57 protein-coding genes and 7 pseudogenes (1 of these 64 cut by a window edge) are annotated in these 54232 nt (G+C 60.0%); 34 read left to right on the forward strand and 30 right to left on the reverse strand.

What is annotated here, in order from left to right; all coding sequences use genetic code 11:
• Positions 1 to 270: 270 nt before the first annotated feature.
• Positions 271 to 474 (forward strand): cold-shock protein, encoded by a 204-nt coding sequence (locus tag JOH52_RS26540; protein ID WP_014531253.1) that lies wholly within the window; start codon positions 271 to 273, stop codon positions 472 to 474.
• Between the two features lie 306 nt (positions 475 to 780).
• Here the strand turns inward: JOH52_RS26540 and JOH52_RS26545 are convergent.
• Positions 781 to 946, reverse strand: a pseudogene (locus tag JOH52_RS26545) (LabA-like NYN domain-containing protein); the annotation flags it as partial.
• A 437-nt stretch (positions 947 to 1383) separates the two neighbouring features.
• On the opposite strand from JOH52_RS26545, the gene JOH52_RS26550 reads away from it, so the two are divergent.
• Positions 1384 to 1743: an adenylate/guanylate cyclase domain-containing protein gene (locus JOH52_RS26550; protein ID WP_014990308.1), complete on the forward strand. Its 360-nt coding sequence runs from the start codon at positions 1384 to 1386 to the stop codon at positions 1741 to 1743.
• 132 nt (positions 1744 to 1875) lie between these two features.
• Here JOH52_RS26550 and JOH52_RS26555 read toward each other — a convergent pair whose 3' ends face one another.
• On the reverse strand, positions 1876 to 2514 hold the full coding sequence (locus tag JOH52_RS26555; protein ID WP_014528021.1) for a TetR/AcrR family transcriptional regulator: 639 nt from the start codon (positions 2512 to 2514) through the stop codon (positions 1876 to 1878).
• Between the two features lie 180 nt (positions 2515 to 2694).
• Between JOH52_RS26555 and JOH52_RS26560 the strand changes: the two genes are divergently transcribed.
• Complete coding sequence (locus JOH52_RS26560; RefSeq protein ID WP_014531255.1) at positions 2695 to 2982, forward strand: alpha/beta fold hydrolase; 288 nt, start codon at positions 2695 to 2697, stop codon at positions 2980 to 2982.
• Between the two features lie 563 nt (positions 2983 to 3545).
• Here the strand turns inward: JOH52_RS26560 and JOH52_RS26565 are convergent.
• On the reverse strand, positions 3546 to 4526 hold the full coding sequence (locus JOH52_RS26565; RefSeq protein WP_014531256.1) for an alpha/beta fold hydrolase: 981 nt from the start codon (positions 4524 to 4526) through the stop codon (positions 3546 to 3548).
• Between the two features lie 81 nt (positions 4527 to 4607).
• Between JOH52_RS26565 and JOH52_RS26570 the strand changes: the two genes are divergently transcribed.
• A complete protein-coding gene (locus JOH52_RS26570) occupies positions 4608 to 5015 on the forward strand; it encodes an Rrf2 family transcriptional regulator (protein WP_014531257.1) in 408 nt (135 codons plus the stop codon).
• Positions 5016 to 5111: 96 nt separating this feature from the next.
• Here the strand turns inward: JOH52_RS26570 and stc4 are convergent, their stop codons facing one another.
• Entirely contained in the window at positions 5112 to 6173 is a 1062-nt protein-coding gene (gene stc4, locus JOH52_RS26575; RefSeq protein ID WP_014990312.1) for a stachydrine N-demethylase reductase subunit Stc4, read from the reverse strand.
• A gap of 4 nt (positions 6174 to 6177) precedes the next feature.
• Positions 6178 to 7416 (reverse strand): aromatic ring-hydroxylating oxygenase subunit alpha, encoded by a 1239-nt coding sequence (locus tag JOH52_RS26580; RefSeq protein ID WP_014531259.1) that lies wholly within the window; start codon positions 7414 to 7416, stop codon positions 6178 to 6180.
• 147 nt (positions 7417 to 7563) lie between these two features.
• Here JOH52_RS26580 and JOH52_RS26585 point away from each other — a divergent pair, with 147 nt between their 5' ends.
• Positions 7564 to 8442: a LysR substrate-binding domain-containing protein gene (locus JOH52_RS26585; RefSeq protein WP_014531260.1), complete on the forward strand. Its 879-nt coding sequence runs from the start codon at positions 7564 to 7566 to the stop codon at positions 8440 to 8442.
• Between the two features lie 292 nt (positions 8443 to 8734).
• Here JOH52_RS26585 and JOH52_RS26590 read toward each other — a convergent pair.
• Positions 8735 to 10362: pseudogene (locus JOH52_RS26590) on the reverse strand (GMC family oxidoreductase).
• Between the two features lie 188 nt (positions 10363 to 10550).
• The gene (locus JOH52_RS26595) at positions 10551 to 11342 is read right to left on the reverse strand and encodes an alpha/beta fold hydrolase (protein WP_010968061.1); all 792 of its coding nucleotides are present in this window, start codon (positions 11340 to 11342) and stop codon (positions 10551 to 10553) included.
• Positions 11343 to 11486: 144 nt separating this feature from the next.
• Here JOH52_RS26595 and JOH52_RS26600 point away from each other — a divergent pair, with 144 nt between their 5' ends.
• Positions 11487 to 11954, forward strand: coding sequence for a MarR family winged helix-turn-helix transcriptional regulator (locus JOH52_RS26600; RefSeq protein ID WP_014528014.1), 468 nt, complete (start codon positions 11487 to 11489; stop codon positions 11952 to 11954).
• A 14-nt stretch (positions 11955 to 11968) separates the two neighbouring features.
• Here JOH52_RS26600 and JOH52_RS35335 read toward each other — a convergent pair.
• Both JOH52_RS35335 and JOH52_RS26615 read right to left on the reverse strand, forming a co-directional pair.
• Positions 11969 to 12748, reverse strand: a pseudogene (locus JOH52_RS35335) (SDR family oxidoreductase).
• Positions 12748 to 13068, reverse strand: coding sequence for a nuclear transport factor 2 family protein (locus JOH52_RS26615; RefSeq protein ID WP_014531263.1), 321 nt, complete (start codon positions 13066 to 13068; stop codon positions 12748 to 12750). Before JOH52_RS26615 ends, JOH52_RS35335 begins: the two are co-directional and overlap by 1 nt.
• 96 nt (positions 13069 to 13164) lie before the next feature.
• On the opposite strand from JOH52_RS26615, the pseudogene JOH52_RS26620 reads away from it, so the two are divergent.
• Positions 13165 to 14068, forward strand: a pseudogene (locus JOH52_RS26620) (LysR family transcriptional regulator).
• 778 nt (positions 14069 to 14846) lie between these two features.
• Positions 14847 to 16526 (forward strand): phospholipase D-like domain-containing protein, encoded by a 1680-nt coding sequence (locus JOH52_RS26625; protein WP_014531266.1) that lies wholly within the window; start codon positions 14847 to 14849, stop codon positions 16524 to 16526.
• Positions 16527 to 17035: 509 nt separating this feature from the next.
• Here JOH52_RS26625 and JOH52_RS26630 read toward each other — a convergent pair.
• On the reverse strand, positions 17036 to 17485 hold the full coding sequence (locus JOH52_RS26630) for a VOC family protein (RefSeq protein ID WP_010968054.1): 450 nt from the start codon (positions 17483 to 17485) through the stop codon (positions 17036 to 17038).
• Positions 17486 to 17539: 54 nt separating this feature from the next.
• On the opposite strand from JOH52_RS26630, the gene JOH52_RS26635 reads away from it, so the two are divergent.
• Positions 17540 to 18145, forward strand: a complete 606-nt coding sequence (locus JOH52_RS26635; protein WP_010968053.1) for a TetR/AcrR family transcriptional regulator — start codon at positions 17540 to 17542, stop codon at positions 18143 to 18145.
• A 75-nt stretch (positions 18146 to 18220) separates the two neighbouring features.
• Here JOH52_RS26635 and JOH52_RS36565 read toward each other — a convergent pair.
• Positions 18221 to 18292: pseudogene (locus JOH52_RS36565) on the reverse strand (hypothetical protein); the annotation flags it as partial.
• Between JOH52_RS36565 and JOH52_RS35340 the strand changes: the two are divergent.
• On the forward strand, positions 18272 to 18409 hold the full coding sequence (locus JOH52_RS35340; protein ID WP_014531267.1) for a hypothetical protein: 138 nt from the start codon (positions 18272 to 18274) through the stop codon (positions 18407 to 18409). The pseudogene JOH52_RS36565 and the gene JOH52_RS35340 sit on opposite strands and share 21 nt — an antisense overlap.
• A gap of 200 nt (positions 18410 to 18609) precedes the next feature.
• On the opposite strand, the gene JOH52_RS26645 is transcribed toward JOH52_RS35340, so the two are convergent.
• Both JOH52_RS26645 and JOH52_RS26650 read right to left on the reverse strand, forming a co-directional pair.
• Positions 18610 to 19683, reverse strand: a complete 1074-nt coding sequence (locus JOH52_RS26645) for an ROK family transcriptional regulator (protein ID WP_017266790.1) — start codon at positions 19681 to 19683, stop codon at positions 18610 to 18612.
• Between the two features lie 59 nt (positions 19684 to 19742).
• Positions 19743 to 20393 carry an SGNH/GDSL hydrolase family protein gene (locus JOH52_RS26650; RefSeq protein ID WP_014531269.1) on the reverse strand — a complete coding sequence of 217 codons (651 nt, stop codon included), beginning with the start codon at positions 20391 to 20393 and terminating at the stop codon, positions 19743 to 19745.
• 262 nt (positions 20394 to 20655) lie between these two features.
• Between JOH52_RS26650 and JOH52_RS26655 the strand changes: the two genes are divergently transcribed.
• The 5 genes from JOH52_RS26655 to JOH52_RS26675 are packed head-to-tail and all read left to right on the forward strand — an operon-like array spanning position 20656 to position 25913.
• Positions 20656 to 21732: an ABC transporter substrate-binding protein gene (locus tag JOH52_RS26655; RefSeq protein WP_010968050.1), complete on the forward strand. Its 1077-nt coding sequence runs from the start codon at positions 20656 to 20658 to the stop codon at positions 21730 to 21732.
• Between the two features lie 60 nt (positions 21733 to 21792).
• On the forward strand, positions 21793 to 23286 hold the full coding sequence (locus JOH52_RS26660) for a sugar ABC transporter ATP-binding protein (RefSeq protein ID WP_014531270.1): 1494 nt from the start codon (positions 21793 to 21795) through the stop codon (positions 23284 to 23286).
• Positions 23287 to 23302: 16 nt separating this feature from the next.
• On the forward strand, positions 23303 to 24274 hold the full coding sequence (locus tag JOH52_RS26665; RefSeq protein ID WP_010968048.1) for an ABC transporter permease: 972 nt from the start codon (positions 23303 to 23305) through the stop codon (positions 24272 to 24274).
• 2 nt (positions 24275 to 24276) lie between these two features.
• The gene (locus JOH52_RS26670) at positions 24277 to 25227 is read left to right on the forward strand and encodes an ABC transporter permease (RefSeq protein WP_010968047.1); all 951 of its coding nucleotides are present in this window, start codon (positions 24277 to 24279) and stop codon (positions 25225 to 25227) included.
• A gap of 29 nt (positions 25228 to 25256) precedes the next feature.
• Entirely contained in the window at positions 25257 to 25913 is a 657-nt protein-coding gene (locus tag JOH52_RS26675) for an SGNH/GDSL hydrolase family protein (protein ID WP_014531272.1), read from the forward strand.
• 399 nt (positions 25914 to 26312) lie between these two features.
• Here the strand turns inward: JOH52_RS26675 and JOH52_RS35345 are convergent, their stop codons facing one another.
• The 3 genes from JOH52_RS35345 to JOH52_RS26690 form a co-directional block, all read right to left on the reverse strand.
• Entirely contained in the window at positions 26313 to 26657 is a 345-nt protein-coding gene (locus JOH52_RS35345) for a PIN domain-containing protein (RefSeq protein ID WP_234705604.1), read from the reverse strand.
• Positions 26658 to 26860: 203 nt separating this feature from the next.
• Complete coding sequence (locus tag JOH52_RS26685) at positions 26861 to 27319, reverse strand: helix-turn-helix domain-containing protein (RefSeq protein WP_014990296.1); 459 nt, start codon at positions 27317 to 27319, stop codon at positions 26861 to 26863.
• A 317-nt stretch (positions 27320 to 27636) separates the two neighbouring features.
• Complete coding sequence (locus JOH52_RS26690; RefSeq protein WP_017266788.1) at positions 27637 to 28524, reverse strand: LysR family transcriptional regulator; 888 nt, start codon at positions 28522 to 28524, stop codon at positions 27637 to 27639.
• An 88-nt stretch (positions 28525 to 28612) separates the two neighbouring features.
• Here JOH52_RS26690 and JOH52_RS35350 point away from each other — a divergent pair, with 88 nt between their 5' ends.
• From JOH52_RS35350 to JOH52_RS26700, 3 genes are all read left to right on the forward strand, one after another.
• Positions 28613 to 28792 carry an NmrA family NAD(P)-binding protein gene (locus JOH52_RS35350; protein WP_201269491.1) on the forward strand — a complete coding sequence of 60 codons (180 nt, stop codon included), beginning with the start codon at positions 28613 to 28615 and terminating at the stop codon, positions 28790 to 28792.
• 30 nt (positions 28793 to 28822) lie between these two features.
• The gene (locus tag JOH52_RS26695; protein ID WP_014531277.1) at positions 28823 to 29677 is read left to right on the forward strand and encodes a Rossmann-fold NAD(P)-binding domain-containing protein; all 855 of its coding nucleotides are present in this window, start codon (positions 28823 to 28825) and stop codon (positions 29675 to 29677) included.
• A 97-nt stretch (positions 29678 to 29774) separates the two neighbouring features.
• A complete protein-coding gene (locus JOH52_RS26700) occupies positions 29775 to 29933 on the forward strand; it encodes a hypothetical protein (protein WP_014531278.1) in 159 nt (52 codons plus the stop codon).
• Positions 29934 to 30226: 293 nt separating this feature from the next.
• On the opposite strand, the gene JOH52_RS26705 is transcribed toward JOH52_RS26700, so the two are convergent.
• Positions 30227 to 31099, reverse strand: coding sequence for a LysR family transcriptional regulator (locus tag JOH52_RS26705; protein WP_017266787.1), 873 nt, complete (start codon positions 31097 to 31099; stop codon positions 30227 to 30229).
• Between the two features lie 90 nt (positions 31100 to 31189).
• Here JOH52_RS26705 and JOH52_RS26710 point away from each other — a divergent pair, with 90 nt between their 5' ends.
• Both JOH52_RS26710 and JOH52_RS26715 read left to right on the forward strand, forming a co-directional pair.
• On the forward strand, positions 31190 to 31894 hold the full coding sequence (locus tag JOH52_RS26710; protein ID WP_014527995.1) for a haloacid dehalogenase type II: 705 nt from the start codon (positions 31190 to 31192) through the stop codon (positions 31892 to 31894).
• A gap of 26 nt (positions 31895 to 31920) precedes the next feature.
• The gene (locus JOH52_RS26715; RefSeq protein WP_010968041.1) at positions 31921 to 32712 is read left to right on the forward strand and encodes an aldolase; all 792 of its coding nucleotides are present in this window, start codon (positions 31921 to 31923) and stop codon (positions 32710 to 32712) included.
• A gap of 63 nt (positions 32713 to 32775) precedes the next feature.
• Here the strand turns inward: JOH52_RS26715 and JOH52_RS35970 are convergent, their stop codons facing one another.
• From JOH52_RS35970 to JOH52_RS26740, 6 genes are all read right to left on the reverse strand, one after another.
• Positions 32776 to 32898, reverse strand: coding sequence for a hypothetical protein (locus JOH52_RS35970; protein ID WP_014990290.1), 123 nt, complete (start codon positions 32896 to 32898; stop codon positions 32776 to 32778).
• Positions 32895 to 33965 (reverse strand): Gfo/Idh/MocA family protein, encoded by a 1071-nt coding sequence (locus JOH52_RS26720; RefSeq protein ID WP_033045858.1) that lies wholly within the window; start codon positions 33963 to 33965, stop codon positions 32895 to 32897. The genes JOH52_RS35970 and JOH52_RS26720 overlap by 4 nt, the downstream gene beginning before the upstream one ends.
• Before the next feature lie 19 nt (positions 33966 to 33984).
• Complete coding sequence (locus JOH52_RS26725) at positions 33985 to 34248, reverse strand: putative quinol monooxygenase (protein ID WP_017266786.1); 264 nt, start codon at positions 34246 to 34248, stop codon at positions 33985 to 33987.
• Positions 34249 to 34410: 162 nt separating this feature from the next.
• On the reverse strand, positions 34411 to 35250 hold the full coding sequence (locus JOH52_RS26730; protein WP_014531285.1) for a type 1 glutamine amidotransferase domain-containing protein: 840 nt from the start codon (positions 35248 to 35250) through the stop codon (positions 34411 to 34413).
• 77 nt (positions 35251 to 35327) lie between these two features.
• A complete protein-coding gene (locus JOH52_RS26735) occupies positions 35328 to 36020 on the reverse strand; it encodes a type 1 glutamine amidotransferase domain-containing protein (RefSeq protein WP_014531286.1) in 693 nt (230 codons plus the stop codon).
• A gap of 193 nt (positions 36021 to 36213) precedes the next feature.
• The gene (locus JOH52_RS26740) at positions 36214 to 36681 is read right to left on the reverse strand and encodes an SDR family oxidoreductase (protein WP_234705603.1); all 468 of its coding nucleotides are present in this window, start codon (positions 36679 to 36681) and stop codon (positions 36214 to 36216) included.
• 241 nt (positions 36682 to 36922) lie between these two features.
• Between JOH52_RS26740 and JOH52_RS26745 the strand changes: the two genes are divergently transcribed.
• Both JOH52_RS26745 and JOH52_RS26750 read left to right on the forward strand, forming a co-directional pair.
• Positions 36923 to 37825 (forward strand): LysR family transcriptional regulator, encoded by a 903-nt coding sequence (locus JOH52_RS26745; protein WP_017266785.1) that lies wholly within the window; start codon positions 36923 to 36925, stop codon positions 37823 to 37825.
• A 191-nt stretch (positions 37826 to 38016) separates the two neighbouring features.
• The gene (locus JOH52_RS26750; RefSeq protein WP_014531288.1) at positions 38017 to 38457 is read left to right on the forward strand and encodes a CHAD domain-containing protein; all 441 of its coding nucleotides are present in this window, start codon (positions 38017 to 38019) and stop codon (positions 38455 to 38457) included.
• 82 nt (positions 38458 to 38539) lie between these two features.
• On the opposite strand, the gene JOH52_RS26755 is transcribed toward JOH52_RS26750, so the two are convergent.
• Entirely contained in the window at positions 38540 to 39349 is an 810-nt protein-coding gene (locus JOH52_RS26755) for a class I SAM-dependent methyltransferase (RefSeq protein WP_014531289.1), read from the reverse strand.
• Positions 39350 to 39636: 287 nt separating this feature from the next.
• Between JOH52_RS26755 and JOH52_RS26760 the strand changes: the two genes are divergently transcribed.
• On the forward strand, positions 39637 to 40731 hold the full coding sequence (locus JOH52_RS26760; protein ID WP_014531290.1) for an extracellular catalytic domain type 1 short-chain-length polyhydroxyalkanoate depolymerase: 1095 nt from the start codon (positions 39637 to 39639) through the stop codon (positions 40729 to 40731).
• 65 nt (positions 40732 to 40796) lie between these two features.
• Here the strand turns inward: JOH52_RS26760 and JOH52_RS26765 are convergent, their stop codons facing one another.
• Positions 40797 to 41252, reverse strand: a complete 456-nt coding sequence (locus JOH52_RS26765; protein ID WP_010968030.1) for a winged helix-turn-helix transcriptional regulator — start codon at positions 41250 to 41252, stop codon at positions 40797 to 40799.
• Positions 41253 to 41344: 92 nt separating this feature from the next.
• Here JOH52_RS26765 and JOH52_RS26770 point away from each other — a divergent pair, with 92 nt between their 5' ends.
• On the forward strand, positions 41345 to 42583 hold the full coding sequence (locus JOH52_RS26770) for an MFS transporter (protein ID WP_014531292.1): 1239 nt from the start codon (positions 41345 to 41347) through the stop codon (positions 42581 to 42583).
• Positions 42584 to 42887: 304 nt separating this feature from the next.
• On the opposite strand, the gene JOH52_RS26775 is transcribed toward JOH52_RS26770, so the two are convergent.
• Entirely contained in the window at positions 42888 to 43778 is an 891-nt protein-coding gene (locus JOH52_RS26775) for an NmrA family NAD(P)-binding protein (protein WP_014531293.1), read from the reverse strand.
• A 78-nt stretch (positions 43779 to 43856) separates the two neighbouring features.
• On the opposite strand from JOH52_RS26775, the gene JOH52_RS26780 reads away from it, so the two are divergent.
• Positions 43857 to 44771, forward strand: coding sequence for a LysR family transcriptional regulator (locus tag JOH52_RS26780; RefSeq protein ID WP_014531294.1), 915 nt, complete (start codon positions 43857 to 43859; stop codon positions 44769 to 44771).
• A 51-nt stretch (positions 44772 to 44822) separates the two neighbouring features.
• Positions 44823 to 45017, forward strand: a pseudogene (locus JOH52_RS36230) (hypothetical protein); the annotation flags it as partial.
• A 236-nt stretch (positions 45018 to 45253) separates the two neighbouring features.
• Here the strand turns inward: JOH52_RS36230 and JOH52_RS26785 are convergent.
• A complete protein-coding gene (locus JOH52_RS26785) occupies positions 45254 to 45889 on the reverse strand; it encodes a LysR substrate-binding domain-containing protein (protein WP_014531296.1) in 636 nt (211 codons plus the stop codon).
• An 80-nt stretch (positions 45890 to 45969) separates the two neighbouring features.
• Between JOH52_RS26785 and JOH52_RS26790 the strand changes: the two genes are divergently transcribed.
• Positions 45970 to 46915 (forward strand): IS630-like element ISRm2011-2 family transposase gene (locus JOH52_RS26790; RefSeq protein WP_086017820.1). Its coding sequence is split into 2 segments (ribosomal slippage): positions 45970 to 46310 and positions 46309 to 46915, totalling 948 coding nucleotides; the frame shifts between segments, so codons are not numbered across the junction.
• On the opposite strand, the gene JOH52_RS26795 is transcribed toward JOH52_RS26790, so the two are convergent.
• Positions 46887 to 47291, reverse strand: a complete 405-nt coding sequence (locus tag JOH52_RS26795; protein ID WP_014531298.1) for a LysR family transcriptional regulator — start codon at positions 47289 to 47291, stop codon at positions 46887 to 46889. The genes JOH52_RS26790 and JOH52_RS26795 overlap by 29 nt on opposite strands.
• A 102-nt stretch (positions 47292 to 47393) precedes the next feature.
• On the opposite strand from JOH52_RS26795, the gene JOH52_RS35975 reads away from it, so the two are divergent.
• From JOH52_RS35975 to JOH52_RS26815, 4 genes and pseudogenes are all read left to right on the forward strand, one after another.
• On the forward strand, positions 47394 to 47939 hold the full coding sequence (locus tag JOH52_RS35975) for a serine hydrolase (protein WP_100219913.1): 546 nt from the start codon (positions 47394 to 47396) through the stop codon (positions 47937 to 47939).
• Between the two features lie 17 nt (positions 47940 to 47956).
• On the forward strand, positions 47957 to 48397 hold the full coding sequence (locus JOH52_RS35980) for a serine hydrolase (protein ID WP_014531300.1): 441 nt from the start codon (positions 47957 to 47959) through the stop codon (positions 48395 to 48397).
• A gap of 169 nt (positions 48398 to 48566) precedes the next feature.
• Positions 48567 to 49463: a class A beta-lactamase gene (gene bla / locus JOH52_RS26805; protein ID WP_014531301.1), complete on the forward strand. Its 897-nt coding sequence runs from the start codon at positions 48567 to 48569 to the stop codon at positions 49461 to 49463.
• A gap of 112 nt (positions 49464 to 49575) precedes the next feature.
• Positions 49576 to 49953 (forward strand): annotated as a pseudogene (locus tag JOH52_RS26815) (Ku family protein); the annotation flags it as partial.
• A 663-nt stretch (positions 49954 to 50616) separates the two neighbouring features.
• Here JOH52_RS26815 and JOH52_RS26820 read toward each other — a convergent pair.
• The gene (locus tag JOH52_RS26820; RefSeq protein WP_010968022.1) at positions 50617 to 51333 is read right to left on the reverse strand and encodes a Crp/Fnr family transcriptional regulator; all 717 of its coding nucleotides are present in this window, start codon (positions 51331 to 51333) and stop codon (positions 50617 to 50619) included.
• A 268-nt stretch (positions 51334 to 51601) separates the two neighbouring features.
• Here JOH52_RS26820 and JOH52_RS26825 point away from each other — a divergent pair, with 268 nt between their 5' ends.
• Positions 51602 to 51808, forward strand: a complete 207-nt coding sequence (locus JOH52_RS26825) for a hypothetical protein (protein ID WP_013845721.1) — start codon at positions 51602 to 51604, stop codon at positions 51806 to 51808.
• A 214-nt stretch (positions 51809 to 52022) separates the two neighbouring features.
• Here JOH52_RS26825 and JOH52_RS26830 read toward each other — a convergent pair whose 3' ends face one another.
• The gene (locus tag JOH52_RS26830; RefSeq protein ID WP_017269722.1) at positions 52023 to 52916 is read right to left on the reverse strand and encodes a DMT family transporter; all 894 of its coding nucleotides are present in this window, start codon (positions 52914 to 52916) and stop codon (positions 52023 to 52025) included.
• A gap of 63 nt (positions 52917 to 52979) precedes the next feature.
• On the opposite strand from JOH52_RS26830, the gene JOH52_RS26835 reads away from it, so the two are divergent.
• Positions 52980 to 53879, forward strand: a complete 900-nt coding sequence (locus tag JOH52_RS26835) for a LysR substrate-binding domain-containing protein (RefSeq protein WP_014527979.1) — start codon at positions 52980 to 52982, stop codon at positions 53877 to 53879.
• Positions 53880 to 53980: 101 nt separating this feature from the next.
• On the forward strand, positions 53981 to 54232 hold the beginning of the coding sequence (locus tag JOH52_RS26840; protein WP_014531305.1) for an FAD-dependent monooxygenase. It continues 1248 nt past the right edge of the window; only the first 252 of its 1500 coding nucleotides appear in the window; the start codon lies at positions 53981 to 53983; the stop codon falls past the right edge of the window.

Below are 54232 nucleotides of genomic sequence, written 5' to 3' on the forward strand. Positions count from 1 at the left end.
TTCAACGCGGGCCGACACAGGCCCAGCCGCCACCGCCGCGCCGCGGCCCGCATCGAAAAACCTTCACCAGAGCCGACTTTCATCCCTCGCCTCGAAGGGAGGCTAACGGCCGACTTATAATTCAAGCACAGATCTAACGAGACAATCGTCCCTCTACCGAAGTAATCGCCTGCAACAATGATTAGGAAGGCTTCTGACCGTTGATCAGAAAGCACTTGGGCTATACGTTCGGCGCGCGAGTCATAAGTGCAAAATTGAAGAGGGACTATTATGCCTACTGGCACTGTTAAATTTTTCAACGACGACAAGGGATTCGGCTTCATCACGCCTGAGAATGGCGGAACTGACGTCTTCGTTCACGTGTCTGCCCTGCAGCGTGGCGGCTCGCTCAAAGAGGGTGACAAGGTCAGCTACGAGATCGGTCAAGATCGCAAGACCGGAAAGTCGAAGGCGGAAAACGTATCCGTGCTCTGATCGCTGGACGGCCTCGATTAGCCTGGATCCGAATCGAGCAGCGTAAAACGCTTTGCGTGTTTTCACCGTGGCGCAGTCGCCGCGAACTGGGCGACCGGCGCATTAGTTCGTCTTTGCAATAAGGTCGGTGGAACCCCTCCTCTCGGCGAAGCCCGCCCCGGATAACTGCGGTGACGGCCAAGCATTTTGATCTTGTCGGTGGCGGCGCGATCGACAAGTTTCTTGCGGTTGCGTCGGGGCGGCTATCCGCCCAAACATGAGCGCGTTGTTCGAATTCGTGGCGTGGCTGCCCTTCCTTCCGGCCGTTTCCTGTTCCTCCACCAACGCGGAATAGTAATGGCCCGGAGCAGATAGGCGCGCGTCGAAAAGCCTGGAGCAGCTTGTCATAGTCGATGTCGAAGCCGAGCGCCTTTAAGGCAAAGAGATTGGCGCCGTCGATGAGGAGCGCGATTCTCTCCCGCTGATCGAACATGGCTGCCCTCTTCCCCGCACCGGCTGGGCTCCGGACTCGAGGCAATCAGCTTGCACGGCGGTACAGTCTCCCGAGAAGTGTTGTACACGATGTTTGCACCACTTGCGCATAGTCCGTTCGGCATCCATCTCCCCGCCCGCGCCCCGCTGGCAGCCTGCCTTCGTGCTCGCTTGACGATGCGGCACACTCCCGTCTGCCTTCCCGAGCGCCTTTCTCGTTCCATCAATAAAAGCTAGTATTTCGTGCCTAGGTGTGGAAAGCGCGATGACGAAGGGGCGCATCGAACGGCGACTTGCTGTCATTATGGCTACGGACATCGTCGGCTATTCGCGCCTGATGGAGGCCGACGAGGGGCGAACCCTCGATGCAATAAAGCGACTGCAGCCTCGATATTCTCTCCCAACATCGACGCACGCGGCGGCCGGATCGTCAAGCTCATGGAGGAAGGAGCCCTGGTCGCGTTCAACTCCGCAGTCGACGCTGTGGAGTGCGCGATATCGCTGCAAGAAGAACTGGCGCGTGATCAGGAGGAGCTACCGTCTGGCGAACGCATCGTCCTACGGATCGGCATCAATCTCGCCGATGTCGTCATCGAAGGAGACGATTTGCTGGGGGACGGCGTCTACGTCGCTGCTCGCCTCGAGGCATCGGCCGAGCCGGGAGGGATATGCATCGCCGATGCCGTGCATCGCCAGCTTGGCGGAAAGTGCCGGACCGCCTTCCTGGACGGAGGCGAGATATCCCTCAAGAATATCGCCAGACCCGTTCACGTCTGGCATTCAGGTATACGCCAATAGCCGCGCCGTCGATGTCTTCGGCATCGGCGCGGACATTGATTGCGGTGTTGCCGTTCGAGAATCTCTGCAGCTCGCCGGATCAGACTTTTTTCAGCGACGGCATCACTGAGGACATCATCGGCGGCCTCCAATTTAGTTTCCGAGGTTCAGGTCGTTCAACGCTCGCCGATTCAAAGCAAGTCGTGCCGCTACGCCCGAAACGACGTCCTCTACGACCTCCTGTAGTTCGGCCGGTGTCGCGCCGTCTCGCGCCTGGATCGAGACGCCCTGCATGACCGCAGCCAGATGCCTGGCCAGGCGCTGCAAATCCTGCGGCTCGGCAAAGGGGCAGAGTGCGTTCGCGATCCTCTCGCGCATGGCGTCGCGGCGTGCGGCGGCGACGCGCGCGAGCGCGGCGTTCTCCGGCTGACATTCGACGAGGCTGCCGGAAATCATGCAGCCACGCTCGCGATCGGGATGGGTGACGGCCCTGACAGCTCCCTCCAGCAGGAGCCGCACCGCTTCCTCGAGCGTGCCAGCCGAGCCGACCACAGAAACATCCAGCGCTCCGAACGTCTCCTCGTAGCGGGCGAGCGCTTCCCGGTAGAGCCCGGCTTTGCTTCCGAACGCGGCATAAAGACTAGGGGGGGCAACCCCAATTGCCTTTGTCAGGTCGCCTACCGACACCCCTTCATAGCCGTGACGCCAGAACAGCCGCATGGCGATGTCGACTGCCTTGTCCCGATCGAAGCTCCACGGCCGGCCGCCACGAGATTTTGCACTCTGTTCCATAACGATCACTAAACAACATCTTGACAGGTCTCGTCAAGGCCGATTGAATAACGACCACTAAACAACATGGAGTAAGCCCGGACCACCACTTCGCACGATCTGGCCGAACGCACCGCCGCGACAGCCGATTTCCTCGCCGCCTGCTTTCACCAGCTGCCGGCACCGTCGGAGATGCAGCGCATGCTGGTTGTCAACGGCATGACGTCTCGCGCCGTGAACGAAGGCTTCGTCAGGACTGCGACAATCGATCTCGAACCGGTCTTTGCAGCCTATGCCGGTCCGATTCTGCTGACCCATGGTGTACACGATCGGCTGGTTCGAGTTGCGATGTCAGAACGCATCAAGGCCATTCACAAGAACAGCCGCCTCTCTCTCTACGACAACAGCGGACACAGCCCCTTCTACGAAGAGCCTGCACGTTACGGGCAAGAACTTGCTGCCTTTGTGAAGGCCGCGAACGGGGACTGAGCAGGCCTTGGCTCGCCACGTGAACGTCCTGGAGCCCGAAATCGAGCAGCAGCACCCCGGCAACGAGGAAAAGGATCGAATAAGGCAACAGGCCGATCATAATACATGAGCAGAGCATCAGCGTGAGTGCGACGCCGGTAACACGCTGGCCGAAGCGTTCGCCGGTCCAACGCCCCGCCCTCGTAGCGCCAAGAGCGCCCGCCGCTCCCGCCAATCCGAGCGACTGTGGCGGTCGGTCGGGGCCCTCTGTCGTTTGGCAGTTAATCGCAAGACTCCGGTCTGAGCGGAATCAAATAGTTGTCCCCGCACATAAAACGAGAGTTCGCATTTTGAAATTGAGATCGCGTGCGCATTGTGGCATTTAATTTGAGAACCGCCTTGATGAAGGCGTCGGCTGTCTTCGAAGGACAGGGCTCGTGAAGAACGGCTCTCTTCAATGCAGAGTCTCCAGGGCGGGGTCATGGTGGCCGCTTTGCGCCCCTATGTCAGTCATAGAGGCCGTCATCGTGCCTGCCTGAAAGAAGACATCACCCGGGCGGCGGCGTCCCATCGCCTGTGCGCCACTAGCGGAAATACGCGGATCGCGAAAAGGCGATGATGGCCTCGCTGACCTCATGAGGTTTCTCCTGCGGTGCCCAGTGTCCGCAATCTGGTATCGTGAGGCTCTGCTTGAGATTGGGAACGAGGTCAGGCATCGCATCGATAATCTGCCGCATGCCCGGCATGCTCAAACCGACATCCTGCTCTCCCACCATATAGAGGGCAGGAACCTCGATCTTCAGGCCGCTGAGCGAGCGCTGAAGGTGCCAATTGGCATCGAGGTTGCGATAGTAGTTGAGCGCGCCTCTGAACCCGGTTCTCCTAAAGGAGTTGACGTACTGGGCGAGGTCCGCCTCACTCAACCAGCGCGGTAGCACGTCGGGAGTCGGCAGTGTTGGGAGCAACCCGGTATTCCGTGACACCATGTTGAACGGGTTTGGGGTACCGTCGCCTTCTCTTCGAGGTCCAGCCTCACGCGAGGCGGAGAACAGAATCTTGCGGAGCGTGGCGTCCACATTCCGATCAAGTTCAGCTTCCGCCACTCCCGGCTCCTGGAAATAGAGAGTGTAGAATAGTTCATCGTCGGTCTGGGGAAAGAAGGTCGTGGGCGGCGCGGGAGGGGCGTCCATCATAGGAACACCTATCGCTACAACTCCTTTGAAGCGATCTGGCCGCAAGAGGGTTGCTTGCCAGGCAACTGTGCTGCCCCAGTCATTCCCAACGATGATTGCGTTCTCGCAGCTTAGCGCATCGAGCAGGCCCACCAAGTCCCCCACCAGATCAAACGTCGAATATCGAGTCACCTCGGCCGGACTGTCCGTCTCGCCATAGCCCCGCATATCAGGTGCAACAGCGTGAAAGCCCGCTGCTGCCAGCGCCGCAACCTGGTGTCTCCATGCGTAGGAGGTTTCCGGAAATCCGTGGGCGAAAAGGACGACTGGTCCTTCGCCCTGTTCCTCAATGTGAATGTTAAGACCGTTGACGGCCAGCTTGCGACACGGCATGACGAACTCCCCTGTTGTTCCGAAACAATCTATGTTACAGAAAACGTGACGTCAAGTTTCCGAAACACGGCGAGTTACACAATGTCCGACACCCGTCTTGCCCGAATGCTTCATGTTCTCGTTCATATGCATCTTCTTGGTGGCGGCGAGACCTCGGAGACGATTGCAAAGATGCTGAACACCAACCCGGTCGTTGTGCGCCGGACTATGGCCGCTCTCAAGGAAAAGGGCATTGTGAGGTCAGCAGGAGGACGAAGCGGGGGCTGGCGGATCGCGAAGGGAGCCGACGAGATCACGGTCGAGCAGGTCCACGATGCCCTGCAGACCGGATCAGCATTCTCAATTGCCCTTTCAAGGGACCACATTACCTGTCCCGTGGAAGGTGCGGTCAACACCTTCTTGGATCAGGCCATGGCAGATGCCGAGCGCGCCCTTCGGACACGCTTTGCAGGTACCACTATCCAGGATTTGGCTAATGCCTTCGTCTGAGTTTGTCTCATAGTGGAATGTTGGCATCGGCGAGCTGCACGAAACATCCGTCTCGTTTGGCCGCTCCAACCCAATCTGTTTTAGGGACCGCCTTGCCTATGCTTCGACCGCTACACGGCCCAGGGGCTTGGAGCAGCAAGCGAGGATGAATCCTTCGTCCACGTCCTCATCCGTGATGCCGCCATTGTGCACCATGTGGACCTGGCCTTCTGTCTTGCGCACCTTGCAGGTGCCGCAGATCCCCATCGAGCAGCCCGACGGGATCACCAGCCCTGCAGCCTTTGCCGCCGCCAGTATCGTGTCCGTCTCGCTGCATCTGGTCGTGACGCCGGAGAGGGCGAAGGCGATCTCGGCATGGTTCTGCTCATCGGGGATCACATCCTCGGGGACGTCTTCGGCATGCCCGGGCTCCGCCGTGAAGCTCTCCTGATGGTAGCGGCTCATATCGTAGCCAAGTCCGGCAAGCGCCTCGCGGACGGCCCGCATAAAGGGCCCCGGACCGCAGCAGAACACTTCGCGCTCGAGATAATCCTGCGCCATCAGGCCGAGCATGATCTGATTGAACATGCCCCGGTAGCCGGTCCAGGGCCGGAACGGGTCTGGCTCTTCGACCACCCATTTCAGGTCGATGCCGACGATGCGCGACGCCATGAGTTCCATCCTGTCGCGCAGAATGATCTCGGAGGGTCGGCGCGCGCAATTGATGAAGACAATGTCCGGCTCGCGTCCGGAATCGTAGAGCCAGGTGGTCATCGCCACCATCGGGGTGATGCCCGAGCCGGCCGAGATGAACAGGTATTTATCAGCCGGGTGATGCACGATCGAGAATTTTCCCGCCGGCCCGATAGCCCTGATGCGCATGCCCTTATGTAGATTGTCCAGCATCCACCGTGTGCCGGTGGACCCGTCCTGCGCTTTGACCGTGATCGTCAGTGCGGTTGGCCGCGAGGGTGCAGAAGAGATGGTATAGGTGCGATAGAGCGGTCCGCCCGGCGCGGGCAGTTCCAGAGTGACGAACTGCCCCGGATCATGGTTGAACAGCGCCCCGGAAGGACTTTGAAAGCTGAAGGTCACCACATTGGGAGCTTCCGGCGTGCGCGTGACGCATTCAAGCGGCTCGGCATCACTCCAGAAACTGAGCTGCTTGAACTGGGTCATCTGCTCACTCCGCAGCCACTTGACGCGGCGCAAGGGCGCGCTCCAGCGAGGCCGCATACCAGTCGACGAACTGCATGACGCCGCTTTCCTGACCCGGTGAATAGGGACCGGGCACGTAAGCCGGAGAGAGGATCCCTTGCTGGTTCGTTTCGACGATCTCGCGATCTTCGTCATTGGTGGCGATCCAGACCTCCGTCAGGCGCTTGAGGTCGTAGTCGACTCCTTCGACCGCATCCTTGTGTACGAGCCAGGTCGTCGTGACCTCGGTTTCGGTCGGACTGATCGGCATAACCCTGAAGGTGAGTGAGTGATCCGGCAGGAAGTGGTTCCACGTCGACGGATAGTGGAACATCAGGAGCGTGCCGGCATCCGGCGGGGCAACCCGGCCCAGATGCCGGGAAACAGCGGCCTTGCCGTCCATCGTATAGCTCAACGCCTTTTCCTGCAGCGGCATACGTGCGAGGCGATACTGACCGTCGCCAGCAAGGACGAATTGCGCCGGTGTGCCGGCGGCTTCGCAACGGTCGAAATGCACCTGGAGCTTCTTAGATACTCCGCCATCGGCCTGAACACCGGCAACTTCCGGGTCGAGCGGGAAGGAGCGGCAGAGTGCCGGATGGTTGCTGCTGCAATGATAGCACTCGCGGTTGTTCTCCCAGACCAGCTTCCAGTTGCCTTTCTCGATGATCGTAGAGGTGAACGCGACCTTGGCATCCTTGAGGTCGTGAACCTCCAGATAGGGGCGCGCCAGCTGTGCGAATGTTTGGAAATCCGGCGGCGTATCGGAAAGACAGATATAGATGAGGCCGTCGAGATTGCGCAGGTTGACGGGTTTCAGGCCGTATTTCGAAGCATCGAAATCGGGACCCATGTCGTTCGCCCAGATCAATTTACCGTCAAGCTCATAGGTCCATTGGTGGTAGGGACAGACAAGCTTCGCCACCTGCCCCTGGCGTGCCTTGCAGATCAACGATCCGCGGTGGCGGCAGGAATTATGAAACGCACGGACTTCACCGTCACGGCTACGGACAATGACCACTTCATAGGCGCCCACGCGTAACGTGACATAGCTGCCGGTCCTTGCGAGCTGGCAGGCCGGAACGGCATAGAGCCATTCCCTGTAGAAAATGTGCTGCAGGTCGAGCGCGTAGACCTCGGGCGAGACGTAGAAGGGCTGCTCCAGGCTGAAGCCCGATAGACGGCGATCGAGCCGCTGATGAATCGAGGTCGGGTTAGCTGTCATTGGCAAATTCCCGGGCGATGGTTCAATTCAGATCAATCATGCTTGCAAACCGGACCGTCTGGCAATAGCGTTAAATTTCACTTTGGATTAGCTGAAATAATCTCAAAGCCTACCCACTCCTGCGGGAGAACATATAACGGGACCCTTATGCCACGCCCTTATGAATTCTCTTCGATGACCGCCCTCGTCTGCTTCGAGGCGGCGGCGCGAAATGCGAGCTTCAAGAAAGCCGCTCAAGAGCTGAATGTGACGCCGGCGGCGGTCAGCCACCAGATCAAAGCGCTGGAGATTGACCTTAAATGCAGCCTGTTCCTGCGCCACCACCGAGGTGTGGAACTGACCGAGAAGGGAGCGCTTCTGTTCATCGCAATTGAACGCGGATTCGAGACGATTTCGGAAGCCATTACCCAGATCCGCGAGCGCCCCGAAACCGTCGACGTGACCATCGGCGCGACCACGGCGTTCAGCTCACTCTGGCTCACACCGAAGATTTCGGCCTTCTGGAAGATACATCCCTCCATCACCGTGTCACAGGTCGTTAGCGACGTGCCCGGAATGACCGGCCGCTGCGACTTGACGATCCATTACGGCAACCCCCAGGAGAACGGTGTAGAATACAGGAAACTCTTTCAGGACCACATTATCGCGCTGGGAACGACACGATTTGCCGCCGAGTACCGGATCTCCCGGCTCGAGGCTCTGCTCAAAGCACCCTTGATCCATTCAAGCAGCAAGGAGACTGGCTGGACCAGCTGGCACGACTGGTTTGCCGCACTCGGATTTCCCGCCCCTAAGGGCCGCAGCTTTTACGTCAACAATTACATGATCGCGCTTCAGGCGGCTCAGGACGATGTTGGAGCAGTGCTGGGGTGGGACGGGCTCGTCGGAAGCCTCGTCAACGAAGGGCGGCTAGTCAAGCTCGTGCAAGAAAGCATTCCCTCACCTGTCGGCTTTCATCTGAGGATACATCGGCGCGCGACTGCAAAGGCGCGGCTGTTCGCGGATTGGCTTGCTACGAGCCCCTGACGAGGGGGCAGTGCTCCTGCGAGCCGCCGAGCGTGACGACATTGCCCACACGTTCCACTTACTGCGACCCAGCTTTCGTTGGGCTCCGGACCTGGGGCTGCCTTGGTTGATTATGCAATGGTTGACTGGCTGTTTTCGGGACGAAGCCCAATCGGCCTCAACGACTGGCGTGGGCGCGCAAAGCTGACGTCGCTGAGTGCTCCGTAAGTCTCAAGCCAGGCCGAACCTAGAACGCAGTTGCGGAGAACTCGGCGACCCGCGCAGCAGGACGCCAAGCTCCTCACAAACGAGTTCAAATGGACTGGGCGAGAGGTTCGCTCACAGCTATCAGACCGTGTGTGTTTCGGATCAAAACGGCGGCCCGCTCTCCGATGACAACGCACGGCGCCATCGTGTTGCCATGATCCGGGGCATGATCGAAGAATCCGCGATACGGAGGCCGTCGATACCGTATACCTTGAGCTCATTGTCGACCACCGACATGTTGTCGCGTCCCATCTTGGCTGTGCAGGACTGATGCCAATAGGTGACTGCTGAGCGCCGGATAAAGTCGATCATTCCTGATCTGTCGCGCTGCCCCGGAGCGGTTTCGCCCGTCACCAAAGGTCTAAAGCCATCGCTGTTTCCAAGTTCGCGGCATAATTCCACTGCGGCCAACGCGGCTGCCATGTCTTCCGGCTCACTGAGTGAGTTTGGCTCAATCAGGACGGGGTCGTTTATATCGGGGCCAGAGAGCCTCAATCGGCCGCGGCTTTTCGGCTGTGCGAGACCATTGAACATGGTCCAGCCGTGCTCCGGTGTTTCGAGACCGGCCTCAAGCGGCGACGGGACGGCGAACTCCAACTGGCACTGGAGGACGTCAGGCTGGGACAGACGTGCGTCACTCTTCCAGTAGAGGTTTGCCTCGCAGCCGCTACCCCCCACTGCTTCCGGTTTTCGGTAGGCCCAGGTGCAGCCGAAGGCGAGATGATCCTGATGATTGCGACCAACACCCGGCAGGTGTTGCACGACTGGGATGCCATGCGATTGCAGTTCGTTTTCCGGGCCGATTCCGGACTGCATAAGGACCTTCGGCGTATTGATCGCGCCAAGTGACAGCACCGTTTCGCAATGCGCCATGAACTGGCGTCGCCGACCATCGATCAGAGCTTCCACACCTCTTACCCGCTTACCATCGAAGATGAGACGCGTAACCAACGCCTCGGTGATCACCATCAAATTTGGACGCGACAGCAGCGGATCAACATAGGATTCAAACACCGTTTCCCGCTTGCCCTTCCGGATACGCAGTTCAGCAATCGATGCACCGCCAGATGCCTCCATCATTTCGCCGTTCGTGGTATTATAGAGAGGTATCCCTATGGCAGATGCCGCGTTCAACAGGGCCTCCGCCACTGCCTGCGGAGAAGTAGGCTGCGCCACATATGCAGGCCCACCTACCCCGCGACGAGTAGGGTCCGGAGCGCCTTGCCAGTTTTCGATCCGGCGATAGTAGCCAAGGATCGACTGATAGCCCCAGGCGTCATCCCCGGCCTCTGCGGCAAAGTGATTCCAATCTTCCTTATGTCCCCTGGCCCATACCATGACGTTGATGCTCGAACCGCCGCCAAGCCCTTTGCCCATGCTGAGAGGAAGTCGTCGGCCATCCAGACCAGGTGTCGGTTGTCCAACGAAGCCCCAGTCCCGGCTGGAGCCAAGATTCAACGGCCATTGCGCAGGGTTCGATACTGTCTCGGATTTATGATCTCCACCTGCTTCGAGCAGGAGAACGCTCGCGTTTCCATTCTCTGCCAGGCGCGCTGCAACAACCGAGCCGCTGGACCCAGCGCCGCAGACGATGAAGTCGAAGACATCGCCGACCGTGTTGTGCGCGAAAGACGTATTTGCAGGTACATTTTCATCATGGGTATACAGTTTCACGTGAGTTCCTCCGTAAATTAATTCTGGTAAAGTTGCTGAAGTGGTGGTCGCGAAAGACGAGGAAATGCTCATGGATCTTGGAAGGATCCGACGCCCTACCGGCATCTCGCTCGGGCCTGCGGTCTGTTTAACAGATTTGTTTCAGCGTCATCGGGAGGGTCTCGACCTTCCCGATGACGCGAAGTCGATCATTGCTTTTTCGCCGACACGGTCTTGGCGGCCTGATCAATGGTATCGGCGATGGCCGCAGGCTGCGTCATGAACAAGGCGTGGCTTGCCGACACCTTGGTGATCTTCGCCTTGATGCGCTCAGCCATGTGGATCAGCATGGCCTGATCAAAAGCTTTGTCCTCGGTGGCAATAACAGCCCAGCTAGGCTTGGTGCGCCATGCCGCATTCTCGAGCTTCGTGGCGAACGCCGACATGTTGATTGGCACCTGCGCGTCCCTCATGAACGCAACATCGGCATCGCTGACGTCATGAGCGAACCCAGCCTTGAACTTTGCCGGGCTGACATATCCAAAACCATCCTTTGTGGTCTCGATGACGAACTCCGCTGCCGGAGCAAATCCTTCGTATTGCTGAGCCGTCGTTTCGCCGGCATCGGGTGAGAGAGCGGAGACATAGACGAGACCGGCAACCTTCGGATCGATGCCAGTCTCCGTGATGACAGTACCGCCCCAGGAATGTCCGACGAGAATGACCGGACCATCCTGCCGCTCGAGCGCACGTCTGGTGGCGGCAACGTCGTCTTCGAGCGAGGTCAGAGGGTTCTGGACGATTGTGACGCGATAGCCGCGCTTCGTAAGATTGTCGTAAACGCCCTTCCAGCCAGAGCCATCAGCAAATGCGCCATGGACGAGCACAACGTTTTTGACGGCCTGGCTTTCAGGGATGGTGTCGGCGGCGTTTGCGGGCATTGCGGCGGATATGGCGGCGGCTGCGATTGCGGCAACGGTGGTAGTGGCCGTGCGTGTCATGGCTTTTTCCTTTCGTTGATAGCGATAACTGTTATCGCGATATATTTAAGTTGTCAGATATTGAACTGCTCGTCAACATATTTCTTATCGCGATATTGGTTTTCGCGGTAACCTTGATTATATTGGTGCGCAAAGGAGCCCAGAATGACCAAACCCCATAATGATCCACCGCCATTGCACGATCAGTTGTGCTACGCGATTTACACTGCTGGCATCGCCATTCAGCGCGCCTACAAGCCCCTCCTCGACGAATTGGGCCTGACTTACCCGCAGTATCTCGTGCTCAACGTTTTGTGGAGCGAAGATGAGCAAACGGTCGGCGCCATTGCCAACACCCTTGCACTGGAATCCAGCACTCTTACACCACTCTTGAAGCGCCTTGAGACATCCGGCTTGTTGCGCAGGACCCGAAACCTCAGCAACGAGCGGCAAGTGGTGATCGCGTTGACCGAAAAAGGTCGGGCATTGCAGCACAGGGCAGGCTGCCTCAGCGACACGTTGCTTGCAGCTTCGACCCAGACGCCCCCGGAGTTGGCCGCTTTGAACCGCGACGTGCGCTATCTCCGCAACGCGATCTACTCGCAGATTGGCGGGTGGGACACACCCGCCTGATCTGCAGGGGGCGCCTACGCCGTGGGCACCGTACCTCCGTCGATCGTGTATTCGGTACCCGTGATCGAAGATGCGCGGTCGGGGGCGAGGAATGCGATCAGATCTGCGACCTCTTCAGGATTCGCCGGCCGACCAAGCGGAATGCCACCCAGTGCATCCATGATGATCTTCTTGCCGCCTTCCAGATCAGTACCGGCTTGCTTAGCCAAGCGCTCGGCCAAACGGACTGAGGCCTCCGTTGCGATCCACCCAGGCGACACCCGCACGACCCGGATACCTTTGGACGAAATTTCCTTCGCTATCGACTTGCCGTAAGTCGAAAGCGCTGCTTTTGCCGCTGCATACGCGGTCGTCGATTCCGGAAGCGGCATGACCCCCTGGATGGATGTCACGTGCACGACCACCCCGCATCCTCGGGCAACCATGTCCGGGACAAGGAGCCGATCAAGTCGAACAGCCGGAAACAGATTGAGTGACAGCTCCTTGTCCCATTCTCTTCGGATAGCGCCGCAAAGCCACCCCCGGCTGCTGAAGAGCCTCCAAGCATATGGACAATGATATCGACGTCACCCAGGCGCTGACGCGCGGCGTCAGCAACAATTGCACATCCTTCTTCGGGTGGTCAGGTCAGCTTCTACGAACAACTCTTCCGGGAGGCTTTCCGGACGCGCCCGCGCCGTCGTCAGCACCTGTGCACCGAGTTCGCGAAACAGGTTGACCGTCGCAGCGCCGGCGCCTTTCGTTGCAGCGGTGATGAGCGCGCGTTTACCTCTAAGATTGAGAAAATCGATCATCACTTGATCTCCAGTCTGGCGATTTTGTCGTTTTTGGTGGTGAAGGCGAAGGTGAGCGTCACCGGACTGCCGGGGAACTGACCGCTTACATTCGCGCGGACGAGCGCTTTGTCGCCGTCGCGTGTGGCTTCGACAGGGTCAGCGACGTAGTTGGTCGCTGTTTTCACAGCCGCCCACCATTGGCGAATTGCGGCAATGCCTCGGTGGCGAGCGCCTTCGTCTTCGACAACTGCGTCATCCAAAAAGGTCTCTGAAAACGCTTCCACATCATTGCGGCGGTCGGCGTCAAAGTACGCGGTAACTGTTGGGGGCATATCCATTGTGTTTCTCCACATGATCTGACCAGAAACTTACCCCTCGACCATTGCACAGATAAGTGGGATAAACCGGCGTGCGATAGTGAACAAATCGGGACAATGGAACAACCCAATCTCAAAGAGCTGGAAGCGATCATCGCGATTGCACGGCGCGGCACATCCCGCGCAGCGGCCATCGATCTCGGCATGTCCACGACAGCGCTAAGCCACACAGTAGGCAGACTTGAAGCGGGACTCGGCGTCCGATTGTTCAACCGAACCACGCGCAGCGTCTCGCTGACGGATGCCGGCAGGCTCTTTATGCAACAGGTCGCGCCTTCCCTTCAGGATCTCCGTACCGCTCTGGAGACCGTGCGCTCGCAACGCGAAACACCTTCCGGAACGATACGTATCAACGCAGCACCCTTTGCCGCGCGCGCCATCATCTCACCGCTCGTACTTGAGTTCCTGCGCCCTTATCCAGACATGCACGTCGATATCGTCACCGAGGGAAAATTGGTGGATGTCGTCGGCGACGGATTCGATCTAGGCGTCAGGGTTGCGGGCCTTGTACCCACCGACATGATTGCCGTTTCGCTCGGCCGGCCACAGCGACATGCGGTGGTCGGCTCTCCCGAGTAGTTCGAGAAGTATGGGAAGCCACTGGCCCCCCGACCTTTTCAATCACAAATGCATCCGCGTTCGTCTTCCCGATGGATCACTGTTTCGGTGGCGCTTCGAAAAGGACGGGGAACAGGTGCAAATTGATGTGCGCGGCCCGATAACGTTGGATGAAGCGAGCCTTACGAGAACCGCCGTTCTCGATAGTGCCGGCGTAGGATACATTTTCGAACAAGACATTCTCCCGGACATCGACGCGGGGCGCGTTATCCGTATTCTGGAAGACTGGACACCGCCCTATCCGGGGCTTTGCCTCCACTATCCTGGGCGGCGCAATCTATCGGCTGGGGTCAGGGCTTTCTTGGAACTAGCTCGTGAACTCTCGCGACGGGCGACCGGGTGACCCGTCGATGGAGCGCCACACTGCGCCAACTGCGTCGCTTTGAAGGTATTAGTACTCCCGACCCAGCGACTAACGCACAAGGATTGGTAACTATGATAGCGCCTTACGCAGGTTCTCGGCATTCAATGGCAGGTGTTCGGCGACAGTCATTTCGATGACATCTGACACCTCAGCGACTTTCGCGAGAAGACTGACGACGGTATCAAGTGTGAGCCTGCCCGTCGACGATACTCTCAGCTGCTCAGATAGGCCTTCGGGGTTGCTGTCGTCGCACGGCGCACGCGCCTCCTATTGCGCGTTCCGGACGATCATTACGAAAGCAGACTGACTGCTTCCCAGAACCCAAGGGGGTGGTGTGAACGACCGGAGTGAGGGCGCAAAGCGGCCTATCCGAATTGCCGCTGGCGAAGGCCAACAACGGGTCCGGACTCCCGATTCAGGCTTTGGCGGAAAGGCAGAGAAGGTAAAGGGGCTGTTCTTCACGAGCCCTGTGCAGTCTTGTTGCGAGGATATTCATGTTCGGGGCTAAAACGATCGCATAATGTATCGTCGGGAACGACAGGGATTGCCGCTAACAGCGCCTCCGATTGGAACTGCGCGGCGGCCAGTAGGCGATCGATTTCACTGGGCGGCGACACTGTTGGGGAATGCGTGCCGCCGAGAACCTTTCGACGACGCCGCACCAATTGCCCCCGATTGTCGCATATTCTACCTTCCCTTGCAGGATACGCACCTGGTGAGAAGCTCCAGTCGGCGCCGATTCCTCGGGGAGGCAAGGATGCGGAAGAAGGGCAGTCGCAACGGTGTCACGGCACTCGCGGTGGCCGGCACGAATGTCGTTGTTCTCGGTTGGGACATGAGCGAGGAGGATATCCGCACGCGCGGTATCTTAGGTTTTGCCATCCAACGCACCCGACATGAGGATGGCGAGAAAATATGGCTGTCAGGTCTGAAAACGTTCGAGAGCGTCGACCCGCATCCGGATCCGGGAGTTCCGGTGTCGTCGTTCTGGCATCCTTTGCAGACGTTTCAGTGGTCCGACTACACACCGTCACCCGGGAAAAAATACACGTATAGAATCGTAGCAATGGGGGGTCAGCCGGGTGCCCTGGTCGAGGCCGCGGACGTTTCCCTCGAGGTGACGACAGAACGTATTGACCAAGGCAAGCACGCGATCTTTTTTAACCGCGGAGCAATCGCGTCGCAGGAATATGCCCGGCGCTTCCAAAACCTCGCGCCCAATCAAGTGGGCCAGGCAGCCTACGATTGGCTATCGCGTGGTTTGGTTGAGGGGCTCGAGGCGTTCCTGAGTCAGGCAGGCCAAGGAGATGAGCTCTATGGCGCCATCTTTGAATTCGAGAACAAGCGAATTCATGTCGCGATTAGGGCAGCCCATGATCGTGGCGCCAAGATCAAAATCCTTTACGACGGCGACAGCCAGCGCGAGGGCAACGAAGATGCGCTGAAGGGCTCAGGGATCGCGGGTCTTACCAAAGCTCGCACCCGATCCGGGCAGTTCGCGCACAATAAGTTCTTCGTGCTCCGGCGAGCCGGAAAATTCTCCGAAGTGTGGACCGGCTCGACCAACCTCAGCGACAATGGAATTTTTGGTCATTCGAACAATGCACATATCATTCGAGACCAGAAGATCGCAGAAGCCTATTTCGCGTATTGGGAAGTCCTAAATAAGGACAAGACGGTTCGGCCGACCGCAACGGCCTCCACAGCGATTTCGCCAACCCCACCGCAGCAGATAAACACGTCAGGCGACACCGTCGCCGTCTTCTCCCCACGGACCGACCTTGCCGCTCTCGACTGGTATGCGCAGCTTGCCGGAAATGCGGAGCGGGCTCTTTTCACCACCTTCGCATTCGGCATGAACAGCCGGTTCGTAACCGTCTATGACCAGACGGACGACGTATTACGCTTCGCCCTCATGGAGAAAAAAGGCAATGGCAGGAACTATAAGGTCCAAGCGGCCGAGGTGGATCGGATCCGGAAGCGACCGAACACCACAGTTGCGGTTGGCAACTACATCACAACCAACGCATTCGATCGCTGGTTAAAGGAAATCGATCGGGTCCAGGACGATGTACACGTTCGGTTCGTTCATACGAAATACATGCTGATCGACCCCCTTGGGTCTAAGCCGATCGTCATTGTCGGATCTGCGAACTTCTCCAAGGCATCGACCGACACGAATGATGAGAATATGCTGGTCATTGAAGACAACGATGCCGTCTCCGACATTTACCTCGGTGAGTTCATGCGACTGTTTTCACACTATGCGTTCCGAGAGTCGCTTACCTTCAAGAAATCGAACAAGCCGGCCGACATTCTGCGGCGAAAGCATCTGAAAGAAGACCACTCCTGGATTGACGGAGATGGCGGCAATTCAGGTTACTTCGTTCAGGGCTTTGACCGCGCTCTTCGACGCCTTTATTTTTCAGGCCAGTGAAGCGGGAAAAAGGAATCCGGGAGGCTGCGTACCGATAGGGGTCCTCGTCGCAAGCACCCGACGTAATCTCATTTGCAGCATGGCCGTTTCGGGGGGAGCAGTGGATGCTCGTTGGAGTGTTGCGCGTTCGCCGACCACAGAAAACGGCTGATCACTACCGCACTCTTCTGGCGCCGATGAGCATGTGCTGAAGACATAGGGGTTAGCCGGTTTGAGATTGATTTAGCAGCCGGTCTACTGACCAGCAGTGGCCGCAATCAGACCCGGCCTTCTCGACTAGAAAGATCGAAAGATCCCATAATGCATCGAGTGGAATGCCGGGAACGCGCCCGAACGGTGCTGAAGTTCTCAGCGCGGACGGTGAAGGAGGAACACGCCGATGAGCAGGCCGAGCCCATAGTGCCGCCCATCTCCCGGCTGCAAAAGGCGGTGCGACAGACTGTCCTCGCCTGCGCTGTTCTCCAAGGGAGCCGTGCCGGCTCTTCCAGTTCGAGTTCCGTCTGCCCGGTTCACGCTCCGGTCTGCTCGTTCCAGCGGCGCTGCATCTCTTCCAGCGCCACATCCTCGATCTTCTGCGAAAGCATCCACCGATGGCCGAAAGGATCGACGACCATGGCGACGCGCTCCCCATAGCCTTGATCTGCAGCGGCACGCAATGCGACGGCCCCCGCGTCGACGGCCCGGGCAAGATCGGCATCGACCGCCAGAGTTGCGAGGTGGAAGGTTACGGGAGAGCCACCGATCGTGTCTGGGCTCAGTGCACCGAAGTCGGGATACTCGTCGGCAATCATGACGGTGCTTTCGCCGATCTTGAGTTCCGCGTGGCCGATCCGACCGTCGCGCGGGTCGGTCATCCGGAAGAGCTCCTCGGCGCCAAAGGCGCGACCGTAGAAATCAATCGCTACGCGAGCATTCTTGACGATGAAGTAGGGGGTCAGGGACGAAATCGAGGTGGACATGGACGGCCTCTTGTCGCTGGCGTATAGTTACGTTACGTTACGTTTTATAATTACATGAGTCAACAGCACATGAGCCCACCGAAACGGCGTGGAAGACCGCCAAACCAATTGGCGCAGGCGACAATCCTGAAAGCGGCGCACGACATCCTGACGGAGGACGGGTTTGGCCGTCTGACCGTCGAGGCCGTTGCCGCGAGGTCCGGTGTGGGGAAACCAACGATCTACAGGCACTGGGCGAACGCCTCCGAACTCGCCATGGCCGCCTTGATGTCCGGAGACCCGGGCATCTTCGCAGAAGGCGGAACAAGTCTGCGATCGGCCCTCGCGGGGCAGATGCGATCGCTGATCCAGGCCTTTGCGACGACCAGAGGGCGCCAAATCGCCATGACGCTCGCGGCCGCCGACCCCGAAAGCGAATTCACCAAGGCCTTCCGCAACCAAGTCATCCTCTCGAGCCGCGAGGCCGGTCGCGCCATGTTGCTCGAGGCTGCCGCCAGGGGGGAGATCACGTTGCAGCAAGACCTCGAGGTGCTGCTCGACATGATCTACGGTCCCGTCTTCTACCGGCTGCTCGTCGGGCATCGCCCACTCGACACGGGCTTTGCCGACAGCATCGTCGCGATCGCCCTGGAAGCAGTGGCAGCCAGCCCGCAAAGCTAGGAAACGAGAGCGGACCGTGATTTTCTCGATGCCATTACGCTCGGACAGGCTGTCGATATCGCTGAATATTGCATTGTGCAACTCGACCAGGTGGACGGGCGAGAGATTTTCCGCGAGGTCCGTGAAATGGACGAGGTCGGCGAACAGAACGGTACATTCGCCGTGGCTCTGGGCCGGGATGCTTTCACCGTTCAGGAGGTGTTGCGCGACATCCGCACGAATGAGCTCGCGAAGCATCTCCTCCGACTTCGCGCGCTCTTTTGAAGTTTGATGTAGTTCGCGATCGAAGATCGCGAGTAGCTGAAGAGCAAATACGTCATCACCGCGGCAACGGTGGCGGTGTTCGCAATGTATGAGGACGTCCGATCCGACTGCTCCAGAGCGAGCAAGGGCGGTCGCCACATCGAGAGGAATTCCGCAACGCCCACACCGATGGCAAGGGCCGCGTGCGCGCGCCTTGCGGTCTAGTTCACCATGAAGCGCGAACTAAAGGGGAGGCTGGCGGCGCCGACTGCTTTCGGAGCTGCGGATGTCCTTCCCACCACCGCGTTAACGGAGGGGATTTCCTGCCGGACAAGCGTACACAGCGCCTCGCAAATAGCGGCTGGAACGAAGGACGAGAGGACGACGGTCCTGAGTTCGATGAATTGCAGCAGCGATTGCGTCAGTTGAATGAGATTTTCAGCGCAGGCCTGCTGCCAGTCTGCAAGAGTCGCTTCCAACGGAGGCCAAGACAAATCCTGGCCCCAGAGTTTCTCCGCCATAGCGCTGTCCGCCGGCAGGCGGCGTTCCAGGGCGAGCACGCCGACATCATAGCTAAGCGGCGAATTGCCGTTGTAAATCTGGTGATTAAGGACGAGGCGGCAGTGCAGGCGAGCGCCGAGATAGAAGAACAGGAAATCCTGCAACTGCCTCGCCGTCCCGAACAGGCTTTCGCCACCGGCTGCGGCCGTGATGTCGTTCTGTACGAAGACGGGAAGACCGAACTCGGCCTCCAGATAGCGGTGCAGCACGTCGTGGTCCGGCTCGGAGCGGATTGGCGGGGTGGGAAGCGCGAGGCCGACGCCGGCGATACGGGCCTGCCGGCTTTCTGAAAGGCCGGCGACGGCCAAGCGAATTTCGAGCGCCAACGCTTCCGGCGCATCGAACGTGTCGGCCGCCTTGTGCGGCATCACGCGATGGTGCTGGACGTTGCCGATGAAATCGACGACGACGATGTGGGTGTTGTGGTATCCGACGCTCACGCCAACCGAGTAGGCTCCCTCGGAGTTCAGCATGAGAGGCGTCGTCGGCGGGCCGACGCGGCCCTTCTGTGCCTCGCCGCGCACGACGAGGCCTTCCTGTTCGAGCGAGCGCACGATCACTGAAATCGTCTGCGCCGAAAGGCCCGTCTTCTCGCCGATTTCAAGGCGGGTCGTCGCTTCGTTCTGCAGGAGCAGGGAGAGCACTAGACGCTCGTTGTAGCTGCGCACGCTCAGCGAGTTGAGGCCGCTGGCGCGGTCGGCGATGCGAAGCGGATTGGGCGGCGCGAAACGCATGTCAGGCAAGGGAGCGATCCTTCCTGGAAAGGGCGACGGTCAGGGAGAAGGAGACGGAGTTACGCATCGGGCCACCCGATCGCCAGCACTTCCTGGGCGAGAGCCTCGCCGAGCAGGCGGTGGGCATCCTCGTCGATGTGGAAGCCATCGGCCGGCGAACACTGGCAGACCGTACCGGCGTCGAAGAAATGCGCCTCCAGAGAATCCGCCATTATCTCGAACTCCAGCGCCAGCTTGCGAGATTTTTCCTGTGCGCCTGAGAAAATCGACTCCCATTCCTTGAGATCTTCCAGCATCGGCGGCGGGGCGACGATCATGATTTCGGGATCGTTGCCGGTCCGGCCGGGCGAGAGTTCTCGGATATCGTGCACGAGACAGCCGATGCCCATTGCGACCTCGGACGGTGGCATGTTGAAGCGCCGCTTCAGGTCATTGGTGCCGAGCATAATGATGATAAGGTCGAGTGGTGCATGGCTCTGCAGACAGGGGCGCAGATAGGTCCGGCCGTTCTTGAGCGAACCTTCGATCGGATCGTCATGCACGGTCGTGCGTCCGCTCAGGCCTTCTTCGATAACCTGCCAGTTCGGGCCGAGCAGGCCTTGCAGAACACCGCCCCAGCGCTGTTCGCGTCGGTAGCGATCAAGCGGTCCGCGGCCAGGTACCTGGCCGTGAGTGTTGGAATCTCCGAAGCATAGAACGGTCCGTGCCACTGTCCCCTCCACCGGGATTCAAGCCCCTCTTCTCCCGGTGCAGACTTCGCATCCGGAGAGATGGTTTGCAAGAACGGCATTGTTCATTCACTCTGAATAACTATTGACAGTCGAAAGCGCCAGTGATTTTCTGGTGACCGGAGGAGAGTTCCAGGTCGTTTCCAAGGCTGTGCACGGCACCGGACACACGTCACGGGCTGCCGACGCCGCATGGCTTCCGGCCGGTAAATCCCCCGTTAAACGCCTGCTTTGGAGGAGAAGTATGAGCACCATCATCAGGAAAATCCGCGCATCGGTTCTGTTGGCCGGCGTGTTCTTCGCAACGAACAGTTTTGCGCAGGAGGTGCCGCTGCTCGAGGGCGTCACGACCCGTGCGGAAAACAATCCCACGGTGGAAGAAGGCAAATACAAGAAGGATGCACCCTGGGTCATCGGCATGAGCAGTTTTGGCGTCAACGCAAATACGTGGACCGTGCAGGTGGCGCATGAAGCGCAGGCCGCAGCCGATAACGACAAGCGGATCACAAAATTCATCCTGCTCGATGCCGGCTTCGACCAGAAGAAGCAGGTCGCCGACATCGAGGACCTGATCGCCCAAAAGGTGGATGCGATCATCGTCCAGCCCGTCACCTCGACTTCGGCCAATGCCAGCATCGAGAAGGCCGTGGCAGCGGGCATTCCGGTCGTGTTGCACACCGGCCGCATCGAATCGGAGGCCTATACGACGGAAATCCAGGGTGGTGCCGAGCATTTCGGCAAGGTCATGGGTGACTTCCTCGTCAAGGAACTCGGTGGCAAGGGCAACATCTGGGTGCTGCGCGGCCTCGCCGGCCATCCAGAAGATACCAACCGCTACAATGGCCTCAAGCAGTCGCTCGAAGGCACTGAGATCAAGATTGCTGCCGAGGAGCACGGCGACTGGCAATACGACAAGGCCAAGAAGGTCTGCGAGACGCTCTACCTCAGTGACCCGAATGTCGACGGCATCTGGTCGTCGGGTGCGGATATGACACGCGCCTGCGTCGACGTCTTCAAGCAGTTCGGCTCCCCCATTCCGCCGATCTCCGGCGAAGGCAATAACGGCTTCTTCGGTCAGTGGATTGCCGACGGCTTCAAGTCGATCTCGTCGGAATATAGCCCAGCCCAGGGCGCGGCCGGCATCCGCGCCGCTGTCGCACTGCTCGAAGGCAAGGCGCTTCACAAACACTACGACTACAATCCACCAGGCTGGGACCTCGAAAAGGTCAAGAAATACTACCGCGACGACCTGTCGGCCAATGTCTGGTGGCCATCGGAACTCTCCGAAGAACAGCTCAAAGAATTCTACGCCAAGCAGTAGGCGGACCGCGCCGGGAGGCGGGCGCCTGCTTGCCTCCCGTAATTCGGGTAAAGGAAATCCATGTCGCATCTCATTGAAATGGCAGCCATTTCCAAGGCATTCGGAGGCAGTGTCGCGCTTCGTGATGTGTCGCTGGCGCTGGCACCGGGCACCGTGCACGCCCTGATGGGCGAGAATGGTGCGGGCAAATCCACGCTGATGAAAATCCTGGCCGGCGTGCATCAGCCTGACAGCGGCGAGGTTCGCCGCGCGGGCCGAACCGTAAGCTTCGCCAATCCGCGCGCGGCACTCGAAGCCGGCATATCGACGGTCTTCCAGGAACTCTCTCTGCTGCCCAACATGACGATCGCGGAAAACATGTTCCTCGGCCGTGAACCGACCGGTTGCTTCGGCGGAATTGACCGTCGGCGCATGCGCGTGGGTACGAAGGACGCGCTCGCCCGCCTCGGCCTGACGCTCGATCCCGACACGCTGGTATCGGAGCTTTCCATTGCTGAGCGCCAGTTTGTCGAGATCGCCCACGGCATCGACTCGGATGCCGACGTCTTTATCCTTGACGAGCCAACGGCGGCACTGAATGCCGCCGATGTCGAAGTCCTCAACCGGCATATCCGGTCGCTTCGCGAAGGGGGCAAGGCCATCGTCTACATCTCCCATCGCATGGACGAGATCTTTGCCATCTGCGACGTGGTGACGGTGCTGAAGGACGGACAACTGGTGGGCACGCGACCGCTCTCGGAAATGACGCCCGCCTCGCTGATCGCGATGATGGTTGGGCGCGAGCTGGAAGACCTTTTTCCCGAGCGCGGTCAAGGCGAAGGTGCCGCGGCGCTCTCCGTATCCGGCCTTCGGCTTCACACGGATTCTCAGCCTTTCTCCTTCACGGTGAGGAAGGGCGAGATCGTCGGCTTCGCTGGTCTCGAAGGGCAGGGACAACAGAAGGCGGTGCGCGCGCTCGTCGGGCAGTTTGCCCCTGTCGAGGGCACAGCGTCCCGGCGGGGAGAGACTATCCAGCTTCCTGTGCCGAAGGAGAGCGGCGTCCGTCGCTGGCAGGCGCTGGGCGGCGCTTTCGTGCCGGAGGACCGCAAGGATGATGGCTTGTTCCTCGGCCATTCCGTTGGGCAGAACATCGTTGCAGCCTTGCATGCGGGCCGGCCGGCGCTGACGGCGGCGAAGCGGTACGGCGACGTCATTACCGAAACCATGCGTCGGCTGAACATCAAGGCATCAGGGCCGTCCGCCATTGTCGGTGCGCTCTCGGGCGGCAATCAGCAAAAGGTGCTGCTCGGCCGCTATCTCGCGACCGATGCCGATCTCCTCCTGATTGAGGAGCCGACGCGCGGCGTCGATGTCGGCGCCAAGGCGGAAATCTACCGTATCTTGCGCGATTTCGCGAAAGCCGGCGGTGCGGTGCTGGTTTTGTCACGCGAGACGATCGAACTGATCGGCCTCTGCGAACGCCTCTATGTGATCCACGGTAACACCGCCGTCTCGGAAATACGGGCTGTGGATGCGACTGAACACAGCATTCTCAACGCCGCCCTCAGCGCCTGACGGACTGGACGACTTGATGACATCCTCTTCCTCCACCTTCGAAAAATTGCTCACCAGCCGAGGCAGCCGGCGGGGCCTCTGGCTGCTGCCGCTCGTGATCGCGATCGCCATGGCGCTTTGGCTGGCCGCGACCACCAGCCAGTTCGGTCAGTCGAGCAATCTAGCGAATCTCGTCGCACAAGGCATGCCGCTGCTGATAACGGCGGTCGGGCAGATGTTCGTCGTGCTCGTCGGCGGGCTTGATCTGTCCATCGGCTCAGTCGTCAGCTTTACCACGGCGATCCTGGCGCTCGACCTGCCGGGCTTCGTCACCATTCCCGCCGTTTTCGTGCTCGCCGGCCTCATCGGCGCGACCAACGGCTACTGCGTCACGCGCCTCAGCGTGCATCCGATCGTCGCGACGCTCTCCATGCAGTACATCGTGCTCGGCATCACCCGCGTGCTGCGCCCAGTCTCGGGTGGCGCGGTGCCCGATAGCGTGCGCTGGATGGTCGAGGGTTCGCTCTTCGGCATTCCCCTGCCTGTGTTCTGGGGCATCGTCACGATGCTCGTCGCGTGGAAGCTACTCTACGGGTCGCGCTACGGTCTGCATCTTTTCGCCATCGGCGGAGGCGTCGCCTCGGGCTCGGCTGATGCAGCGCGCAATTTCGGCATTCCTGCCAACCGCAACATCCTGCTTGCCTATGTGATCTGCACACTATTCGCCGCCCTTGCCGGTGTGTTCCTCGCGGGCCGCATCGTCTCCGGCGACCCGAACGTCGGCCTCCTGATGGAACTCGACGCCATTACGGCGGTCGCCATCGGCGGCACCCAATTGTCCGGCGGCGTCGGCAGCCTGCACGGCACGGTCATCGGCGTTGCAGCGCTGGCGCTGCTGTCCAACGGCATGAACCTTCTCAACGTCACGCCTTTCGTGCAGACGGCGATCAAGGGGATACTGCTCATGGCCGTCGTCGCGCTGCAGTCGCGCAAGAAGATAGGACTCTGATCATGTCGGCTCTCGTCAATTCGACCGGCTTCCGGCGCATCTCCAAGGTCCCACCGTCCTATTACCTGCTCGCCATGCTGCTGGTGATCCTGTTCGTCGCACGCCCGCAGATGCTGAACGCCAATGTCCTCGGTGTCTTCGTGCGGCAGGTCGTGCCACTCGGCATTCTCGTGCTCGGCCAGCTCCTTGTGATGCGGGTGAAGTCGATCGATCTGTCGGGCGGCGGCGTCATCCTTCTCATCAATTACTGCATCTCGTCCGGCATTTTCCCCGGCGCCTCGCTCGGTTTCTATGTCGCACTGGCGCTGACGACCGGCCTAGTCATCGGCCTCTTCAACGGGGTGATGGTGGCCAAGCGCCGCGTCTCTGCCGTCATAGTCACGCTGGCGCTTTCCATCGTGCTCGTTGGCTTCGTGCAGTATCTTTCGAGCGGCAAGCCACCAGGCGACGTGCCGAAACTCTTTGCTGATCTCTTCAACACGCGCTTTGCCGGCCTGCCGAGCCCGGTCATCCTCTGGATCGCAGTCACCGCGCTGATGGCGCTGCTGCTATCGCAGACTGTCTTCGGCCGCTTTGTCGCCGCGGTCGGAGAAAGCATGCCGGCCGCGCATTTTTCCGGTGTTCCGGTGGAGCGCACGGTTATCCTCGCCCACACACTCGCCGGCCTGATGGCCGCTATCGCCGCGCTGGTCCAGACGGCGTCTATCGCCGTTGGCAGCGTGCGTGTCGGGCTCGACCTGCCGGTTCTCTCAGTGGCCGCGACCATTCTCGGCGGCGTCGTCTTCGGGCGTGGTGAGGGTGGCGTCTGGGGACCATTCTTCGGCGTGCTCTGCTTCGCCTTCCTCTTTGTTGCCATGACGACGTTCGGTGTCGGCGATGCCGGCAAGCTCGTCGCTCAGGGCATGATCATCCTGCTCGCGGCCATCTTCTACGGCCTTCGTGCCGGCAAATGACAATCAACAGCCATTCAAGGAGGACGTTAATGGTGGAAAAGCGCTCAGTACTGTGCTTTGGGGATTCGCTGACATGGGGCTGGATTCCGGTGAAGGGATCCTCACCGACCTTGCGCTATCCCTATGAACAACGGTGGACCGGCGCAATGGCCGCGAGGCTTGGCGACGGTTACCACATCATCGAAGAGGGGCTGAGCGCCCGCACCACCAGCCTCGACGACCCCAACGACGCGCGGCTCAACGGCAGCACCTACCTGCCCATGGCACTCGCCAGCCACCTCCCACTCGACCTCGTCATCATCATGCTGGGCACGAACGACACGAAATCCTATTTCCACCGCACGCCTTACGAGATCGCCAACGGCATGGGCAAGCTAGTCGGCCAGGTGCTGACCTGCGCCGGTGGCGTCGGCACGCCATATCCCGCGCCGAAGGTGCTTGTCGTCGCTCCGCCGCCGCTCGCGCCGATGCCCGACCCGTGGTTCGAAGGCATGTTCGGCGGCGGCTACGAGAAGTCGAAGGAACTCTCCGGCCTCTACAAGGCGCTTGCCGATTTCATGAAGGTCGAGTTTTTCGCCGCCGGTGATTGCATTTCCACCGATGGGATCGACGGCATTCACCTCTCGGCGGAAACCAACATCAGACTCGGGCACGCGATCGCGGACAAAGTTGCGGCGTTGTTCTGAGCGACGCCACTCCGGCGCCTCCCTGCCGGAGTGGTGTTCTTTTGGCGTCCACGGTAGTCTGACGCTCGCCTACCGCCAGCTACGGAGGTCGATGGCGTCGACCTTCATCGGGCGGAGCGGCGGTCGGCGCCGTCCGATTCAGATCTTGCTGGCGCTCGCGGCACTCGGCGATCCCGAACCGGTCGGCGATCGGGCGTGCGGACACCGCAGTCTGAGGCACTCGTCACGACCACTTCGAGTGAACGGCAAATTGCGCGTGCCCTCTGTCGCGACTAGCCGATAGTCTCAAATGATCGCATAGTGTATCACCGGGAACACGGCTATGGAGTTGCGGCGCTCCAGGGAGGGTAGGTGGCCTCCTTCGAACCTAGAGCGAGAGAATGTGGGGCCTTAGGACGTCTACGGTTTCCGTAAGGCCGTTTGCCTCCATATCCAAAAGAAGGACATCGGCGGTTTTTCCGGCTTTCTGAAGCGCTCTCTCATGCGCCTAACCGCTGCCACCGCTCTACCGGTGTCCAAGGCAATTGTATCAGCAATAAAGGCATCGGCCGACCTCGCTTTAAGGTTCAACCGGCGGAGCAACTCCTCGGGGAAGTCTCTCAGATTATCGGTCACAATTACAGCGGCCTGCGTCTTCAGAGCAGCTGCGACTACATGCGCGTCGTTTTCGTCGGGGAGACCCTCGCAAGCGGAGAGAAACTGATCAAAATCAACGACCATCGCTTCCTCGAATGCAGCTTCCATGCTTGCTCCTGCGCGCGATGCACGTACGGTGGCGTCGGCGACGTCCTTATCGGCCAAGATCTTTCTCGATGGCCTTCTGGGTCTCATCAAGAATAGTTGCGGACCAGCGGAGTCGAAAGAATTCCGCTTCGCAAGGGTCAGCAGCAAGTTTCGCTTTAGTGCACTTGCGTCGACGAAGGCGGTGAATCGATTAGCGAACAAGCTTACAGATGCTCCGCGTCCAACTCGGCAAGATCTGCAAGGGCCTGACTCCGCTTCTCGTCGCGTTCCTTCTTGTATTTGAACAGATGATCGGCCTGAATCCTTCGATGTCGACCAACAAGCGAGTACTCGATCTCGCCCTTATCGAGGAGGGAAACCAGGAATGGCCGCGATACATTGAGAATATCCGCCGCTTGTTGCGTCGTCAGCATCTTGCTGACGGGAACGAGCGTCACCGCGTCACCCTTGCCGATATGACGCAACAGCTCCATTAGGAGACTGGACAGCGCTGGGGTAAGGGTAATCTCCGTTGGCTGCTGCGTCTCATCGTCGAGCACGCGCAATTTCGCGTCGCCGGTAGCATGAGCCGCCAGTATCTTCCGCAGGTGGTTCGCGGCAGCTTTTTCGGAGGCTGACGGCAGGCGCCCGCCCAGTTCCTGGGCTGCTGCTGGAACTGTCATTTTGATAGCCCTCCATTTGGAACTCTTTTCTACCCTTTATTCGAAGCAGACGCAATTAACGAAATAAACGAAACTACCCGAAGCTCTCAGAGCCGACTCGACCCCGGCTTTGTTGAAATCCCTGGTCTGCAGTTCGATTCCGTTCAAGGCGAGAGATGGATAATCAGTCCGCGTACCGATTGGTAAACCTCGGGCGATTGCGCATCGTCATTTTTCTAGGCTCCTCGTCAATCGATCGACGGGAAAGTGTTGGGCGCTGTTGTGCCCTTTGTGAGATAGAGGTGAACAATGTCTGCAAATTTGCATCACGGTGTGCCCTAACGGCGGCCATAGCTCTCGAACGCCTCGACCAGATGATCGAAGAGTGCCGCGACGCGTGGCAGGCGACGAAGATTTTCGTGCGTGACGATCCATGTCGGCAGTTGCGGAAGTTCCACGTCCGGCAGAACGCGTTCCAGTTCGGGGTACCGCGCAGCCGCCGGAATCTGGGCGACAGCAATACCGAGGCCGGCGCGTGCGAGCGCGAGCTGTGCAGGATGGCTATCCGTCCGCGCGATCCAACTGACGGGGACGGAACCTGCGATCTGTGCGGCTACGGCGAGATCGCCGCGATTGCGGTCCGGCCCGATGAACAAATGGTCGCGGATCTCGGTCTTGGTGGCGGGGCGGCCGTAGACAGCAAGATAATCGCGATGAGCAAACAGGCCGAGCGGGATAAGCGGTACCTTCTTTGCCACCAGCGCGGACTGTTCAGGCGGATGCATCCGCACCGCGACATCGACCTGTTGGTCGAGCAGGTCGGCGCGTGCATTGCTCAGTTCGAATTCGACGGTGAGTTGCGGATGCTTGTCGCGCAGGCTGCGAAGCATGGGCGGAAGAACCTCGATTCCCACGAATTCTGAGACGCTAAGCCTTACCCGGCCCGCCGCTGTCGCTGAGTCCGCCGACGCGGCGCGTAGCATGGCCTCCGAGGCGTGTGCCATTGCCCGGGCGGGCGTGGCCATTGCTTCGGCTGTCGGCGTGGGTACCAGTCCATGGACCGAGCGGGTGAACAGCGCCGTACCCAGCGCGGCTTCCAGCCCTTCGATGCGCGCGCGCACAGTGGGTTGAGACAGTCCCAGCCGTCGTGCGGCCGCCGACAGACTGCCGGTTTCCATCACCGCCAGAAAGGCCCGCTGATCGTCCCAGTCCACGTTCTTGCTCATAAATTTCTTATAGTCAGATGGAGGCTTATTGGCAATTTTCTTGTGATCCGATCTGACCGAAGCTCTCCTCATCGAAAGGAGATTACTCATGGTTCAGACTGTTTCCACACATGTAGGCAACCGGGCGGCCAACCGGACCGCCCTCGTTCTTGGCGCTACGGGCGGCGTTGGCGGTGCCATCGCTGCCAGGCTCATGCGCGAGGGATGGCAGGTCCGTGCCCTGTGCCGGAACGCCGATGCGGCCAGGTCCGGCTGGCGACATGATTGACCGGCTCCGCAGTTCGTCACGGGTGACGCCATGGACGGGGCGTCCGTCGTTCGCGCGGCCACGCTGGGAGATGGCGTCGCGGCCATCGTCCATGCGGTCAACCCACCGGGTTATCGAAACTGGTCGTCGCTCGTGCTGCCGATGATCGACAATACGCTGGCGGCCGCTCGTGCGGCAGGCGCCCGTATCGTGCTGCCGGGCACGGTCTATAATTACGATCCGGTGCAGACGCCTGTGATCGACGAAAACACCCCGCAGAATGCACGCACCACGAAGGGCAGGATCCGCGTCGCGCTTGAGCGGAAATTGGCGGAGGCGTCCCCGGAGGTTTCCTCCCTCATTTTACGGGCGGGCGACTTCTTCGGGCCGGGAACACGGGCAAGCTGGTTCGCGCAAGCGATGGTGCAACCGGGACGGCCGGTGCGCAAGTTTACCAGCATGGCTTCGGGTGTACCCCATGCCTATGCCTATCTGCCTGATCTTGCTGCGGCCTTCGCCGGCCTTATGGCAATTCCCGAACGATTGCGCGCCTATGAAACGGTGCAGTTCGCCGGCCATTGGGATCCAACCGGTACGCAGATGCGCGATGCGGTCCGCCGGGCCGTGGCCCAGGATGTTCCGGAACGCGCCTTCCCGTGGTGGATGATGCGTCTTGCCGCGCCCTTTGGCGGGTTTCCGAAGGAAACGCTGGAGATCGAACCGGCGTGGAAACACCCCATGCGCCTCGACAATCAACGTCTCGTTGACCTGCTGGGCGTCGAACCGCATACGCCCCTCGACCAGGCCCATCGCCGCGGCGCTGACCGATATGGGCTGCCTTGCCCGATCGCAGAGCCATGCCCGCCTTCGCCATGCCTAACCTTGAAAGACGGAGATACAAGGTGAACTGGAGGACCTATGTGATCGCACGGACACCGGGCGTCGCGGCCTTCAACACGCCCTGCAATGCGGCCTAAACCGCCCCCTCTGGCGTGGCGAGGCGGTGCTGTCGTTCGACCGGATCGGCGCTGACTTTGCCATGACGCCGATCTGGATCGGCCTGCTCTCGGTGCTGCTGGGCACCCCGTTCATCAGGAAGGCACTGGCCGACGGGCGGATGATCGGCCGGCCGGGCTTCGGCCGCATCCGCTCGCAGCCATAATGCCACCCAATCTGGTCGTCCACTCCGTCCGCCATCGCCCCCTCTGCGCATGATCCTGGCTCTACCACTAGCGCTTACTCTGCCCATGCTCGGCGACGGGCTGCTCACGCCAGTCACCGCAATCGGTAGCCAGTAGGTCATCACCATCGCCTTCAGCCTCGTCATCGTGCCGCTGGTCGCCCATGCCACGATTTTCCGATATTCCAGCTGCGCCCGACCTTGATAAACAAGCGAGCGCTTAGCGGGACGGCGAGTTGATGGACGGCGGGATAAAGGACTGAGAACCAAGCCCTCTACGTGAACTTCATCGCTTTCAGGCTAGCCAGCAGATAATCCACAAGGTCCTGCACGGCGGGGTCCAGCTTTTTCGCGATGGTGATGAGCGCGAGTTCCGATGCGGGTTCCGGCATAAAGCCATCAGTCTCATGCAGCAGCCGATGTTCGGGCAGCACCGCATCGTTGGGCAGTAGGCTGATGCCAAGGCCGGAGGCGACAGCGGCCTGCACGCCCATGAGACCCTGACTGGAATAGGCGATACGCCAAGCTTTGCCGCTGCGTTCCACCGCCCGGATCACTCGCTCCCGATAGATGCAGCCTGAGGGGAAAACCGCAAGGGGAACCGGATCGTTGCCGACGGCGAGCAACGGGTCACCGATCCAGACCAGGCGTTCTTCCCATTTGGCGATGCAGGCGCCGTTCCCCGGCTCACGCTTTACAAGGGCGAGGTCGATTTCTCCTGCCTGCAAGAGCCGACGAAGCTCGAAACTCCAGCCGCTGATCGTATCGAGCCTCGTGCGCGGAGAAGCCCGTGCAAATCCAGAAAGCAGATCAATCATCCGTCGCCCAGCGAAGTCTTCGGGAACCCCAAGGCGAACAGTCTTCGGCGAGGGCATCGATCGACCGAGCGCTTCGTTTGCTTCGGCCGAAACCGACAATATCCGGCGGGCATAGCTCATCAGAAGTTCGCCCTCCTCGGTGGTGCGAACGCTCCCCGTTGCGCGGTCCCGGATAAGGAGAACATGGCCAAGGTTGGTTTCGAGCTTCTTGATCTGCTGGCTGATCGTCGATTGCGTGCGATGAACCCGTTCCGCTGCGCGCGTAAACCCACCTGTCTCCACGACAGCGGTGAAGGCGCGCAAAAGATCGAGATCAAATCCGAAAGTCATTCGGTTTTTCAATGGAGAATATGCCAACATCCAATTTCCAAATAACGGCGCGTTATGTCAATCCTGCTGCCAGTTAAACAGGAGAGCGACATGATCCGTTCTGGACAGCGGCCGGAATGGCTGACTTTTGATTGCTACGGCACTCTCATTCAGTGGGACGAAGGCCTGCTGGCGGCGATGGAGAGGATTCTTGCGGGAAAGAACCGTTCCATCGAACGCGATGACTTTATTTCCGTATACGACCGATACGAGCATCGGTTGGAACGGGAGCGTCCGCACCGGTCGTTCAAGAATGTGAGCGCGACAGCCCTTGCGCTTGCGATGGGCGAATTCTCCCTCGATGTATCACCTGACGATGCAGACATCCTGACGTCGTCAATTAGCCGCATGCCGCCCTTTCCGGAGGTGGTCGCCACGCTTACCAGGCTGAAGGCGGCAGGGTTCAAGCTCGCCATTATCTCCAACACGGACGACGCGATCATCGCCGGAAACGTAGCTCAACTTGGCGGTTCGGTCGATCGGGTCATCACGGCGGAGCAGGCCGGAGCTTACAAGCCGGCAAGGCAGATATTCCAGCATGCCTGGAGAGAGTTGGGTATCGAAAAGGAGCAACTGGTCCACATTTGCGCCAGTCCGCATCTCGATCTCGCCGCAGCAAGGGAGCTTGGCTTCCGAACGATCTGGGTCGACCGCGGAACCGGGCGGAAGCCGCTTGCCGATTACGTGCCGAATGAAACGGTTGCCCGGCTTGACGAAGTTTGCGGCTTGCTGTCCGCCGCGGGCTGGATGGAATAGGCGATTGTTCTTACGGAGATATATTCATGGCGCATGAACTTAAACGCGGACTGGCTGCACCGGCGATCTTGCGAAACGTCGATCTCGGCGGGGAAGAGATCTGGCAGGCGCGTGTGGATCTGGCTGCCTGTTTGCGGGCGGCGGCGCGATATGGCCTTGAGGAGGGGATCTGCAATCATTTTTCGGCGCTCGTGCCTGGGCATGCGGATGTCTTCCTTGTCAACCGGCTTGGCTGGGCTTTCGAGGAGGCGACGGCGTCCAGCCTGCTGATCTGCGATTTCGACGGCAATGTGCTTTCCGGCGATGGCGAACCGGAGGCGACGGCCTTCTTCATTCATGCGCGTCTGCATAAGGCGGCGCCGCGTATAGGTGCGGCGTTTCATACCCATATGCCGAACGCGACGGCGCTCAGTATGATCGAAGGAGAGCCGCTTGAATGGGCCGGGCAGACCGCGCTTAAATTTTACGGGCGCACCGTGGTTGACGAGGACTACAACGGCCTTGCGCTCGACGACCGTGAGGGAGATCGTCTGGCGAGCGTTCTTGGCGACAAGGATATTCTCTTTATGAAAAACCACGGTGTCATGGTTTGCGCGCCGAATATCGCGGAGGCGTGGGATGATCTTTATTATCTCGAGCGGGCAGCGGAAGTGCAGTTGAAGGCGATGAGCACGGGGCGGCCGCTTCTGCCGGTCGATCCCGAAATTGCAGCGGCGACCGCCAGACAGATGCGGGAGGGCGATCCGGAGAGTGCGCGGCTGCATCTGGAAAGCCTCAAGCGCAGACTTGACGTTGTGGCGCCCGAATACAGACTGTAGCGTGAGAAAGGAATGGCGACGGCTCTCGGACATTGCCATTCCTATTGGTCAGGTCGTCAGCGCCTAGTCCTCGGGGCGAGGTTCCGCTTCGCCGACATTGGCGCGGGCGGCGGTCATGGGAGCCATGACGAACCGGTTGCGCAGGGTGCGCCCCGCCAGCTCGTATGGTTCGAACAGGCTGTTCATGGATTTTCTCTCATATTTACTTGGGGGGTCATTGCCGGGGATGCTCGAGCCTGCGTCTGAATTTCCTGCCAAATCGCATCGAGGAAGACTTGCGTCTTTTCTGTCGCAGACAACCAGATCTCCCGCTCGGCGGCGTCGCCGTTGCGGATCAGATCGGCGAAGTTGTCGATCATGAGGGCGTGTTGTGATCTTTCGCTCGGCGTCTCGATGAAAGCGAAGTCATTCCGCGTGGCCAGGCCGGAACGATGGATGAAACCCGTTTGAATGTCGGGATTATCGAAGCCGAAGCCGCTCTGCCAGTCGAGGACGAAATCGTCCTGCGTCAGGATGCCGGATGTGCCGGCGACGGTGAGCTCCATCACCGCCGCACCGGCTGTATAACCGACATCGAAGGTTGCGGTCTTGCCGGCGTTGAATTGCAAGACGCCGGTTGCGCGGATGACCGCGCCTGAGTGCGGGTCCCACTCGGCAAAGACCTTGATATCTTCGAGCGCGTCCGGTGCGAGGTATTCGACGACGGCCCGCATCGAATACCAGGCCATGTCGCCCGCCGCGCCCATCGGCTCGTCGATCGGGTCAAAGCGGATGTTCTCCCGGTCGGAGAAGGGGAAATAGAACATAGTGTGCAGCGAACGCGGGGCGCCGATCAGTGCGGCCAGACGCTGACGCATCGCGGATGTGCGCGGATGATGAACGAAGTGGGTGGCGTCCATCAGCACGAGGCCCTTTTGACGGGCGAGAGCCGACAGGCGTTTAAAAGACGCCGCCGAATGCAGCGGCTTTTCGATGAGGACATGCTTGCCGGCAGTGAGCGCACGGCTTGCGACGTCTTCCTTCGCTGACGTTGGAGTCGCGATATAAACCGCGTCGACATCATCGCGTGCGATCAAATGATCGGCACCCTCGACGGCGATGGCGCCCGGATAGTTGGCGACAAAGCTTTCGGCCTTCGCAAGTGTGCGGCTCGAAACGGCGTCTAGCCTCGCCTTCTTGGATGACTGGATTTGCGGGGCAAGGATCGTCGCAATAAAACCCGTGCCGACGATTCCGATTTTTACCTTAGTCATGGTCATGCCTTCTGTCGCCTCAGGCGATCTGTTCGAGGGGGTGGATCTCGATGTGGGCGATCGTTCCGGCGGGCAGTTGCCTGTTGAAGGCGCGGATGGCTTCGCCGGACATGTGCTGTTCCCATACCTGGCGGGAGGCCCATTCCTCGACGAAGACGTAGACGCCCTTTTGGTTGAGGTGTCGATGGAGATGATAGGAGAGGCACCCCGCCTCGGCCCGTGTGGCGACCGACAGTTCCGCCGCATATGTCTCGAATGCGTCTTCGTTGCCGAGTGTGATCATGACGCGCGCCACTACTTTAATACTATTGGTCACTTTTCTGTCCTGTCAGGCTGGTTCCCCGCTTGCGATATGGGCAGCGCCCAAGCCGCTACATGGCGGGGTGAATGATGGTGAAGCATCGTCACCGTTCCGGGAGCGGCGTTGGACACTGGTCGGGCCGGTTTATTTCAGGCGTTTCAGCAGTTCTGTGGCAACGGCCGGGGCGGAGGCAGGGTTCTGGCCGGTGATCAGTTCGCGGTCGGTCACGACGTTTGAGGCCCACGGCGCCTCATTGCTGACGAAGTCTCCGCCGGCCGCTTCCAATGCCGTCTGCGGATAGAACTTCATCTTGCCACCGTTCAGCAGACCCTTGGCGATTTCCTCTTCCTGATTGCTGATGACGGTCATCTTGTAGCCTGCATAGATCCAGCCCTCGGCCTTCGCTGAACCGCTCGTCTCAAGCTTTGTGGTGAAGGCCGACGCATCGGGCAGGGTCGACAGGAGCGCGATCGGGCCGTGGCAGGCAAGGGCGGTTGTCTTACCCTTCGCATGGAAGTCGGCGAGTAGCTTGCCGAGTTCCTGGCTGACCAAAAGATCCTGCATCGGGGCATGGCCGCCCGGCACATAGACCGCATCGAAATGGTCGTAACCGATCTGCTCGACGCGGGCGAGGCTGACGACCGGCGAGCTGCTGTCGGATGTCAGCTTGAGCTTGTCGAGCATGGCAATGCTTTCCTGCATCGCGGCCTCGTCACCGCCGAAATACAGGTTGTCCACGGAGGATTTGTCCAATGTCGGCGCCGTACCCTTCGGGGTCGCAAAGGTGATGTCGTGACCGGCCTCGGTGAGCGCCTTTACCGGCTGCATCAACTCGTTGAGGTAGAAGCCGGTCTCGAAAACCTTGCCGTCCTTGAGGTCGAGGTGATCGGAATCGGAAAGAACGACCAGCACGTTGGCGGCCTGTGCGGTAAAGGCACTTGTTCCAAGGACAAGGGCGAGAGCAAAAGTGCGGATGGGTTTCATGCTTTTTCTCCAGGCGAAGGCCATTCCCAAACCGCACGGGCAGGGATGGCTGATGATCCGTTATGAGTGATGCGGGGTTATGGGGTCAGCAGGTCGCGTAGAGCTTCGCCGACGCCCGTTGCTGACTGCGGGTTCTGGCCGGTGACCAGCCTTCCATCGACGACAATCTTGGCCGCCCAATCGGCGGCCGGATGATGATGTGCACCGCGGGCGGAAAGCGTGCTGGCAAGCAGGAAGGGAACCGTCTTGTCCAGCTTGACGGCCCGTTCCTCGTCGTCGGTAAAAGCGGCGACATTCTTGCCGGCAACCAGGTGGGCGCCACTGCTCAGGGTGATGTTGACCAGTGCCGCGGGGCCGTGGCAAACGGCGGCGACGACACCACCAGCCTCATAAATATCGCGGGCGACGCTGTTGACGGCCGGGCTTGTCGGGAAATCCCACATAGCGCCATGGCCACCGGCGAAGAAAATGGCGGAGTAGTCTTTTGGATCGACATCGGAAAGACGCGACGTGTTGCGGATGGCGTGGCGGAAGCCTTCGCTGTTCCAGTAGCGCGCATTGACAGCGTCATTGAGGTCGAGGCGGTCGACCGGCGGTTCACCACCGGCGATCGAGGCGAACTCGACCGGGATGCCGGCGGCATCGAGGACGGCGAGGGGATGGGTGACTTCGCCGAGGTAGAAGCCTGTGGATTCGCCAGTTTCGCCTTTTACGCTATGGCTGGTGAGGACGAAGAGAACCGGTTTGAGATCCTGAGTTGCGCTTGTCATGATCTGCTCCTGAAATCGGGATGAGTTGGATCGCATCGATGCCTTGAACGTATTAAAGCTGCGAAAGCGGATAAATGGGCTTTCGAGGAATTCATTTGTTCGCAGAAGGACAGAATGGTGGCCAATAATACGCTGCCGTGCCACAGGGACGGTTCCGCTGCCCTTCTGTCTGGTTCACCCGACGCGAAATGCCTCAGAGCAGTGCCTTCCCGATCGATGCGCCACAATAAACAAACAGTGTCTGGCCGGTGATGAAACCGGCGTCCTCTGACAAGAGGAACTGGATCGCGGCTGCAATTTCGTCCGGCCTACCGAGCCGATGCATGGGAACACCCGTCAAATACTGGTATTCCCCTTCGCAGTTCGGTTCGGTCGGGCCGGGCGCCACTGCATTGACCGTAATGCCTGTTTGCGCGAGTTCGAGCGCCCACGTCCTGGTGAAGCTGACCAAGGCCCCCTTTGCGGCCGCATAAGCAGTTCGCTCGGCGATGCCGACGGTGAGGCTGCAGATATTAACGACACGGCTCCGTCCATTCGCTCGCATTCGGGGCAACGCTGCCTGCACGGTCCGAATGGCAGGATGTAAGTTCAGGCGAAGGATCGCATCGGGCGCGTCGAGGTCGACATCGCCAAGAACTTGCTGGCCGCACGTGGCCGACATTGTTGACAATCCCGTCGATCCCATACGGCTTGGAAATATCGTGGAGTGCGGCTTTCCACGAGAAATGTACGTTGTTGGGTCATGATGCGTGCCTTTCGGTCTTGCTATCAGAGGTGGCGTCTGGGAGCTGACGCGGAATTTGGTCTCCACCCGACAGGGGGAAGGGCTGAAGCACTTTATTGATGCCAAAATCGAGGATAGAGCTGTCCCAAAGAAACTAACTTATTCGCTAGGGGTCAAAATGGGACGGCGGTTTGATCATCTTGGCGATGTGGAGGCATTTATCACCGTTGCCGAAAAAGGCTCGATGACTGAAGGCGCAGTCACACTGTCGACGACGCCGTCGGTCCTCAGCAGGGCGATTACCCGTCTTGAAGCCCGCCTTGGCGCGCAACTGATGCGTCGAACCACGCGACGGTTAAGCCTGACGGATGAAGGCCGCGCCTATCTGGAGCAGGCCCGAGCCGCTTTTTCGATGCTCGATGATGCGGAGCGGGCGATTCAAGGCCCAACTGGAGCGTCGTTGACGGGTCATGTGCGCATCAGCGTGCCAACGACCTACGGTCACTATCGACTCCCGGCGATGCTGGGCCGCTTCACGCAGATCCACCCAGAAGTCCAGGTTGAACTGAGCATCACCAACCGCAATGTCGATCTGGTGGCGGAGGGTTACGATCTGGCGATCCGCCTCGGCCCGTTTCCCGACAGCGGGCTGGTGGCGCGCAAACTGGAGGATGCGCCGTTGCGGCTGGTTGCCTCTCCGCATTATCTCGAACGGGCTGGCGTTCCGCGGAGTGTCGAAGACTTGGCGACACATCAGTGCCTGCCGTTCGTGATGCCGAGCACAGGCCGGTGCGCCCCATGGCTGTTTCGTGTCGAGGGACGTGGCGTTGACTGGACGCCACCTGGTCGCATCCGGGTGTTTGACGACGTGCTGGGTGTGGTTTCGTTGGCGGAAAACGGCCTCGGCATCTGTCAGACCTACGACTTTATTGTGCGGGGCCGTATCGAACAGGGGCGTCTTGTCGATGTGCTGGAGCATGCGCGCGGCCGTTCCCGGCCTTTCTCGCTCATCTTCGCCACACACCGCCGCCTCTCGGCGGCCACGCGGACGCTCATCGATTTCCTTGCCAGTGACGGTTAGGCGCCTGTCTGGCGCTTACCGCTCTCGGGCCAGGCGCAGGACATCCGTGAAAGTCTAGCGGCGTCATCGCTCTGCACGGCGCGCGGCACCGTTTCCTCGGCCCTTTTGACTCCCACAGTTCCCGGCGTTCGAACGATCCGTAAGCCGCGTTCGCTTCGGCGCGCGAGATCGTTGATCATCGACTTCGCCGAATGGATTTCAATGAAAGATTGGCGGAGCGACAAAAGGGCGCGGCGTTGCTCGCCAGCCCAGCAAAGAGTTTCGTCTCTACTGTCCTGGACAAGCTTTGGAAGAGGGTGACGAGGGGCGGCAATCTTGTCTATCTCGACGACGAGGCCCGCCATCAGCTGCGGATAACGGCAAAGAAACTGCGCTATTCGGCGGAGTTTTTCAGCCCTCTCTGTATGGAAACCAAACGCCACAAGCGATTTATCACGGCGATGGAGGGACTTCAGGATCAACTCGGTAGCCTGATCGATCTTGCGACCGCTCCCGATATGCTGTCGAAGCTCGCTCTTTCGGGCGTCCCGGGAGCGGGGGACCTTGTCAGTGCTGCCGACAAAGGCACGCTTCTAAACGCTACCGCGGAAGCGGAGGATGCCTTTGTTGACGCGAAGCGCTTCTGGCGCTGAGGCAGGGGAAAACAGTTGTCGCGGCAGGATTTGGATCATTTCTTCTTTCGGATCGTGTGATCATCCCGCCGCTGCGATGCGCTCAGAAACCATACCGAATGAGGCGCCCCATAGGATAAGGTATGGTGCTGAAGAGCTGCAGCGCCACCTGGGCGGCGGGTGACATCCGCGCCACCTGGCCGACGTCCCAATCCGAACGATCCTCAATGAGCTGTAGCCCCGGTACCTGCCGCTCCAGCTCTGCCGGGTCGTCGACCGCCCATTGGAGACTGGCACCGGTGGCTCGGATCGCCGGATTGAAGCGCAGTAGCCGTATCGCAGTACTGCTATAGGCATCGAAAGCTATCTCGCCCTCGGGAAAGTGCCCGGCGATCCGGCGCAGAACCTGCGAAACCTCATGATCTTCCAGATACGGGAGAACACCCTCGGCGACGATCATCGTCGGTCTGTCGGCGGGAAGTCTCTCAATCCAGCCACGCTCGACAATCGAGCAGGCAATCGTTGTGCAGCCCGCACGGCCGGGATAGATCCGTTTCCGCAAGGAAATGACATCAGGGACATCCAGTTCGAACCAGCGAACTCTCGGCCCGGGATCGATCCGGAAGATGCGACTGTCGAGACCGCAGCCGAGATGCAGAACAGTGGCCTCCGTGCAGCGCTGGAGGAATGCCTCGGTCCAGCGATCAAGCATATAGGCCCGCAGCGCGATGCCGATCGTCATGTCGTGACCAATCTCAAGGTGCCGACCATCCGGATCAAGACGGTGCAATGCATCAGCAGCAAAGCGGTCGCGAAGCAGCGAATCCGGCATGGCGCTTTCGGCTGCCTTGGCTTGGAGCGTGATGAGCAGGGTTTCCGTTGCGCCGGTGAGGCGGACTTGCTCCGGTTGCATTGCTTCCTCCAAAGTGCCGGATCAAGAGGGTACCCTCTCCGCCGCATCAGCAGCAACGATCATCTTATCCTTGCCAAGCATTGAGAGCCGGGAGTCGAGGTAAATTCGACTGACAAACCGCCTTAGCGGAACCAGCGTCCATTTCGCCGGGTTTCGACGGAAATGTGCAAGGCACGTGATTTTTGTAGGACAAGGCAGCGGAACTAGAATATTGTGCAGTGCAGCAACAAGAGGCAATCTGCCGCGTAGCACCCATGATCGCCTGGCGGCGACAGCGAGGAGGCGACATGCGATCCCTTTCCGATACACTGGAGCGACTGGCCAGATTTCGTAAGGACAAGAGTGGCCACGCCGCTACCGCAAGGTCGAGGCTGTCTCGGTTGCAACGGTTCGGTTCAAATCCCGGAGCTTTGCAAGCTTGGTACCATGTTCCTGTCGGCCTGACAGAGTCACCGGCTTTGGTCGTTGTTCTCCATGGATGTACGCAGAATGCTGCCGGTTATGATTACGCATCCGGGTGGTCGAAAATCGCTGAAGATTTCGGGTTCGCGGTCCTTTATCCGGAGCAGGTTCCCGCCAACAACCCAAATGTGTGCTTCAACTGGTTCACCCCAAGCGATATTAGGCGCGGCCAGGGAGAGGTCCACTCGATACGGCAGATGGTGGAGACCATAATTGTCGAATATGGCATCGACCGTCGTCGGGTTTACATCACCGGGCTATCGGCGGGAGGCGCGATGGCCAACGCGGCGCTTTGCGCCTATCCGGAGATCTTCACCGGCGGCGCGATCATCGCTGGCCTCCCTTTTGCCGCTGCTACGACAGTACCAGAAGCCTTCGATCGCATGCGCGGACACGGCATTCCCGATGTGGAAAGCCTGCGAAGCCGGCTGTCCGGCGCCTCGCCCCATGCCGGTCCATGGCCGACCATATCGGTGTGGCACGGCACAAACGACCGGACCGTTGCGGAGGCGAACGCCAAAGCGATCATCGCTCAATGGAGCGGCGTCCATGGTGTCCCATCGAACCCCTCGTCGGTCGAAACGGTCGACGGGCACAAAAGGCTGGCCTGGCGAGACCGATCCGGTAGGGACGCGATCGAGCTCTACCTCATCGAAGGTATGGGCCATGGGACACCACTCAAGGTCGCATCTGGCTACGGACACACAGCACCATATATGCTGGACGTGGGAATTTCCTCTACCCTGCACATTGCCCGCTCATGGGGCCTTACGCCGTTGTCCCGCCGCCAGCCGGAAAAAGCTGGTTCCGTAAAGCCCGCGCCGCCACATCAGGCTGCGCACCGATCACAGTGGGATCGGCGGGCAGACATTCAGGCGGTAATCGAAAGGGCACTGCGCTCGGCGGGACTAATGCGTTGACAGCCCCGCATCAGTGACACCCCTGATCCCCCTGGCTCAGGGTGGGCTGACGCTAGGAGCCCTGCTTATCCTAGGTCCTCCGAGATCTTGAGGATAACCGTCTCCTCAGAATTCACCGGGCGCCCGTCTTCTGTCAGCACATCGAGGCGTATGGGTCGTCCGGTCGATCGTTCGACGAGCTTCGAGCGCTTCTCGTTGGGCGCGAAAAGATGGCGCTCGCCGAACTGTCGCAACGCCACCATGACGGGGAAGAGATCACGCCCCATTTGCGTGAGACGATATTCCTGGCGCGCCCCACCTTCGGATATGGGCACCGCCTCCAGGATTCCGCGGTCGACAAGGGTGCGAAGACGGGCGGTGAGGATGTTCCTTGCGATCCCCAAGCTCTTCTGGAACTCGCCGAAGCGCGTCACGCCGTCAAAGGCATCGCGGACGATCAGCAATGACCACCAATCGCCGATCACGTCGAGCGATCGGGCGCTCGGACAATAGTCTGAGATGTGACTCTTGCGTCGGACCATGCGTGCTCGTTCAGTTTCCAAAATCAGTTGCAATATTAAACTTTCCGCGATATCCGTCAAATAGTTTAATGTTGCAACTGTCGAAGGGCCTAATGTCGACATGTGAGATCGAATCCACGGCTATCGCACCGGCATGCGATACCACGTCGGGAAAGCGTTCGAAGCCGGGGCTATCTCGGTCGTTAACTCTGCTCTTCGCGGCAGCGAGCGGCCTCGCTGTCGCAAACGCGTATTTCGCGCACCCGCTTCTCGATGTGATCGCCGACGATCTCTCGCTGCCGCGGGCGACTATCGGGTTCGTGGTCGGCGCCACCCAGCTCGGCTACGGACTGGGTCTCGTCCTGCTTGTACCCGTGGGGGATCTGGTCGACCGGCGCAAGCTCGTCATCATCCAGTCTCTCCTATCGGTTCTGGCATTGCTCTGCGTCGGCTTTGCTCCGACAGAAGAGGTGCTCTTCCCGGCGTTGATTGCGATGGGCTTTTTCGCCGTGGCTACGCAGGCATTCGTCGCCTATGCGGCAAGCCTCGCACGACCCGAGGAGCGCGGCGCAGTCGTCGGTACGGTGACAAGCGGAATCGTGCTCGGCATCCTGCTGGCGCGGACGGTGGCCGGCGCCGTCGTCGACATTGCCGGCTGGCGCGCGGTCTATCTGCTGTCGGCTGCGTTCACGCTCGCTATCACCGCAATTCTCGCTCGTGTCGTGCCAGCGCAGCCGAAGAGCGGTCCGGCGGTCTCTTATCCGAAGCTAATCGGATCCCTGTTCACGTTGTTTCTGCAGGAGCCGGTCCTGCGTGTCCGGGCGATCCTCGCGTTGCTGATCTTCGCCGATGTCACGACGCTTTTGACGCCGCTCGTCCTTCCCTTGAGCGCCCCGCCTTATTCGTTGTCGCATGCTGCGATCGGTCTGTTCGGATTAGCGGGCGCGGCGGGCGCGCTGGGGGCTTCGAGGGCGGGACGTTGGACCGACGAAGGCTTCGGCCAGCGCGTTACCGGCGTGGCGCTCACGCTGATGCTCTGCTCATGGATTTTGATCGGGCTGCTTCCTTATTCGATCCTTTTCCTCGTTACCGGGGTGCTGCTGCTCGATTTCGGCCTCCAGGCCGTTCACGTGGCGAGCCAAGGCCTGATCTATCGGGTGAGACCTGAAGCCCAAAGCCGCCTCACCGCCGCCTATATGGTATTCTACTCGACCGGATCTGCTCTCGGCTCCTCTATCTCAACTCTGGTCTATGCCCGTTGGGCGTGGACGGGAGTAAGCATGCTTGGTGCCGGCATTGCGGCGGCGGCACTCCTCTTTTGGGCGATAACGCTTCCCAAGCGCATGGCCTGACTAAGTGTTAGAGCAAAGCTGCAAACTGCGGCGTCTGACCACAACTATATAACTTCCCCCGGCGTTCAAGGCGGGGCCGGCAGGTGAGTCTCGCCACCGAACCTCAGGGCCTGAGTCGCTTGTGGCTTTGAGGGCATAGTTTTGAACGTCGCCGGTTGTTCGGCGATGATGAGCCTATCTTACTCCCGCGAAGCTCCCCGATAGTTCCAGCTCCGGTAGTAGTCGGCCGGCTTGTCGCCCGCGGTTGCGCCGCCGGTAAGTCGACCTCGTGTTCTGGCCAACGCGCTAGAGGAGCAGCGCAGGCTCAGGTAGGCAGGCCGCTAGCATCCTCTCCCACTTCCCGCACAATTCTTTCGACCGCGCGGGCCAACGCGACGGAGCCGCGGCGCTGTTGGGCACCTTCTTCGTGCTCGACCCTGCCGTTGGCGATGCCATCATACATGCCGAACAGCGCATCGGCGACTTCCGCGGGGACTCCTTCCTGGGCGAGAACCGCAGCACGAGCCCCTGGCGGAACGAATGCGGTCACCACATTGCGATCGAGTACCCTGCCGAATGCGGCCGCAACATCGTTCGCGCTCCAGTCTTGCGGGCCCCGCAGCTCAACGATCCGCTTGCCGCTGAATTCGTCACTGAGCAGACAGGCGGCGGTGCGCCCTACGTCGATTGTGCTCACCATCGGGATCTTCTGAGAGGGTTCGAGAAAGCTCAGAAGCACGCCGTCGGCGATCACTGCCGGTGCTATCTCGCCCCAAGTCTCGACGAAATAACCCGGCCGCAAGAAGGTAGTCGACGGCGCTACCTCCGCGAGATGCTTCTCGAGGCTATTGAGCGTTGCGATGACACCTGTACCCGTTTGGTGCTGGGCACCGACGGAGGACAAGGCGACGACCTTTGACAGCCCAGACTGTCGCACCGCTTCTGCAAGTGCGCTGCCGATCTCGTCCGCGCGCTTGTAGGGATCGCCGCTCACGGGCGGGGGAGAAAGCAGGAAGGCGCCCGAGGCTCCGCTCAATGCTGCGGCGAGGCTTGGCACATCCTCGATGCTGCTGATCGCTACACTCGCTCCGAGCTTCGTCCATTTTTCGGCCTGCTCCGGCCGCCGCAGCACGACTCGGACGGGTTTGCGCAATTCGATCAGGGCGTGAGCGGTCTCGCTGCCGGCTCGCCCGTTTGCTCCAAGCACTACGTACATGTCGGTTCTCCTTGGTTGACGACCTGGATACTAGCGTTCACATTGCCATGCGTCGAATGCATGGAGTGTATAGAAGCGATGCGCGAAGTGGATTTAAGGCATGCCGACCTCAACCTCTTAGTTGTCCTTAATGCACTGCTGGACGAACGGAGCGTTACCCGAGCTGCGATGCGGCTTGGCATGAGCCAACCCGCTGTCAGCCGGGCGCTTGCGCGCTTACGGGCACTCTTCTCCGATGCACTTCTGGTGGACGGACCGGGTGGATACCTGCTGACCTCGCGCGCGGAGGATCTGCGTCCTCTACTACGCAACACCTTGGCAGGCGTCAGCGAACTTCTCGACGGCAGAACATTCGATCCGATGCAGGCGACCGGGTCCGTGCGCCTGCTGATGTTGGATCTCGAAGCTGCAGTACTCGCCCCGCGGCTGATCGCCAGTCTCGCGGTGCAAGCGCCGGCCGTCGATCTCCAGGTTGTGCCGCCAGGGCTGCGGCCGCTCGAGGCGCTTGAGGCCGACGCTGTGGATGCCCTCATCGGCGTCGTCGAGGACGCACCTGCGGGAGTCAAGAAACGCAAGCTCTACCAGGATAACTTCGTAACGCTGATGCGCGCCGAGCATCCTGCCGCGGCCAGGAAGCTCACTTTGGAACGGTTTCTTGAACTGGATCATGTCGTGGTCAGCATCACCGGGACCGGCCGAGCATGGGTCGATGAAATCCTCGCTCGCTCGGGCAGAAAACGCCGGGTGAAGGTACGGGTGCCGAGCTTCTTCGCGGCAGTCGAAATCGCCGCTCGTTCCGACCTTGTCATGACGCTGCCGTCCAGCCTTGCGCGAACTGCCGCTGACATGCGGCGGTTCGTCATGGCGCCGCCGCCGCTCGACCTGGGCAGCGTGGTCATAAGCCTCGCCTGGCATGCGCGCCATCAGGATGCCCCGAGACATGTCTGGCTGCGCAGAACGATCGCCGCGGCCGTTGCCGATATCGGCCTATAGCGTTCCCGCAGCCGCTGCAGACCAGCGGCGCGAGTGCTCCGGATCGAGCATGCCAATGAGGCATCTCCTCTCCTTTGGGATCGCAGTTATCTGCCGGAAATCTCTCTGGCAATCGGCCAATGTGACAAGGCCCGGGCAGGGCCCGGTGTCACTTGCATGGCCTCAGTCAAGATAGCGCGGCCAATTGATCGAATCGTCGGCTTCGCTAAGTCAGCATCCGGCGAGTGGATCGCTACAATCAACTAAAGAAGCCGCTCGCCTCGACCAGGCGCCTTCCTCAATCAATACCTCGGTGACCTGGACGCCTCCAACGCGTCGATGAAGACAGTCGCTATAGGCGCGATGGTTCCAGTAGCAGGCACGCCATGGAAGCAGCGTGGGCCAGTGGCCACTATGGCGTGCTCTGCGACCTTGCTCGGGCCTTGGCCCGCAGAGTAGCCGTGCGAAACGTGCAGGGCGGGATAGGTCTCGACAGAAGCGCCCTAATCCTGACCGCTTCCGATCCTGTTGGCCGTTCCTCCGCCGGCGTCGCCATGTTTGGCTGCGGCGTCTTGAATTATGCTTCGAGCCCACGAGATTGCCGGCTCTTGCAAGGCGGAGATACCCCAAAGCAACGAAAGCTGTGATCGTCGGGGTGGGTCAAGGCGAATGAGCCGGAGATCAGGATGGCGACAGATCAGCGCTCGGGCGGAACGGTCCGGCATCGATGCGATCAGATCCGTAGCCTCGAGCACACGCCCCAGGGCGGCATAACTCGGCACGGAGAAGGCAATTTTGCGGTGCTTTCCAGCTCGCGCCAGTTCCACATCGAGGTAGTTCTGTGACGTCGGCCAAGGAAGCGGATAGATGTGTTGCTGCGCCAGGTAAAGCTCGGTCGAAATGCGATCGGAACCGGCATGGAGCGCCGAGCGCGGGCCGGCCAGAACGACAAGCTCATCCTCCCACACGATGGCAGCATCGACGAGTGCTCCGATAGGTGTGGCGCCTCCGACAGAAAGCACAAAGTCGACCCGGCCTGTGGCGAGATCGATCTCGTGGCTGCGACGCTCGAACGGTTCGATTGTGAGCGACCAATGCGGCGCGCGGCTCCGCAATATTGCTGCTAGAGCGGGATGCATTTAGGCGGAATCGGAAAGGGGATTCCTTTTTCTGCGCAAATCAGATTCACCATTCAGGCCGGTGAAGGAGGCCGGCCTTTATGGCGAGACCTTTTTCGAATGATCTTCGGGAACGCGTTGTCGATGCGGTGACGGGCGAGGGCCTATCGTGCCGGGCAGCGGCCAAGCGCTTCGGCATCGGCATCAGCACCGCGATCGATTGGGTGCGGCGGTTTCGCGAGACGGGCAGCGCCGCACCCGGCCAGATGGGTGGGCACAAGCCCCGCAAGCTTTCCGGTCCGCACCGGGCTTGGCTGCTTTGCCGCTGCCGCGAGCGCGACTTCACGCTGCACGGACTTGTCGCCGAGTTGAGCGAGCGCGGCCTGAAGGTGGATTATCGCGCCGTCTGGACCTTCGTGCACGAAGAGGGGTTGAGTTATAAAAAAGACGCTGGTCGCCAGCGAACGGGAGCGGCCCGACGTCGCCCGCCACCGGGCACGATGGCTGAAGCACTGCCCCGGAATTGATCCCGCCCGCCTCGTTTTCATCGATGAGACCTGGACGAAGACGAACATGGCGCCGCTGCGGGGCTGGGCGCCTCGCGGCGAACGACTGGTGGGCTACGCCCCCTTCGGCCATTGGAACACCATGACCTTTGTCGCCGCACTCAGGGCCGACCGCGTCAGCGCTCCCTTTATCCTCGATGGCCCGATCAATGGCGAACGCTTCCGCATCTATGTCCAGCAAGTTCTGGTGCCGGAACTCAAAGCCGGCGACATCGTCATCCTGGACAATCTCGGCTCCCATAAGGGTCAGGAGATCCGCGCCGCCATCCGTAAGGCCGGCGCCCGCCTGTTCTTTCTGCCGAAATATTCCCCCGATCTCAATCCGATCGAAAAGCTCTTCGCCAAAATCAAGCACTGGTTGCGTGAGGCACAGGCCAGATCACGCGATGCAATCCATGACGAACTGCGCCACATTCTCCAAGCCGTCACCCCACAGGAATGCGCAGTCTACTTCAAAGAGGCGGGATATGAACGGGCTTAAATACATACCGCTCTAATACTGGCAGGAGCGAGATCTCCAGAGCTCCTGGAGAAACGATCCGAATGTCTCGCACCGACTCGCCGGGCTCGAATGTCGCGCCCGGCGCGCTCACTCGACCGGCCTCCAGCTCGACGTCCAATACTGCTTTCAAAAGAGAAAGCGAGCGCTCAAGGCTTTGTGCACGCGCGGTTGGCAACATTCCGCCGCCCGTTCTGACGAACAGAGGGTCTGAAAACATCTGTCTTAGCTTGGCGAGCGCATGACTGACTGCAGAAGGGGAAACAAAGAGGCGCTCGGCGCAGCGAGCGACACTCCGTTCTTCCAACATAACTGCCAGCACCTTGAGAAGGTTGAGGTCGATCCTGCGCCAATCCACGTGAACTGAATCCTGTTCAGTTTAAGATGAGAGCCTATCATTTGGCTCAGTTTCACCGATGTGGCAATAGCTCTGGAGCACATCCTCCAAACTGGTGAAAGTATGCCAAAAATCGTTAGCTTGACCGCTGCGCTCGCAGTTTTTGCAAGCCTCGTCCCAACTCAGTTGATCGCGAGCGGTTTATCTGATCGGGGCCGTCTTCGCTCTGAACTCACGGCTCTCGCCAACGCACATCCTGGGCGAGTAGGCATCTGCGTGCGGGATGAGGCGTCGCCCGCAATCTGCGTGAATGGTGAGCAGCGTTTCTCACTGCAGAGCGTGATGAAGGTCGTCGTGGCCGCGGCCGTGATGCAGGCGGTCGACGACCGTCGCATCGCGTTGGGAGACCGCCTTACTATTCGGCGTGACGATCTGAGCGTCAACATCCAGCCCATCGCCGATATCGTCGCCGAAAGGGGCTCCTTTGAAACCAGTATTGGGGACTTGGTCAGCCGCGCGGTGGTGGAAAGTGACAGCGCCGCGACTGACGTCCTGATCTCGCACCTGGGAGGCACGAAGGCGGTGCAGGCGTTTCTCGACGAAGCAGGGTTGCAGGGAATCAGGATCGATCGAACGGAGCGGGAGCTTCAAACCGAACGGACGGGCTGACCTGGACACCGGAGTTCGTGTTCCCGGAACGCCTCGAGCAGGCTCGCAAAGAGGTTGCCGATGCCAGGCGTCAAGCCGCATTCGAAGCGTACCTCAAGGATCCGCGCGACACCGCCACGCCCATCGAAATGGTTGGTTTCCTGCACAGACTGGCGACGGGCCAACTCCTTTCCGCATCCTCGACCGCGCACCTTCTCGAAGTCATGAATAGGACTGTAACTTTCCCCGAACGCCTGCGTGCCGGCGTGCCTTCAGGCTGGACGATCGGGCACAAAACAGGCACGAGCCAGACCCGCAACGGTATCAATGGCGTGACCAACGACGTCGGCATTCTGACTGCCCCGGACGGCACTCACGTTGCCGTAGCCGCATTCGTGGCGGAGTCTCGTGCTGGCAAAGATGAGCGCGCCGCCACGATTGCCGCAGCGGCCCGAGCCATTACGGCAGCTTACAAGTAGTCGCTGCGACGAGGGATGATTCACTTCATCTCTTGCAAGCTGAGTGGTCCGGACGGACCGTAAATCTCGCCGATTTGTGGAGGCCTCGGATCCTCACATAGCCACTTATGCCGTCTCGGCCTTTGACGGCGACCCCTGAAGAGCCACTACAAGAAAGGAAAAAACGATAATGACGACCTTGATTTCGCGCAGGCGCGCGCTCGCAGGAGCGATCTTCGCCATGCCTGCGCTTGCCACCGTTTCGACTATCGCCCGGGCAGAATTGCAGCACGCACTTGAGGCAAGGCTTGCTGAGCTGGAAAGGCGCCATGGTGGCCGCGTCGGAGTCGCCGCGCTCAATCTTTCGACCGGAGTGCGGGTGGGGCATCGGGCGGACGAGCGATTCTTGATGTGCAGCACGTTCAAGGCACTTGCGTCGGCAATGGTCCTCGCGCGCGTCGATAAAGGAGTTGAAAAGCTGGATAGGAGGATCGGCTTTTCGAAGGAAGTCCTCGTCTACTTCTCACCCGTCACAGAAACGCGTGTCGGCGGTGAGGGAATGTCGGTCGCGGAACTCTGCATGGCGACCTTGACGCAGAGCGACAATACGGCAGTAAACCTTCTGCTTGAGAGCTTCGGGGGGCCTCCAGCCCTAACCGAATTTGTCCGTTCCTTCGGCGACGAATTAACGCGCCTCGATCGTTTCGAGCCCGAATTGAATGAGCACGACGGTCCGGACGATTTACGTGACACCACCACACCTGGAGCCATGATGGAGACCCTGCGCAAGCTGATCTTCGGTGAGGTCTTGTCCAGGCCTTCCCGTGCGCAACTCGCCGGATGGATGGTCATGAACAAGACGGGGGACTCACGGCTGCGCGCTGGTATGCCAGAGTCATGGATGATCGCAGATAAAACCGGTGGCAATGGAAACCAGCACGGCAACAATAACGATACCGCAGTAGCGTGGTCACCGAACCGGGGTGCAATCGTTGTGGCTACTTACTGTGAGATTCCCACCATATCCGCCGACGAGCGAAACGCGGTCGTCGCTGAGGTCGGGCGCATAGTGGCGGAGCTGGCATGAGCTACACGAGCCGCAGGATCTTGCGCTCCTGCGGCGCTGTCCAGGAGCGGACGGTCCTCGCAGCGATGAGGAGCGGCAGTGCCTGAATCATGACAATCTTCGCTTTCTTTGCGGCGGTAGTCGTTTGAAGGTGGTGGCCGTCGCCCAAGCGGTCCTCTTCCGCCGGATGCGCGCCGTCATGCCGCGCCCGCATGATAACGGGCTGATCGCCACCACGCTGAACTTTGATTACGAGGTCCGCAGCGCCAAGGAGGCCTTCAAAGAGATCCCCGACATCAAGATTGAGGCCGATATGCTCGACTTGGCGAAGCACATCATTGGCATGAAGAAGGGCACATCCTCAGCCGAAGAGTGCGATGATCGCTACGAGCCACACCCGCCGAGTTGATCAAGGCCAAGCTCGAAGGAAAATCCCTGCCGAAGCGTGCACCCCGAAGGTTCAAGGGCCAACGATCTAAGAATCTTTGAAAAACAGTATAGCGGCGCGCGATCGGGTGCTGACAACTGTCCGGCCTCTGATGCGGCCTTCCATTTGCCGCGTGCCCGTATGAATGGCTGCCGTGGTTGAAGGGCGACCAGGGTTCGCAGGTCGGCGAGGTATCGCGCCCTCCGCTGGCTTGCCGTTGGCAGCGATTACCGGGGAAACCGAAAACGATCGTCCCGGTTGATGGGCCTCGGTGCGCGCAAATAGCTCTTCCATTCATACAGATTCAACGGTGTTTGAGGCGCCCCGTCTCTACCTCGCGATCATCCAGGAGGTCGTTCATCGTGCGATATTCGTCACAGAGCTTGTTGAAGCTTCAGCCCGTCGCACGGTCTCTTCATTCTCGAAGGAACTCGCCGACAATAATCGGCTACGCTCAACCATCCTGTCGGTACATTGTCTTCTGCCCCTCCTGCAGTATGCCTATATGCGCGGCCGTTATTGCGTCGGCCCTCTTGCAACGAACCTGGCGGTCGCGTGCCGTGTACCAGAAGAACGCGTCGTGAAAGACAGCAACGAAGCCCATTCCAAGACGGAGACTCCGCCACGCTCATGAAGGATCAAGGGCTTGCATTTCCAATCGTTGGGAGCGTCGTTTTCTCGACTCCATGCGGCTGGCGACGGCAGAATTATTTGCAGCAGGGCGCGCTGGAGGCGTATTTCCGCGGTTCAGAAGAGCGCAGTCATAAGTCGGCGGTATTCCGCCTCCGGCTTGCCATAGGCGTCCCGCGCGAACTCTTCGAGGGCTTGCCTGTTTCTGATAATAATGTTGCCCCTGTTCGAGCGAATGAAACCGTTGCCTTCAAGGACGTGGAGCGACGTTGTGACGCTGGGACGGCGAACCGCGAGCATCAGCGAAATGAACTCGTGCGTCAGAGGAATCTCGTCGCCTGATACACGATCGTGACACATCAGAAGCCATCTGGCTAATCTCTCGTCCACTCCGTGCAACGCGTTCGAAATCGCAGTGTAGGTAAGCTGAATCGAGAAGGCCTCAATGCATCGGATCATCACCCTGGCGAAGTTCCGGTTGCGATCCATCCACTTCCGGAATGCGCTGAACTCCATCCGGTAGGCGTTTCCTTCGATCTGCATGATGATGTCGTGCACACTGAGCTCTACGCCCATAGCAGCAGAAGTCGGGATATAACCTTCACTCCCGAAGATACCCGCCTCCGCTTTGTTACCCTCAGGCGTCGAGGCGACCAGGGAGCCAATCCCGGACGTGAGATAATAAACATGGTCTATGGGGGCGCCGGCCGTAGCAATAAGAGCGCCTCTAGTCACTTTGACATAGTCGAGGTCGGGCGCAATCTGATTATAGTCAGGCTCCGGAAGCAGGTCCAGCAACTGGTTGTCAACCGCGGCTTCGGGTGGAATCGCCATTGCCTTCCCTTAATGGGAGCCGGGGGTGCCGCGGCTCTGTTGGCAGCTTTCTGCCAAGTATTGCGGATCGGTATTACATGACTCTAGCATGCCGGCTGTGCATCGACTATGTGCAAGTCAGCAACATTCTGAGGCCAGTCGTCTCCAATCGGGCGGTGACCGTACGGTTCCGGACCCTTTGTCCTTGGGCGCAGTATTGACTCGCCATGTAGACCAAGGCGCGTAGACTTTCCCAATCGAGGCGATCGCCAGGCCGGAGGAAGAGCTAATGAGACCCCAAAGAGTACCCACCCTTGATCCACTAGGGCCTGACGAGCTCGAGATGATCGAGGGCGTTTTTCGTCGCGAACTGGAATTGCGAGCATTGCCACTGAAGTCCGAGGAGGCTGCAATACTCGCAGCGAGGCTGATCGGTGCCTATCAGTCCGGAATACGCGATGCTGTCGGCCTGACCGCGGCGGCGGAACGTTTGTGAGGCAGCACCTCCCGATCACCTTGAAGCGCACCTGCGCGCCTGCGTACTCACAAGCGTTGCAGGTTACCTGGAGCGGTTCCTCAAGGGCACGCCTTATCGCGAGGATGTTCATGTTCCGTGCTAGAAGGATGGCATAATGTATCGAACAAGAACCTGCATAATTTATCGTCAGGAACTGTCGGCCATCGGAGAAGGTGAATTCTGACGACCCGTATCAGGAGCGACGTCCCCAACTGTTTACAATGATGACTCCGGCAAGAGCCAGTGCGCCGCCAAGAATGGTGTTTGCCTGCGGAATTTCACCTAGCAGGAGCCACGCCAGTCCAACAGAGGACGGTGGAACCAAATAGAGAAATTGACCTGCCCGCGCGGCACCGAAACTCTTGAGTGCGTAGGTCCAGCAGCTTTGACCGATAATGCCCGGTCCGATGGCCAGGAACATGATCATCAGCCAGGTGTCCGGACGCGCGCGCATCAATTGGGAGACGCCGGCCGGTAGCCAGGGCGTGAGGGCGAGAGCGCCGGCAACGATGACGAGCGCCGTCACGTCGAGCGGCTCGGCTCTGGCGAAGAGAGGGCGCTGGAGGATGGAATAGGCCGCTGCACAGGCTGCGGCGAGCACGATCAACGTCGATCCCGTCCCGAACGACAGCCCCCCGGGCTGCCCCGAGGCGATCAGGGCCACTCCGGAAAAGCCAACTATCGTTCCAACCCAATTCCAGCGACCGAAACGCTCTTTCAAGAAGAGCACCGCGAGCAGCACCATGAAAAGCGGCTGTGTGTTGACGATGAAGCCGGCAGCGCCGGCGGAGACGGTTGCCTGCCCTAAATTGAGGAGCACGTTGTACGCGGCAATGCCAAGGAGGCCGCTGATCGCCAGAACGACGAAATCCCGGGGGAGGAAGCATCGCGGACGCCGCCAGGCAATCCACGCAATCGCGAAGACCGCCGCCAGCGCGAAGCGGATAGCTGCCAAGGGCAAGGGTTCCACTTCGCGCAATGCATAGCCGATCGCCGCAAAAGAGAAAGACCAGGTGATGACTGTTCCTGCAATCGCAAGTGCCGGCAAGAAGGGCGTCATGGGGATGTCAGCTGCATTTTTGTTCATGCGAGCTGTGTGCCACACAAACATCTGTTGACATAGAATGCGCGTCGACATTCAGATGTGCTCATGACGCACAACGATGAACTGCCGCCGCTCGAGGCGCTTCAGGCCGTCCTGTCGGCTTACCGCCTCGGCTCGTTCTCGGCTGCCGCGGCTGCGCTTGGCATTAGCCATGGCGCCGTCAGCCGACGTGTCGCAGCGACGGAACGCTGGGCCGGTCTCCGTCTTTTCGGCCGTCACGGGCGAGGCGTGCGAGCGACACTCGACGGCGAGCGCTTCGCCGCACGCATAGAACTCGCCTTGGCGATGCTGCACGACAGTCGAGGCATGGGTCGTTCGGATCATGGGCTCGATACCGTTCGTGTCGGCGTCGTGCAGTCCTTTGCGCGTCTTTGGTTGACACCGAGACTGGCAGCCCTCGAAGGCACGCCGCCCGACCTCAGGATCGAGATGGACATCGACAACGCACATATGGCGCTTTCCGACGCGCGCATTGCCATTCGGCTGGGCCGTGGCGGCTGGCCAAATGTCGTCTCGGAGCCTTTGTTCGACGAAGGTCTGCAGCCTTTTGCCTGCCAAAGGATTGCTCTTGAACTGGGGCCTGACCCGGCTGCCAGGGATCTGCTGCGTTATCCACTGATCCACGATGCGTCCGAGGCTGGTTGGCGCCTCTGGCTGGCCGCGCAGGATCTGGTATATCACCCCGAAGGCAAGGATCGGACCTTCGGCGGCCACGATCTGGCTTTAATAGCAGCGGCTTCGGGCATGGGCATTGTTTTAGGGCGCAAGCCCTACGGTATCGAGCAGCACGAACGGATGGGGCTTGTTTCCGTTCATCCGGCTGTGGTGGATAACGTGGAACGGTTCCACGTCGTTACGCGATCAGGTGCGCGGCACGGGGCGATCGACAGACTGATCCATCGTCTGCGGAGCCAGGCTCGTCAGTCGCAGCCTAGAGCGGAATGAGAAAAAGCGTGCGCGGCTTTCAGCCCGCATTCCGCTATGGCGGTTGCAGTTAGGAGAGAGTCAATGCGCTTTATGTCACGCTGCCGCGCGGGGATCTGTCGATGACTGAGCACGCGGTAATCATTGCGGGAGGAGGTCCGACAGGGCTTATGCTCGCTTGCGAGTTGACATTGACCGGGATCGATGTTGCCATCGTGGAAAAGCGCGTCAGCCCGGCCATTCTGGGATCGCGTGCGGGCGGTCTCCATTCCCGCACTATTGAGGTTCTCGACCAGCGGGGCATTGCTGACCGGTTCCTCTCCGAAGGACAGGTGGCCCAGGTCACGGGTTTCGCCGCGACCAAGCTCGACATC

Source organism: Sinorhizobium meliloti (assembly GCF_017876815.1).
Classification (GTDB): domain Bacteria; phylum Pseudomonadota; class Alphaproteobacteria; order Rhizobiales; family Rhizobiaceae; genus Sinorhizobium; species Sinorhizobium meliloti.

Excerpts from the sequence above, each read along its gene's own strand:
- JOH52_RS26690 (WP_017266788.1), bottom strand. The coding sequence starts at position 28,524 with ATGAGCAAGAACGTGGACTGGGACGATCAGCGGGCCTTTCTGGCGGTG.
- JOH52_RS35970 (WP_014990290.1), bottom strand. The coding sequence starts at position 32,898 with ATGAACAGCCTGTTCGAACCATACGAGCTGGCGGGGCGCACCCTGCGC.
- JOH52_RS26740 (WP_234705603.1), bottom strand. The coding sequence starts at position 36,681 with ATGTCGGCCACGTGCGGCCAGCAAGTTCTTGGCGATGTCGACCTCGAC.
- JOH52_RS35975 (WP_100219913.1), top strand. The coding sequence starts at position 47,394 with ATGCCAAAAATCGTTAGCTTGACCGCTGCGCTCGCAGTTTTTGCAAGC.
- JOH52_RS35340 (WP_014531267.1), top strand. The coding sequence starts at position 18,272 with ATGGACGAGGTCGGCGAACAGAACGGTACATTCGCCGTGGCTCTGGGC.
- JOH52_RS26550 (WP_014990308.1), top strand. The coding sequence starts at position 1,384 with ATGGAGGAAGGAGCCCTGGTCGCGTTCAACTCCGCAGTCGACGCTGTG.
- JOH52_RS35345 (WP_234705604.1), bottom strand. The coding sequence starts at position 26,657 with ATGGAAGCTGCATTCGAGGAAGCGATGGTCGTTGATTTTGATCAGTTT.
- JOH52_RS26645 (WP_017266790.1), bottom strand. The coding sequence starts at position 19,683 with ATGCGTTTCGCGCCGCCCAATCCGCTTCGCATCGCCGACCGCGCCAGC.
- JOH52_RS26755 (WP_014531289.1), bottom strand. The coding sequence starts at position 39,349 with ATGCAACCGGAGCAAGTCCGCCTCACCGGCGCAACGGAAACCCTGCTC.
- JOH52_RS26820 (WP_010968022.1), bottom strand. The coding sequence starts at position 51,333 with ATGGCGATTCCACCCGAAGCCGCGGTTGACAACCAGTTGCTGGACCTG.
- JOH52_RS26670 (WP_010968047.1), top strand. The coding sequence starts at position 24,277 with ATGTCGGCTCTCGTCAATTCGACCGGCTTCCGGCGCATCTCCAAGGTC.
- JOH52_RS26730 (WP_014531285.1), bottom strand. The coding sequence starts at position 35,250 with ATGAAACCCATCCGCACTTTTGCTCTCGCCCTTGTCCTTGGAACAAGT.
- JOH52_RS26685 (WP_014990296.1), bottom strand. The coding sequence starts at position 27,319 with ATGACAGTTCCAGCAGCAGCCCAGGAACTGGGCGGGCGCCTGCCGTCA.
- JOH52_RS26655 (WP_010968050.1), top strand. The coding sequence starts at position 20,656 with ATGAGCACCATCATCAGGAAAATCCGCGCATCGGTTCTGTTGGCCGGC.
- JOH52_RS26585 (WP_014531260.1), top strand. The coding sequence starts at position 7,564 with ATGCCACGCCCTTATGAATTCTCTTCGATGACCGCCCTCGTCTGCTTC.
- JOH52_RS26665 (WP_010968048.1), top strand. The coding sequence starts at position 23,303 with ATGACATCCTCTTCCTCCACCTTCGAAAAATTGCTCACCAGCCGAGGC.
- JOH52_RS26625 (WP_014531266.1), top strand. The coding sequence starts at position 14,847 with ATGCGGAAGAAGGGCAGTCGCAACGGTGTCACGGCACTCGCGGTGGCC.
- JOH52_RS26780 (WP_014531294.1), top strand. The coding sequence starts at position 43,857 with ATGCGCGAAGTGGATTTAAGGCATGCCGACCTCAACCTCTTAGTTGTC.
- stc4 (WP_014990312.1), bottom strand. The coding sequence starts at position 6,173 with ATGACCCAGTTCAAGCAGCTCAGTTTCTGGAGTGATGCCGAGCCGCTT.
- JOH52_RS26835 (WP_014527979.1), top strand. The coding sequence starts at position 52,980 with ATGACGCACAACGATGAACTGCCGCCGCTCGAGGCGCTTCAGGCCGTC.
- JOH52_RS26555 (WP_014528021.1), bottom strand. The coding sequence starts at position 2,514 with ATGGAACAGAGTGCAAAATCTCGTGGCGGCCGGCCGTGGAGCTTCGAT.
- JOH52_RS26570 (WP_014531257.1), top strand. The coding sequence starts at position 4,608 with ATGTCCGACACCCGTCTTGCCCGAATGCTTCATGTTCTCGTTCATATG.
- JOH52_RS26725 (WP_017266786.1), bottom strand. The coding sequence starts at position 34,248 with ATGATCACACTCGGCAACGAAGACGCATTCGAGACATATGCGGCGGAA.
- JOH52_RS26745 (WP_017266785.1), top strand. The coding sequence starts at position 36,923 with ATGGGACGGCGGTTTGATCATCTTGGCGATGTGGAGGCATTTATCACC.
- JOH52_RS26540 (WP_014531253.1), top strand. The coding sequence starts at position 271 with ATGCCTACTGGCACTGTTAAATTTTTCAACGACGACAAGGGATTCGGC.
- JOH52_RS26630 (WP_010968054.1), bottom strand. The coding sequence starts at position 17,485 with ATGTCCACCTCGATTTCGTCCCTGACCCCCTACTTCATCGTCAAGAAT.
- JOH52_RS26695 (WP_014531277.1), top strand. The coding sequence starts at position 28,823 with ATGGACGGGGCGTCCGTCGTTCGCGCGGCCACGCTGGGAGATGGCGTC.
- JOH52_RS26560 (WP_014531255.1), top strand. The coding sequence starts at position 2,695 with ATGCTGGTTGTCAACGGCATGACGTCTCGCGCCGTGAACGAAGGCTTC.
- JOH52_RS26720 (WP_033045858.1), bottom strand. The coding sequence starts at position 33,965 with ATGACTAAGGTAAAAATCGGAATCGTCGGCACGGGTTTTATTGCGACG.
- JOH52_RS26635 (WP_010968053.1), top strand. The coding sequence starts at position 17,540 with ATGAGTCAACAGCACATGAGCCCACCGAAACGGCGTGGAAGACCGCCA.
- bla (WP_014531301.1), top strand. The coding sequence starts at position 48,567 with ATGACGACCTTGATTTCGCGCAGGCGCGCGCTCGCAGGAGCGATCTTC.
- JOH52_RS26615 (WP_014531263.1), bottom strand. The coding sequence starts at position 13,068 with ATGGATATGCCCCCAACAGTTACCGCGTACTTTGACGCCGACCGCCGC.
- JOH52_RS26660 (WP_014531270.1), top strand. The coding sequence starts at position 21,793 with ATGTCGCATCTCATTGAAATGGCAGCCATTTCCAAGGCATTCGGAGGC.
- JOH52_RS26830 (WP_017269722.1), bottom strand. The coding sequence starts at position 52,916 with ATGAACAAAAATGCAGCTGACATCCCCATGACGCCCTTCTTGCCGGCA.
- JOH52_RS26825 (WP_013845721.1), top strand. The coding sequence starts at position 51,602 with ATGAGACCCCAAAGAGTACCCACCCTTGATCCACTAGGGCCTGACGAG.
- JOH52_RS26765 (WP_010968030.1), bottom strand. The coding sequence starts at position 41,252 with ATGGTCCGACGCAAGAGTCACATCTCAGACTATTGTCCGAGCGCCCGA.
- JOH52_RS26785 (WP_014531296.1), bottom strand. The coding sequence starts at position 45,889 with ATGCATCCCGCTCTAGCAGCAATATTGCGGAGCCGCGCGCCGCATTGG.
- JOH52_RS26760 (WP_014531290.1), top strand. The coding sequence starts at position 39,637 with ATGCGATCCCTTTCCGATACACTGGAGCGACTGGCCAGATTTCGTAAG.
- JOH52_RS26580 (WP_014531259.1), bottom strand. The coding sequence starts at position 7,416 with ATGACAGCTAACCCGACCTCGATTCATCAGCGGCTCGATCGCCGTCTA.
- JOH52_RS26600 (WP_014528014.1), top strand. The coding sequence starts at position 11,487 with ATGACCAAACCCCATAATGATCCACCGCCATTGCACGATCAGTTGTGC.
- JOH52_RS26595 (WP_010968061.1), bottom strand. The coding sequence starts at position 11,342 with ATGACACGCACGGCCACTACCACCGTTGCCGCAATCGCAGCCGCCGCC.
- JOH52_RS26715 (WP_010968041.1), top strand. The coding sequence starts at position 31,921 with ATGGCGCATGAACTTAAACGCGGACTGGCTGCACCGGCGATCTTGCGA.
- JOH52_RS26775 (WP_014531293.1), bottom strand. The coding sequence starts at position 43,778 with ATGTACGTAGTGCTTGGAGCAAACGGGCGAGCCGGCAGCGAGACCGCT.
- JOH52_RS26710 (WP_014527995.1), top strand. The coding sequence starts at position 31,190 with ATGATCCGTTCTGGACAGCGGCCGGAATGGCTGACTTTTGATTGCTAC.
- JOH52_RS35350 (WP_201269491.1), top strand. The coding sequence starts at position 28,613 with ATGGTTCAGACTGTTTCCACACATGTAGGCAACCGGGCGGCCAACCGG.
- JOH52_RS26770 (WP_014531292.1), top strand. The coding sequence starts at position 41,345 with ATGTCGACATGTGAGATCGAATCCACGGCTATCGCACCGGCATGCGAT.
- JOH52_RS26750 (WP_014531288.1), top strand. The coding sequence starts at position 38,017 with ATGGATTTCAATGAAAGATTGGCGGAGCGACAAAAGGGCGCGGCGTTG.
- JOH52_RS26565 (WP_014531256.1), bottom strand. The coding sequence starts at position 4,526 with ATGCCGTGTCGCAAGCTGGCCGTCAACGGTCTTAACATTCACATTGAG.
- JOH52_RS26735 (WP_014531286.1), bottom strand. The coding sequence starts at position 36,020 with ATGACAAGCGCAACTCAGGATCTCAAACCGGTTCTCTTCGTCCTCACC.
- JOH52_RS26705 (WP_017266787.1), bottom strand. The coding sequence starts at position 31,099 with ATGACTTTCGGATTTGATCTCGATCTTTTGCGCGCCTTCACCGCTGTC.
- JOH52_RS26675 (WP_014531272.1), top strand. The coding sequence starts at position 25,257 with ATGGTGGAAAAGCGCTCAGTACTGTGCTTTGGGGATTCGCTGACATGG.